This window comes from Deltaproteobacteria bacterium (genome assembly GCA_030690165.1).
Lineage (GTDB): Bacteria > Desulfobacterota > GWC2-55-46 > UBA9637 > UBA9637 > JACRNJ01.
In genome coordinates this window covers 1-57671 of the sequence record JAUYHF010000042.1, presented here as the reverse complement: position 1 = coordinate 57671, position 57671 = coordinate 1, and the positions used below count along the sequence as shown (strand labels likewise).

Sequence of the window (57671 nt, the reverse complement as noted above, 5' to 3'; positions counted from 1 at the left end):
ACAAGGGCATGGTAATCCTTAATTACCTTTTTCAATTCTTCGGGTTTTAACTTCGTGTTTACATCAACCTGCAAACCCGGCGCATTTTTAAAAATCTCAACACACCTATCCGACATGCTGTCGCTTACCAACACCTTCATCTATTCCTCCATTATAAAAACAGTAGGCAGTAGGCAGAAAACCATCTGCTTTTTGCTGCCTACTGATTAGTACCTACTGCATACTTTGCTTTACTTATATCCCTAACCCTGTGGCAGGGGCTTAATATGAAATGAGATTTATACTATATCTTAATTGCTAAAAGCAAGAATATTTTTGTCATTATTTTTGTCATTATTGACATTTAGAGGACAGGTTAGTAAGATTATTTAATCCGTATGACTGACAAATAAAAGTTATGCAAAAAGAAGCCAAAGCCAGAATTAAAATCAATGAGTTGGAGGCTATGGTAGCATAACCTAACTGAGTGTCCTAAAATTCGGGGGAAGTCCAGTCCACGTGGTCTGATTATACTGCACAAAAGGTTTCATTACTACAAAAAGTAAGAGGCCTCGCCGTCAATCTCCTGCCGTTTGATAATTTACCGCTGTAATGATACCATGACGCTCGTTATGAATAACATATCCATCATACTCGTAGAGCCGCAGTCATCCGGCAATATAGGCTCTGTTGCGCGGGCAATGGAAAACACAGGTTTTTCAAACCTTGTCCTTATAAATCCTGTGGACTATAAAAACAATGAGGCGTATTCAATGGCGTGCAATGCCTGCGGCACGCTCCTCAATTCAAAGATATTCACAAATACAGAAGATGCCATAAAGGACTCATGTCTTGTTGTAGGCGCTACAAGAAGAAAAGGAAGGGAACGCTACCCTGTGTTGACGCTTTATGAGTCTATTCCAAATATTTTAAATGCCGCAAAAAATAATAAGGTTTCAATACTCTTTGGAAGAGAAGACAAGGGGTTGAAAAATGAGGAGATAAAACTTTGTGATACCCTCATTGAAATACCGGCTCACAAAAAATATCCGTCCTTTAATCTGGCAGATGCGGTATTATTAGTCTGTCATGCGCTTTTTATGGCAGAAAAACCTTCAGGCCCGTCCATTACCCTTGCGCCATGGGAGGAGTTGGATGGAATGTATATTCATCTTGAAAAGACTTTAAGAAAGCTTGACTACGGCAAAAAAGGAGGGGCGCATCTTTTAAGGGCAATAATGAGGTCTTTTAAAAGACTTTTCGGCAGGACAGGCCTTATGCAGAAAGAGGTTAATATGCTGCGGGGGATCTGCACGCAGATAGAGGAGAGGGTAAAGTGAGGAAGGGGGAAGTCTTTTATGTATGAACTTACAGTAATATCTGATTTTGCGGCAGCGCATAGCTTAAGATTCTATGAAGGGGAGTGCGAGAGGCTGCACGGCCACAACTGGAAGGTGGAGGTTACGGTTGCAAGTAAGAAACTAAATAAAATTGGGCTGGCTGTGGATTTTAAAATCTTAAAAAGAACATTGGAAAATATTATTGAAAGGCTTGACCACAAGTATCTGAATGAAATCCAGCCGTTTGACAAGGAGAATCCATCTTCAGAGAATATCGCAAGGTATATATTTAAACAGTTCCAAAAGGAAATTAAAGGCAAAGACATAAAGGCGGCAAGGGTAAAGGTATGGGAGTCTGAAAATGCGGCTGCCGTATATTATGAATAGCCATGCAGTCGGAAATAAGAATAACGGCTTGATGAGATTGATAAACAGGGTTGCTGCACCTTTTAAAATGTCCATCAGGATAAAGCTCGCTGTAGTCCTTTCTGTTTTACTTTCCCTCCTGGCGGTCGTAATCGGGATTATAATGATAGGCCATCAAAGGAGGGCTCTGGAAGATCAGATGCGCAGTCTGGCAGGCACCATTACAGGAGAATTCTCCAATAACAGCAAGATGCCTCTCCTCCAGAACGACCGCCTTACAATGAACCTCCTTGTCCAGAACCTAATGAACTACCCGGGGATAATAAATGCCTATATACTTGACGAAAAGCTCATTGTAAAAGGCCACAAGGAACTGGAAAAGGTCGGCATAGAATATCATGGCTATAAAGAAGATATACTGAATGCAGGCGGGCCTTACCCGCGGCTTATAAGGGATGACGAAGACGCCTTAACCTTCGCCTCTTCCATAATCTTTAAGAAAACAAAGGTCGGTTATACAATTGTCATATTTTCCAAAAAATTTATTCAACAGAAAATCAAAGAGGCGCGCAGCAGAATAATCTTAATCACCGCCTCCTCAATCATAGCAGTCCTTATACTATCCATACCGCTGGCGTCAGGATTATTAAATCCCATATTCAGGCTTTTGAAAGGGACTAAAGAGATCGCCCTCGGCAAATTCTGGTATCGCATCCATTCAGACAGAAGCGATGAGATAGGCGACCTCATTCTTTCGTTCAATCAGATGGCGTCTGAACTGGAAAAAAAGGAATTGCTAAAGGGCGCATTTGACAGGTATGTGAGTAAGCCCATTGCCGATGAGATTTTGAAAAACCCTGAAAAGATACACCTTGCAGGAGAAAGAAGAGAGGCGACAGTCCTCTTCGCGGATATCAGGGGATTTACCGGCATAGCGCTTAAGATGCAGCCCGAGGAGATAGTCGGGCTCTTAAATAATTACTTCACAACCCTGACAGAAATAATATTCCATTTTAAAGGGACAGTAGATAAGTTTATCGGCGATGCGGTGATGGGTGTATTCGGCTCTCCGCTTTATATATCCGGCCACCTTGAATACGGTGTCAAGGCAGCCTTTGTGATTAACAAGGCGCTGGAAGAGATAAACAGGCTGAGGGGGAAAAGGGAGGCCGTTCAGTTCCCTATGGGTATAGGGCTGGATTCAGGATTTGTTGTCGCAGGTAGCATGGGGTCAAAGGTCAGGATGGAGTACACTGTTATAGGGAACACAGTAAACACAGCCTCAAGGCTTTCAGGCATTGCAAAGGGCGGTGAAATTCTCGTCAGCGAAGATGTTTATGCTAAAATAGCCGGCAATATTGCAGCCGTGGAGATGCCGGATGTCAATATAAAGGGTATTGAAAAACACTTCACCTTGTATAATATTACCGGTTTAAAGGGGGAGTGGGAGAAAGGGTCCCAGGAAACCGTTCGTATGGTAATGGATAAAATGAGGAGAGAGGGCATTGCGTTTTGATTCACTCATATTAGCGGCATTACTCGTGATAAGCGGCTGCGCCCAGATCATGCCACGCTACTACACGGCATCTGACTATGAAAAGGCGCTTATGCTGTATGGAGACGGCCAGCTAACCCCGGCAAAAGAAAGGCTGTTGAATATTAAAAAAGACTCCCGCGATTATAAGGCGGCGCAGGAGTTTCTTACAAAGATTGAAAGACTGTCTTCGATACTGGCGGAAAGATATAAGGCGCTCGGCGAAGAATACGAAAGGGCTAATATCTTTGATCTGGCCGCCAAAAACTACAGGATAGCCCTTCAGTTCGACCCCTCAAACCAAGTGATCCAAAAAAGGCTGAAGACTGCGGAACAGCAGCAGGCCCCTTCGGAAGAGATAAAGCCCAAAAAAGGCAAAGATGCGGTAAAACCCGAAATCCTCGCAGAAGGGCATTATAAGAAAGGCGCTGCGTTTCTCGAAGCCAAAAAATATAACATGGCAATAACTGAGTTTAATATAACGCTCAAGATAGTCCCATCCCACACGTATGCCATGAGCTTTCTTGCGACAGCCAAAAAAGAAAGGGAAGATTCAATTGATATGCACCTCAAAAAAGGCATTGATTATTTTCAAAAAGAGGAATTGGAACTGGCGATAAAGGAATGGGATGCAGCGCTTGATATAGACCCGTGGGACAAGACAGCGATTGATTACAGGGCAAGGGCAGAGGTTATCCTGGAGAAGATAAAAGAGATGAAGAAAGAAAAGTAAAGGGGGAATATGAAGAATATAAAGGACATACAAAGCCAGCCTGACTTCAGAAAAATAGCCATAGATAAGGTTGGTGTAAAGGACATCAGCTATCCCATTGTTGTGCTGGACAAGAAGAATAAATTCCAACACACAATCGCCTCTGTAAATATGTATGTGGACCTGCCTCATCATTTTAAAGGCACCCACATGAGCAGGTTTATAGAGATATTAAACGAGCACAGGGGGGAGATTACTGTAAAGAATTTTCCGGATATTCTGGCAAAAATGAAAAAGAGGTTCAATGCGCAGACAGCGCATATGGAGGTGGGATTCCCCTATTTTATTGAAAAGGCGGCGCCTGTTTCAAAGGCAAAGGGTTTAATGGAATACAGGTGTAGATTTACCGGCTCGCTGGGCGACAAAAAGGATTTTGTCCTTGAGATTACAGTGCCTGTTACAACGCTTTGTCCATGCTCCAAAGAGATAAGCAGGAAAGGGGCGCATAACCAGCGCGGTATCGTAAAGGTCAACCTGCGGTTCAAAGGCTTCATCTGGATAGAGGACATAATTAAAATAGTCGAGGCATCTGCCTCAAGCCAGGTCTACTCCCTGTTAAAAAGACCTGACGAAAGATATGTGACAGAGCATGCCTATGACAACCCAAGATTTGTGGAGGATGTTGTAAGGGAGGTTGCCTCAAAGCTTGAGGCGCTGAAAGGTATTATCTGGTTCAGCATAGAGGCTGAAAACTTGGAGAGCATCCACAATCACAGCGCCTATGCGTATCTTGAGAAAACTTAAATCAAACAGTAATCAGATCATCGGCTGCGCACTCAACCGCAATATCACTGCCAATTGCATTTACTCTGAAGACAGCGCCTTCCTTCCAGTGTAACGTTACAGGAACCTTTACCTTTTCATCTATATTCCTTTTTAAAAATCTTGCCCCGTATTTAGGGCTATAGCCTGTATCAACCAGCACATCCAACGCTGCGTCAGAAACATATAAAGTCTTGCCATTTTCTTCCATATGCCTTTTTATATTATTCAGATATATTACGGTAATCTTCTTTACCTCTTCTCTTGTAAGCGGCGAAAAGATGATGATGTCATCTATCCTGTTTAAGAATTCCGGAGAAAAGGTATTTTCAACCTCTTTCATTATGGTCTTTTTCAAATCGCCCAACGCCTGTCCCTCAGGCAAAAAGCCGAGCGGTTTTGTAAATTTTCTAAACTCATCGCTTCCGAGATTGCTTGTCATAATAATAACTGTATCGCTGAAATATACCCTCTTGCCCCTGCCGTCCGTAAGCCAACCTTCGTCAAAGACCTGCAGAAACAGATTTAATACGTATGGATTTGCCTTTTCCACCTCATCTAACAGCACAACAGAATATGGATTTTCTCTTATCTGATTTGTCAGTATGCCGCCCCGTTCACTGCCAACAATCCCTCTGGGCATGCCAATGAGCTTATCAACCGCAATGGATGAGTCCTTGTATTCGCTCATGTCAAGCCTTATCATCTTCTTTTCGTCGCCAAAGAGAAATTCTGCCAAAGCCCTTGCAACCTCTGTCTTGCCAACCCCTGTTGGCCCAAGAAAGAGCAGCACTCCGTCAGGCCTTGAGTAGTTTTCCTTCAACGGTCCCTTGTTCAATCTTAGTCTCTTTACCAGCGCCTCTATTGCCTCTCTTTGTCCGATAATTCTCCTGGACATGGCGGCTTCCATATCTTTAAACCTCACTGTAGTATCCCTGAATATCATATCCCTCGGAATCTTTGTCTCCTGGGATATGACATCTATAACATCGCTGCCGCTGACCGCTTCCTGGGGTCTGTTTATCTCAACCTTTACACAGGCTGTATCAAGCCATCCTATCGCCTTATCAGGCAGCCTTAAGCCGCGCATATATCTCTCTGACATATCCATGGCAGTTTCTATCGCGCCGTCAGTTATGGCCACAGAATAATTTTTTTGCAGCCTCTGCCTTATGCCGTATAGTATCTTTTTTGTGTCATCTATTGAAGGCTCTTCTACATTGACTATCCTGAATCTCCTGGCAAGGGCCTCATCCTCTGCTATAAATTCTTTATATTCTGCAAGTGTCGTTGCGCCTATTATCTGAATCTCTCCCCTGGCAAGTGTTGACTTGAAGATATTGGCAGCGTCTGACGGCACCCCCATTGCAGAACCTGCGCCTATAAGCGTGTGGGCCTCGTCTATAAATAGTATTATGTTTTTCTTCTCCTTAAGCTCCTTTATTATCTTTTCAATCCTGTCCTCAAACATCCCGCGAAATATTGTGCCTGCCACAACGGAGTTCATCTGAAGATTTATAATCTGTTTATCCCTGAGTCTTCTGGGAACCGTATGTGGTTCCAGTTCTATCTTTCTGGCAAGTCCTTCCACCACGGCTGTTTTACCAACGCCTGGTTCGCCGGTTATCATAACAGAATTGCTCCTCTCAACGTGGCAGAGGATCTCCATTACCTGGTTTATCTCATTATCTCTCCCAACAATTATAGGAAGCTTGTCATAATAGGCAAGCCTGTTAAGGTTAACAGCAAAGTGCTTAAGATTCGGCGGCAAATCATACTTCTTTTTCAGCTCTTCGCCCAGCTCTTCCCTGTTTCTTATCTTTGCTGTTATCCGCCGCATAACATAATCAGGGTCAAGGCCGAAACTTCTGAATACCTTTGCAGGAAGGCTGTGGCTTTCCTGAAATATGGCTATGAGGAGGTCTGTGGAATCTATCTCATCCCTTCCCCACCTTTGAGCCTCTTCCCATGCAAGTTTAAATATAGTCTTTGTTGTCGGAGGGACCTTAAGGCCAACGCCTATATACTGGCGGGATATATTAAGGTTGTCGCTTAAGAATTGAACAACCTGATTTGCGTCAAGATTTAAGTCTGACATTATATCTCTGAAAAAGGCGTCTTCAACCATTGCAAAGGACAGGAATATATGCTCCACCCCAAGGTAATAGTGCTGCCGCCTTTTGCTCTCTTCAATAGCGGTTTCCAGCACCCTGATGCCTTTCGGAGTCAGCCTTTCTTTAAAGCCTTCCAGTTCTATCATGACATCACCAGCCCATGTCCCTTCGCGGGTCATAGGGATTCAATTTCTGAAACTCCTGCAACAGCCCTTTTGATTTTTCATCCAATCCCTTAGGGGCCGTTATTCTTATTATAACATATTGATCACCTCTGCCTATACCTTTTATATGCGGAACTCCTTTGCCAGTTAATCTCAACTTTTGCCCGCTTTGTGTGCCAGGAGGGATTATAAGCAGTGTTTTTCCGTCTATCGTGGGTATATTCACTTTAGCGCCCAGGGATGCCTCTGTTATGGTTATCGGAACATCAATATATATATCGTCATTTTCTCTCCTGAAATAAAGATGGGGTTTTATCTTTGTTACAATATATAAATCTCCAGCATGTCCGCCCATCATTCCCGGCCTGCCCTTACCGGCCACTTTAATCCTTGAGCCGTCTTTAACTCCAGCAGGTATTTTTACCGTTAATTTTTCACCATTTATTGTCATTCTTACTTCTGTGCCATGTATTGCCTGTTCAAAACCTACTTCTAATACATATTCAACATCTTCGCCCCTTAATGGCCCCCTTTGAGCCCTCGTCCTTCTGCCAAATATATCGCCAAATGTATCTTCCAGCCCTCCAATATCAAAACCAAAATCCTCAACATTAACTGTTTTGCCCCCGGATCCCCAAGGATAGGTGTAGGTTCTTGTGCCCTGAAATCCAGGTTCAAATGCAGCGTTGCCAAATCTGTCATACTGCTCCCGCTTTTTCGGGTCTTTTAAAATCTCATACGCCTCATTTATCTCCTTGAACCTTGCCTCCATAGCCTTATCACCAGGATGAAGGTCCGGGTGATATTTCTTGGCAAGCTCCCGGTATGCCTTTTTTATATCCTCCTCTATTACATCTCGTGAAATCCCGAGTATTTCGTAGTAGTCTTTTTTGGCCATATAAATACAGCGGCAAAGAGTCAGCGTGTCAAAGTAAAAACCATGAGGCTTTTGCTATGACTCTTTGACCCTATGACTCTCTGACTCTATCCTTTCGGTCTATCCTCTCTTTTATTCTCTTCATCAACAAATTCTGCTTCTACTACATCTCCTTCTTTTTTCGCGCCGGCCCCTGCTGCGTCCGGCTGACCCGCAGCAGCAGACTGGCTTGCCGCCTTATACATAACCTCTGCCATTTTGTGAGACACCTTGTTTATATTATCAAGCGCCATCTTCATATCGTTAACATCCTCTTTTTCAAGGGCCTTCTTGCCTTCTGCTACGGCATTTTCAATATTCTGCACATCTGCCGCAGGGATCTTAGCCTTGTGCTCATTCAGGGTTTTTTCTGTTGAATAGATAATAGAGTCAAGCTGATTTCTGAGTTCAATAACCTCTTTCCGTTTTCTATCATCCTCTGCATGGACCTCTGCATCCTTAACCATCTTTTCCACTTCCTCTTTTGCAAGGCCGCTGGAGGCTGTAATGGTAATCCTTTGTTCCTTTGCTGTTGCCATGTCCTTTGCGGACACATTCAATATGCCGTTTGCATCAATATCAAATGTAACCTCTACCTGAGGGATGCCCCTCGGCGCAGAAGGGATACCCACAAGATGGAAGCGGCCTAATGTCCTGTTGTCCCTTGCCATTTCCCTTTCACCCTGAAGCACATGTATCTCCACCTGCGTCTGGCTGTCTGCCGCTGTTGTAAATGTCTCTTTCTTCTTTGTAGGTATGGTTGTATTGCGGTTTATGAGCTTAGTCAGCACGCCGCCGAGGGTTTCAATGCCGAGGGATAATGGCGTAACATCCAGAAGCACAACATCTTTAACATCGCCTGCAAGAACGCCTGCCTGTATGGCTGCTCCAATTGCAACGACCTCATCAGGGTTCACGCCCTTATGCGGCTCTTTGCCGAAGAACTCCTTAACAAACTGATGGATCTTCGGCATCCTTATCATGCCGCCCACAAGAACAACCTCGTCTATATCAGCAGGTTTAAGTCCAGAGTCCTTTAATGCCTGTTCGCATGGCCTGTGGCTTCTCTCTACAAGGTCTTCTGTAAGCTGTTCAAGCTTTGTCCTGGAAAGCCTCATGACAAGATGCTTTGGCCCTGTTGCGTCTGCTGTTATAAATGGAAGATTCATCTCTGTCTCCATTGTTGATGAAAGCTCTATCTTTGCCTTTTCAGCAGCCTCTTTTAACCGCTGAATGGCCATCCTGTCCTTTGAAAGGTCTATGCCCTGATCCTTTTTAAACTCCGCAATAAGCCAGTCTATAACCTTCTGATCAAAATTGTCGCCGCCAAGATGCGTATCCCCGTTTGTTGCCCTGACCTCAAACACCCCTTCGCCGACATCAAGCATGGATATATCAAATGTGCCGCCGCCAAAGTCATAAACAGCAATAGTCTCATCCTTCTTTTTATCCAATCCATAAGCAAGCGAAGACGCTGTCGGCTCGTTTATAATCCTCTTTACATCAAGTCCTGCTATCTTTCCCGCATCCTTTGTTGCCTGACGCTGAGAGTCATTAAAATATGCGGGCACAGTTATAACAGCCTCTGTAACAGGCTCGCCAAGGTATGCCTCGGCAGCCTTTTTAAGCTTCTGCAATATAAACGCAGAAATCTCCGGAGGGGTGTATCTCTTTTTCATATTGGAAACATCAACAACAGCCCTGCCGTATTCATCCTTAATAACCTTGTAAGGAACCATCTTCATCTCTTCGTTTACTTCGTCATAATTCCTTCCCATAAACCTCTTTATAGAAAAGATGGTATTTTCAGGATTTGTAACAGCCTGCCTTTTTGCCACCTGCCCTACCAGAACCTCGCCATCTCTTGTAAAGGCAACAACAGACGGTGTGATCCTGCTCCCTTCCTCATTTACTATAACCTTTGGCTCTCCCCCTTCCATAACCGCAACAACAGAATTTGTCGTGCCAAGGTCAATGCCGATAATCTTTCCCATATAATCCTCCTTGTTCTGATTTGATTTTTACTATAAATCCAGTTATAAAGTCCAGTTAAAAAGTTTGGCTCTTTACCCCATTAGACAGCAAGTAACCTGTTTATAATTTATGCACCATACCTGGCATTGTCAAGGTTGGCAAGATGAGGTTGGCAAGATGAGAAATGTGGCAGGATTACTATTGACAGGAATGATTATGATAAGGAGTCGCAGGCTGAGCTAATTGGCTTGCGGACTTGCTGAAACTTGCGGGACTTCCCATATTTTCTCTCTACCCGCCGCTACAATTCTCAAAATACTCAAATATATTTCCTTGATAATTCCTGAGGGTAACCTTATCCTTTGCCTGTGAAATGAGATAGGTCGGGCCAACAGGGATCTTACCGCCGCCGCCCGGGGCGTCCACTACGAAGGTGGGAACTGCATAGCCTGATGTGTGGCCTCTGAGTTTTTCTATGATGTTTATGCCGACAGATACCGGCGTCCTGAAATGGCCTGTGCCGGTAACCATATCGCACTGGTATATGTAATACGGGCGAACCCTGATTCGCAAAAGCTCCTGCATAAGCCTTTTCATAACAGAAGGCTTGTCATTTATGCCTTTTAAAAGGACGGTCTGGCTTCCAAGGGGAATGCCTGAGTCAGCCAACATTCCGCAGGCTTCTTTTACATCCTCGGTTATCTCTCTTGGGTGTGAAAAGTGGATGCTAATATAAATTGGGTGATATTTCTTCAACATCTCAACCAGTTCTTTGTCTATCCTCATTGGCAGGGTTACCGGAACCCTTGTGCCGAGTCTTATTATATCAATGTGCGAGATAGAGCGTAGTTTTTTTATGTAATACTCAAGGTGTTCTGTCTTGAGCATCAATGGATCTCCGCCTGAAATAAGGACATCGCGGATCGACCTTTTGGATTTAATATATTTATAAGTATCTTCAAATCTTTCTATAGATATGGGCGGCAGTTCCTCACCCACCATGCGCCTCCTTGTGCAATAACGGCAATACATTGCGCAGGCATCCGTAACTAAAAGAAGCACCCTGTCAGGATAACGATGGACAAGACCCGGCACCGGCGAATGATTATCTTCGCCGCAGGGGTCTACCATGTCATGGGTTGATATGCTGAATTCTTCAATTCTCGGAATTGCCTGTTTGCGGATTGGACAGTTTGGATTGGTTTTATCTATCAGAGAAAAAAAATAGGGTGTGATGGCCATTGCCAACCGCCCTTTTGATCTTTTTATGCCCTCTTCTTCAGAAGGGGTCAGGGCAATAAGTGTTTTAAGTTCTTCTAATGTGGTGATTCTGTTTTTAAGCTGCCATTTCCAGTCTTCCCATTCCTGCCACTCGTTAGGTTCTTCAGATGCATTTACAAGATTTCTTGCAAGATTGCTGCTTGGGGGTTCAGAGCTTATTGAGAGCTCCATTATTTTTCCTCCTTTTTTGTTTCATCCCTTGGCGGGAGATTTTTAATAAGAGCCATTTGCGGATTACTCAATTCCTCATGAGCCTTCTCATGCGCTACCCTGTATTTAAAACCCTTCTTGAGATATTTCCATATACACTCTATCTTTTTTATATCCTCTTCACTATATTCGCGGAAATTTTTCTCTCCAATTATAATCTTGTGCGGGTTTATATATCCCTTCTGCTCCAGATAATACAGCTTTTGCCGGGGTATATCTATCATCTTTAAGAGTGCCGGGGTTTTCATACCCATATATACCCCCTTTATTTTGTATATGCTCAAATAGCTGTTTTTTAAGCATCATCAAGTTTAAATTTATCCTTAAACTGAATAGATAATATCATAATTGTAAAACTTGTCAAGTAATAAAATGAAAAATAAATATGAAAGAAAAATTATATCAAAACAAGGTTCTTACCACCCACTTTCTTCCCTCCTCCATCAATAGCACAATCACCGGAAAAACTAGTAAAAATCCCCATTCCCTCCATCCCAACGGCGCAAGGCCGAAGATGTTTTGCATAAATGGCGTATATGTAAGAAAGAGGATAAGCGATATCTCGGTCAAAATACCAAAGAGGACAAGTTTATTCTTAAAAAAACCTACGCTGAACATCGACTCTTTTTCAGTCCGGCACGCAAACACATTTCCAATTTGAGATGCAACAATGCCTGCAAGTGTCATGGTTGTGGCTGTTGTGTAGATAATGCCACTTGAAGGCATCTCCATTCCGGGCCGCCATCCGCTTGACCAGTAAACAAAGAAGAATCCAGCCATGCATAAAACCGCCTCTATTGGGCCGAGAAAAAGATACGCCCTCGCAAGCAGAGAAAAATCAAGAAGCCTTTTTGTCTTTGGTCTCGGCGGCTGGTTCATTATCCCTTCTTCGGGAGGCTCTATACCGAGACCGAGGGCAGGGACAACATCTGTGCCCAAATCCACAGCTAATATCTGTATTACGGTTAAAGGAAGCGGAATCTTAAAAATAGCAAAGGCAATAAATGGAATAATCTCAGGTATATTGCTGGCAAAGATATATGTCACAAACTTTTTTATATTTGAATATACTGCCCTGCCTTCTCTTATTGCCTCTACAATGGTTGCAAAGTTGTCATCTGCAAGGACTATCTCTGCCGCCTCTTTTGCCACATCGCTTCCCCGCATCCCCATTGCAATGCCGATGTCCGCCTTTTTTAATGCCGGCGCATCATTCACGCCATCGCCTGTAACTGCCACAATCTCTCCGAACTCCTGAAGCGCGGCAACAACCCTGAGTTTGTCCTTTGGCTGGACTCTGGCAAATATAACCTCGCCCTGTTTCAGGACATCCCTTAATTCCCTGTGGGAAAGTCTTGAAAGCTCAAGACCCGTTATAACCTTTGTATCGTCTCCGCCTATGCCTATCTCTTTTGCAATTGCATGGGCAGTCAAACCGTAGTCGCCTGTCATTACTATTACCCTGATACCGGCAGTATGACATTCTCCGATTGCCTTTTTAACCTCCGGCCTCGGCGGATCAAACATAGCAATAAGGCCGAGGAATGTTAAATCCTTCTCCACCTCTTCAACTGTGTATTTTATGCCTTCGGTAATTTCTCTATATGCAGCAGCCAGAACCCTTAAACCATCCCCTGCCATCAAGTCATTCTGCCTTAAAATTTCATCCCTTTTTTCTTTTGTAAGCCTGACAACATCCCCGCCTTCCTTTATATTAACGCAGAGATTTAAAACCTCAGTCGGCGCACCCTTTATATATGCCACGACCTTCTGACCCCCGACCCCTGACCCCTGACCCCTGTCTTCATGTATCGTCGTCATCCTCTTCCTTATTCTTTCAAAGGAAAGGTGGGCGATTCTTGGGTTCTTCTCTTTCAGTTCATCCATTTTAAGGCCTGCCTTTTCAGCAGCAACAATCAATGCGCCCTCTGTTGGGTCGCCTGAAATTGACCAACCCCCGCTTGCGCCCTTTTGTAAAGGGACAATAAGATGTGTATTATTGCAAAGGCTCGCTGCCTTCAGAAGTTCCTCTACACCATCCTTTTTCAGTTCCTCACGGGAAAGAACATTACCGCTTAGCACAAAATCTCCTTGCGGCTCATACCCTCTTCCTGTAACCTCAACATCTTTTCCATTAACCCAAAGCCTTTTTACACACATCTCGTTCGTGGTAAGAGTGCCTGTCTTGTCAGTGCATATAACATTTACCGAGCCGAGTGTTTCCACAGCAGAAAGTTTTTTCACAATGGCATTTTTCCCCGCCATCCTCTGGACACCCATTGCAAGGGAGAGGCTCACTGTAGGAAGCAGACCCTCCGGCACATTTGCAACAATGATGCCTATGGCGAATATAAAACTCTCCAGATATGTAAGCCCTGCTATCTTAAAACCGAGCAGGAAAAACAACACACCGAGGCTTATTGCAATCCATGTGACCACCCTAGTTAGTCTTATCATCTCTTTTTGCAACGGGCTCATTTCAGCCTTTATAGCCTGGGTAAGATAGGCAACCTTGCCAATCTCTGTATCCATGCCTGTTGCTGTAACAACTGCCTTGCCAATGCCTGAAAGGACGCTAGTACCTGCAAATATAAGATTAGGCATCTCTGTCCAGATAAAATTCTTTCCGTTTTCCAGAGACTCTGCCACTTTATATACCGGCCTTGACTCTCCTGTTAACGGGCTGTTGTCAACCCGCATATCGTCAGCCTGTATAAGCCTTCCGTCGGCAGGTATATTATCGCCCTCGTTCAGAAGAATAATATCTCCTGGCACAAGCCAGCTGCTTGAAATCTCTCTTTCTTTTCCTTCCCTTATAACCTTTACCTTTTGGGGAAGAAGTTTTTGCAGCGCCTCCACGGCCCTCTCTGCCTTATACTCCTGCCAGAAGCTGAATGACGCATTTATCATAATGACAAGGAAAATGGCCCAGCCGAGTTCAGGCATGCCCGCAACAAATGACAATGCGCCGCCAAGCCACAGAAGTATTGCAAAGAGGTTTGTCAGATTTTGCAAAAAATCATAGAGAAGATGCTTTCTTGCAACCCTTTTAAGTATATTAGGGCCAACAACTGCAAGCCTGTGAAGGGCCTCTCTGTCCGCAAGCCCTGTTTCCAGCGTATTAAGCTCGGATAAAATCTCTTCCCTTGTTAAAGGGATGTATGCGTCCCTGCCCGACCCTTCTTCTCTTTTCACTATGCTTATGACAGCATCTTTGGTTTTTGCAGCAAGGACTTCCTTGCGGAAGATATTATTTAAAAGAAGGCCTTCCAGATGGGATAGGAGCTGAAAATGCGTGCCGCTTTCTTTTATAGGAGATACAACAAGCCAGAGCATATTAATCTTTTCTTTTTTTCTTGTTGGATGGGGGATCCCGGAGGTAGAAACAGCAAGGACAATTTTAATGTCCTCTGCTGCCTCTGAAAATGTGTGGAATATTGCGGAGCCTGTGCCTGCCAGCACGCCGTCTATGCTCTCATGGTCTTTGAGCGTCCTCAGCGACTCCTCATCCTCGCATACCTTGCCAAGAAGGCAGACCATATTTTTCAAGGCCTCTGTATGGCCTTTTGCTGTGAAGTCTATGAAGATATGGTCTTGGGAGAGGAGAGAGGATAGATTCATTGTTAATCCCGGATATAAACCCCCACACCAAAACTTTTGGTGGCGGGGTTACCTTATATTTAAAGCACATCTGTTCACCCCTTGTCAAAGGCAACAGGCCGTGTTAGATTGAAATTCAAATGACAAAAATAAAGATATACGCAGCAATCTTTCTCTTCTCATTTTCATCCCTTGCATATGAGATAGCCTTAATAAGGATATTCTCCATATCGCTATGGTATCACTTTGCATTCATGATTATCAGTATAGCAATGCTGGGTATTGGCGCAAGCGGCACGGTTCTTTCACTATATCCGAAAATTGCAGGGGCGACCTATGTGGCCAGCCAAAAGGGAGGGGATAGCTCCTTCCCATATGAACGGATTGGAATATATGGTCTGCTCCTTGGCGCGGGCATATCCTTAAGTTACATCATTTCAAACCAGATACCCTTTGACCCCGTAAGGCTTGCATGGGAAAAAGTTCAGATTTTTTATATATTCCTTTACTACATGATACTTTCTATCCCATTTCTCTTTTTCGGGTTTTGTATGGCATCTGCGTTTTCCATGATAAGTGAAAAATCAGGGCTGTTATATGGCTCAGACCTTCTTGGCGCAGGCACAGGCTCAATTGTTATTCTCTTTTTATTGAGCATAATGCCTCCTGAGAAGGCTATTATTATTACAGCTTCACTGGCATTATTGGGCGCATTTATCATTGGGCAGCGGAGGATAAAGATTGCTGCGCTATGCCTGATTGCATTAAATTTTTTCCTTTTAACCATGCCGAACATCATTATTCCAAGAATGTCTCCGTACAAAGGTCTTCAGGTTGCTTTAAAATTTCCGGGGGCAGAACATATCAGGACATACAACAGCCCATATTCACGTATAGACACATTTAAAAGCCCTGCGGCACGGTTCGCACCGGGGCTGAGCCTGAAATATCTCGATCCGCTTCCTGAACAGATTGGCCTTTCCATTGATGGAGGCGAAATAAATGCCCTTACCGCCGGAGATAACCGGGCGCTTAAGTTTTTAACATACCTCCCCTCTGCCCTTTCTTACGAGATTGGCAAAAAAGACGATGTGTTAATTCTTGAGCCAAAAGGAGGCATGGAGGTATTGCTGGCCCGCTATTACAACTCAAAAAACATCTACAAGGTCGATTCCAACCCGCTGGTCATAAAGGTCATACGAGATGATTTTACAGAATTTTCTCAGGGTATCTATAGCCAGAATACATGGTCCGGCATGGGAAGGTCATGGCTTAAAAAGAGAGATAAAAAATTTGATGCCATTGATATTCCCTTAATGGGCGCTTCTCCTGGAGGCTTTTTTGGAATCTCAGAGGATTACAGATTTACTATTGAGGCATTCAAAGAATATCTGGGGCATTTAAAAGATAATGGCATACTGAGCATACACCTCTTCATTCTCCATCCGCCGAGGACAGAGTTAAGGCTTTTAAACACTATGGTTTTGGCAATGAATGAAAGCGGGATAGCGGATGCAGATAAAAATATTGCAGCTATAAGAAGCTGGGGAACTGTATCTATTCTTGCAAAAAAAACGCCATTTTCTTTTGACGAAATAGAATCTGTGAAAAAATTTTGCAGGGAAAGGAGGTTTGACCTTATATATCTTCCTGGGATTACAGAACAAGAAACAAATATTTATGTGCGGCTGCCTTCAAATGAATATTTTGCGGCATTTAAGAATATTCTTGATCCCGGAACACGGGAGAATTTTCAGCGTAATTATATTTTTGACATAAGCCCTGTCCGGGATGAAAATCCGTTTTTCCCCTATTACTTAAGGCTCAAGAATATAAAAACAATCTACAGGACGATGGGTGAAAAGTGGCAGTATTTTATAGAAGAGGGGTATCTCCTCCCTGTGGTTTTTATACAGGCTCTGCTACTGAGTATCATTTTTATATTTCTACCTGCTGTTGCAAAAAGACGTGGGGATACGCAACGTAAGGACAATTATACCTCCCTTATCTATTTTGCCCTCCTCGGCCTTGGCTTTATGTTCGTAGAAATCACCATGATTCAGAAGATGATCCTCCCTCTGGAAAATCCTTCTTATGCTGTTAGCGTTGTCCTTACATCCATACTGATTAGTTCCGGTACGGGAAGTCTTTTGAGCCACAGATTTTCTTTGCTAAGAAACCGGGCTATGCTTTTTGTAATCTCATTTCTCGTTATTGTATACAGCCTTATTATACCCGCAATCTCTGATGCTATTTCTCCCCATGCATTATCGATTAAAATTGTCATGTCATTTATTGTGCTTATTCCGCTCGGTTTCCTTATGGGGATACCGTTTCCGCTCGGGATTAAGTCGCTTGGCGCAGGAAATCCCTCTCTCATTCCGTGGGCATGGGCCGTCAATGGTTGTTTCTCTGTTCTAGCGCCTATACTCACCATCATGCTGGCTATAGTCATTGGTTTTAAGGCAGTCCTCTGGATGGGCGGTATTTCATATGCCCTTGCCTTTTTTACCTTCCCTTCTCCGCCTCGCCAATCATAGGGACAAATCTCACGGACGTTATCTCTTCCAAATCAAGTTCGCCCTTTTTCTTTATGGCCAGAATAAGGGTCTGGCTGTAGACAGTGCTCCCAAGCGGTATGATTAGCTTTCCGCCTTCCTTTAATTGCTTGATTAATGATGGTGGGATATGATTTGCGGCAGCAGTGATGATTATAGCATCAAACGGCGCATATTCTTCCCAACCAAAATATCCATCCCCATACCTGACTTTTACATTTTTATAGCCCATCTCTTTAAGCCTTTTTTCAGCCTTGTCTGCAAGCCCTTTTCTAATCTCTATGGTATAAACCTCTTTCACTATCTCTGCAAGAATAGCCGCCTGATAGCCTGAACCTGTGCCTATCTCCAGAACCCTGTCAGAAGGCTTAAGCCGCAATGCCTCGGTCATCAAAGCAACCACATATGGCTGAGATATGGTCTGACCTTCATCTATGGGAAGGGGATAATCTTCATAGGCCGCACCCCTGAGATGCCCTTCAACAAAAAGGTGTCTGGGCGTCTTTCCCATCACATCCAGAAGCTTTTTATCCGTGATACCCCGTCCTCGTATATCCTTCTCTATCATTATCTGCCGTTTTTTTGCGTATACATCCTGAGAATAGGCAGGGATGATGGATAGAAACAGTATACTTAAGAAAAAAAGAGGGAGGAATTTATGGTCTGTCATACAATAACTCCTTTAACCGGCCTTAGTTTTCGGAAAACCACTTTCTATTCTTCTCATGCCACCCCGGCAAAACTACATGGCCTGCCTTTGGCGCTTCGTAGATTTCCTTTTTAGTATCTGGTGTAATTCTGTCAAAGGTTGATTTAATGCCCTCCGGAGGGCAGATGGAATCAGCAAGTCCAACTCCTACAATAACAGGTTTGTTGATATAAGGCGCATAATTATACGCATCCACATATTTGAGCGTATCCCAAACCTTGTCTTTATCCTTAGGATGTTGTTTCAGATATTTCTTTACTTCCATATAAGGCCCGCCATCAGCGGTTTTTAAACTCTCCGGTATGTTATTGAGAAACGGCACGCCCGCCGCAACAGCCTTCACCCGTGTATCTATTGCAGATACTATCATGGCGCTCCCCCCGCCCATACTGCTGCCGCTTACATAGATTCTATTTCTATCCGCTACGAGCAGGGTCTCAAGAAAATCAAGCCCTCTTATTGCATCAAGTATAACGCCTACAAGGCTGTAGTTTTTGCCATCCGTAATATTGTCAACCATAAGGCCGGGAACCCCGGGATTATAATCCTGCCGGCTTTTGCCGTGGCCGCGCACATCTATTGCAAAGGCAATAAAACCCATCTTCGCATATCTCTCTGCCCACGACGGCCTTCCGTAATCAGAATAACCGTGAAGAAGCAGCACTGCCGGCAATTTCTGATTCGGCTTAATATGAGAAGGCTCTGCCAAATAGCCGTGCAGCCTCACATTACCGTAGCCCCTGAACCAGACATCCCTGCCGATAATCCCATCCCTTTTTATGGCATTGCCCAGCTTCGGCTCTGCCTGTACAGCCTCTAATTCAGAAAGCCTCGTATTCCAGAATTCCTTATACTCAGCAGGAAGGCTGGAAACATCGGCATAGACATCCTGAACCAGCAAAAATAAGATTATTAAAACAGAGGAGATTGTTTTTTTATACATAAAGTGTATATTAGACTGCATGCCGCAAAAATATACTAAACACCCCAAAGCGTCAAGGAGTTTTTATATTTATGAAGAGATTTTTTGCAGAACACATAAACGATAAAGAAAAGACTGCCCTCTTAACCGGCAAAGAACTCCATCATTTGAAGGATGTCCTTCGTCTTAAAAAAGGGGATAAGGTTATTGTATTTGATGGAAAAGGCCGGGAATTCACAGGAAATCTTAAAACTGTCACAAAAAATGGAGGCTGTATTGCCATAGAAAAACAACTTGATGTATCAAGAGAAAGCCGGTTCAGGATAATCCTTGCTCAGGGTCTTGCAAAGGCTGAGAAGATGGACATCATAATCCAGAAGGCAACAGAGCTTGGTGTTTCAGAGATTATACCATTTACTGCCTCAAGGGTTGTGTCAAGGTTGAACAGCGAACAAGCCGCAAAGAAAATCCAAAGATGGCAGCGCATAGCAATTGAGGCGGCAAAGCAATGCAGGAGAGATGTTATTCCACAAATAGAAGAAATGGCTACATTAGCAGAGGTTTTAAGCAAGTATTCTCACAGCATGGAGAAGTATATCAAAATTATTCCATGGGAAGGAGAAAACAGGAATAACCTCAAAGACATTTTGAAGCCTGGTGGGTTTTCAGGATGTATTGTTTTGATAGGCCCTGAAGGGGGCTTTGAAGAACGGGAGGTGGCTCTCGCAGAAAAGGCAGGTTTTTTACCTGTGATGCTTGGGCCAAGGATATTAAGAACAGAGACAGCAGCCATAAGCATTGCAGCTATTATTCAGTATGAGCTTGGGGATATGGGAAAATAAAATAACCTTGCGCCATTCATAATTCTTCTATAAAATGTGACAATCATGAAGATATTTTCCATAAGAGAAAAAGGCTTTATTAAAATACTTGATATCATCCTTAAAAGGGGTGAATCAGATATAACTGGCGCAGAGGAGGCTGTAAAGGCAATTCTCAAGGATGTAAGACAAAGCGGAGATAAAAGCCTTTTGAAATATACCGAACTTTTTGACGGTATCAGGCTTAAGAACACGGGATTGAGGGTAACGAAAAGAAATATAAAAAAGGCTATTCAAAAGATTTCAAAAACCGATTTAAATCTCGTTAAACTTGCCGCAAAAAGGATAGAGGCATTTCACAAAAGGCAGTCAGCCAAATCATGGGCGTTTTCTGAAAAGGATGGAACCATACTGGGGCAGATGATTACACCTATTGAACAGGTTGGCATCTATGTCCCTGGCGGAAAGGCTGTATATCCGTCCACTGTTTTAATGAACGCAATACCTGCAAAGATTGCAGGCGTAAAAGAGATTATAATGGTTACGCCTCCTTCCAAAAATGGAATTAACCCGTATGTGCTGGCTGCGGCAGAGATTGCAGGAGTTGATAAGATTTACAGCATCGGCGGCGCGCAGGCCATTGCTGCCCTTGCTTACGGCACAAAGACCATTCCGAAGGTTGATAAGATTGTAGGACCGGGCAATATCTATGTTGCTACCGCAAAGAGACTCGTGTTTGGGACAGTGGATATTGATATGATAGCAGGGCCAAGCGAGATACTTATTATAAATGACGGCTCAGGGGAGCCTGCATGGATAGCCGCTGATTTGTTGTCTCAGGCAGAGCATGACGAACTCGCATCAAGCATCCTTCTTACGACCTCAGAAAAGATGGCCCGGGCTGTGTCAAAGGAGGTTTCAATCCGGATCAAAGGACTTAAAAGAAAGGCTATTGCCCAAAGTTCCATTGATAGATATGGCGCAATTATTATTACAAAGAATTTAGCCGAAGCAGCAGATATATCCAACAAGATTGCGCCAGAGCATCTGGAGCTTTTTGTAAAAAAACCATTTGAGCTTTTGAAAAAGATTAAAAACGCAGGCGCAATCTTTTTAGGGCAATACACACCTGAGTCCCTCGGCGACTACATGGCAGGGCCAAATCACACACTCCCGACAGGAGGCACTGCAAGGTTTTCATCTCCCCTTGGAGTTGAGGATTTTATTAAACGTTCAAGTATTATTGCCTTTTCCAGAAAAGGGTTTGAGAGGCTTGGGGGAAAAGTGGTCAGGTTTACTGATATAGAAGGTTTAGATGCCCACGGGAGAAGTGTTTCTATAAGGATGAAGGACATTTACCTTCCTTGCAGTGAAAGGATGTAATGCACAAGATCCCATGCGCTTTGTTCATGCCCCTTAAACAAGTCGAAAAAGGAGGGCATGGGCGTCCCATCCAGGCCAGTCATGATCGTTCGGTAAATATCCTCGTGAGAGGTGCCGTTCCCGAATGTCTCCTGCCGGGTCAGGTCCACCGGCATGATGTGAAGCCCTCTTACATCCTGTAATGTGATACCCGCCCCTCGGCCGTCCACTCTATGGCATGCGGCGCATCCAAGCTTTGTGTAAAGTTCTTTTCCACGTCGGACACTCTCCAGCGAATAGGTATAAGGTCCCACATGCTCGGCATAGATGATGGCCGTCTCGGTCGGAAGCTCCTGCTTAATGAATTCTTTGCTCGCATACAGCGCCACCGCAAGGATTTGCCCCTCTCCCAAATTCCTGAACGACGGCATAATGCCCGGAATGCCCTCGCGAATCGTCCGCATCAGATCTTTCAACATCGGCAGCCGACCAGACTCCGTCGAACGGAACTTAAAAATCCCTGCGGTAAAATCGTTCGGACGTGGATGCGAGTAGGGCCCGATAAAAATCGCCGCAGCGCCATCGCCCTGTCCCTTCGATCCATGGCAATGGATGCAGCCCATCGTGTAGATCATCTTCCCTGCCATGATGTCTACCGCGTCCGTTCCTTCCATGTGTCCCATATCATGCCCGTGTTCCTGATTCGTCTGGCTGAACCCAACCTCCGGGCAGAAAAGAGACACAAATGCCGTTGCGATCACGAGCAAACCAAAACTGAAAACGTGATGGTTCATATAGATGGCCTCCCCGATCCCACGAGCTCGCCTAAAAATGAAAATCGACGCCCAATGTGACGAAGTTTTGAAAATTTCGAAGCGCATTATCGTTGACCCCCTCCAGGTTAAAACTATCCCTCAGGTAGAATGAAAAATTATCCCGTATATAGAACCGCGCCTGGGCCGCAATGGTTTTGCCATCGGTTTTCTGGCTGATAAATCCGCCCGCCTTGAGCTGGTCATACCGAAGCGACAGCAGCCATCTATCGGTCGCCAGGTAATCCCCTTCAATGGTGAACCCATAGGCCGTGCTATCAAACGGACTGCTGATGCCAGCAGGTAGGTTGCGGATGTTGTCCCAAATAATGGCGCCGTAGAGATCCAGATATTTATATTTGAGATTCCCTGAAAATCCATAACGAAGCCAGTTGACCAGGCTGGTATCAACCATAGCCGTGTCGTTTCCCCAATAGACCAGGCCGGAGAGACTACCTGAGATATAGGCTTCCTGTCCGAAATTCAGCCGCATCATCATATACGGATCCTTCTTCTGATTCACATCACTGTTCCCGGCCTGAAGCCCCCCCTGCATCACACCCGCCTGCACTATGAGGTTTTCCACCATCACATGAAGGTCGATCCCGAAATCCCCAGGGGTGTTGTAGAGTACTTCTCTGGTCACTTCGACCGAATTCCCCTCCGTCGTCTTGATCCCGAAAAACTTCACGGCAAAAGCATAGGGTGTCAGGCCAAAACGTTCAACGATTCCTGAATCTACACGGACACGGCCAGGAACATTCAGAATAAATTGCCGGTTCGTCGGGTATGAAAAATTGGTGGACGGATCTATCTTCCCAGCCATCACCATCGGCCCCATGATCATCGCCCCTCCGCTATGGCCCATCGGCCCGCCGGAGTCGGCCATGTCCGGGGACGCGCTTTTAAATAGAGCGGGCAGATCGAAGATAAAAAAGAACTCCTTCCCGATTCCGAAGCGAGAGGTCTCCTCGAACCGGCCTCCCGCGAGCCCTTCGATTGCCCGGCTTTCATGCTCCAGCTCGAAGAAATAGCCGATGGCATCGGTAAAGTTTCCGGCCAGATACAGCTCGACGCTTTGCGGCAGCGCCATCGCCGATTCGTTCTTTTGACCACCCGAGAATGATTGAATGAAATCACCGGTCGTTCTGACCGAAAAAATATTCAGGAACTCAGTCTCGGACATGATCCGTCCTATATGACGTTTCTTCTTAATCTCCCCCTCCTGTACCGTCGGAATCTGAAACCCGGCCATGTGGAAGGCCTCGCCAAAGGCATTTAACCGGGGCGGTTTGGTGTGGCAGGAAGCGCATGAGAGATCATATTTACGTGCAAACGCCGGGGTGGCAAAGGAGGATGATGGAAATAGTGAAATTATGATGACACCAAGAAAAAAACCACATAGGATGTTTAAATAAAAATAATTAAAACTTCCTGAATGCTTCGCCATAATAATTATTATAGTGTGTGATGGATTTTGCTGTCAACAAGAATTCGCCCAAATCCTCTTAATCGTATAAATTCGTAATTAGTTAAAGTATAATCGCCGTCAGATAGGAGGCTACAAACATGCCTGTCCTGTGCCTTGACCTTGACAAACCGGAATGGATTGCCTAAACTGATAGCAATTATAAGGGACACTGGGGACAGATTTCAAATCTGTCCCCACCCACAGATATCTTTATATGAGAAAACCAATAGGCATATTTGATTCCGGCATAGGCGGACTTACTGTGCTGAAAGAAATATTGAATGTCATGCCAGGGGAAGATGCTATTTATCTCGGCGATACCGCCAGAGTGCCGTATGGCACAAAGTCTGTTGAAACTGTTACAAGGTACTCCTTTGAGAATGCAAGGTTTCTTTTGAAGTTTAACATAAAGCTTTTGGTTGTTGCCTGCAACACTGCCTCTGCATATTGCCTGCCCCAACTGCAGCAGGAGTTGCCGATACCCGTGGTAGGCGTGATAGGTCCAGGCGCAAGAAAGGCTGTTGAGGTGACAAAAACCAAGAGGGTCGGCGTAATAGGAACGGAAGGAACTATAAGAAGCGGGGCGTATTTCGATGCAATAAAGACTATTGACCCGTCTGTTGTTGTGTTCCCGCAGTCGTGCCCTTTGTTCGTGCCCCTTGCAGAGGAGGGCTGGACAAGCAATAGGATAGCGCATTTGACCGCCCAATCCTATCTGCAGAAGATGAAAAAACACTGTGTAGATACGCTGATACTCGGCTGCACACATTACCCGCTGTTAAAGGATGTAATCTCTGAGGTTATGGGGGAGAATGTTGCGCTTATAGATTCAGGCCAGGAGACTGCGGCAGAAGTTGCAAGGTGTCTTATGAACAAAAATATCATGGAAGTTGTATCTTCCGGACAAGGCCTGCGCAGGTTTTTTGTTACAGATTCACCTGAAAGATTTAAACGGGTTGGCGGCAAGTTTATGGGGACGAGTCTTGAGGATGTTGAACTTGTGAATTGAGGAAGTCAAGATGGCTAAAAAAAAAACATATAGTAATCCAAAACCGCAAAGACCAGGAAAAAAGAAGGGTGGCTCCGGCAGCGCCCTTCTGACAGTAGTCATTATTGCCCTTCTTACCGTAGTCGTTGGAATCTATCTCCTCACAAAATTCGGTGAAAATATCTTCCCTTATCTCATCTCCAAAAAGGTATCCAAACCGGAAATGAAGATAATAAACCTCTATTTTTCTGATGAAGAAGGCCTTGTGCTGAAGATAGAAAAGAGGGAGCTATCAAAGGGGGCTCTGACAAAAGAGATTGAAGAGGGCATAAATGTCCTTATAAACGGACCTCTTGGAAAACTTACACCCACTATACCGGATGGGACAAAACTTCTTGGTGTTGAGATTAAAGACGGAGTTGTATTTTTAAATTTCAGCAAGGAGATTTCTGAAAAACATCCTGGTGGAAGTTCTGCCGAGATCCAGACTGTCTATTCCATAGTTAATACAGTAACCCTTAACTTTCCTGATATAAAGAAGGCGCAAATACTCATAGAAGGGAAAAAGACAAAGACCCTTGCGGGCCATATAGATATTTCCTTTCCGCTTGGCCCTGATAAAGGCTTCATAAAAGGATAATAGATGCAAAACAGATTTTTAGAAACATTAAAACAAAGACCAATTATATTTGACGGCGCTATGGGCACCATGCTTCAGGGGCTAGGTATGAAGCCAGGCGGATGCCCTGATGAGCTGAATATCACAAACCCTGAGATGATAAAAGAGGTTCACAAGGGGTATATAAAAGCAGGGTCTATAGTTGTTACAACATGCACATTCGGGGCGAACAGGATAAAACTTAAAGAATATAATCTTGATAAAAAGCTAACTGAGATAAATATGAAGGCAGCGCAGAATGCAAGAGAGGCTGCTGGAAAAGAAAAATTTGTTGCAGGAGGTCTTGGACCAACCGGAAGGTTTTTAGAACCCATAGGCGATTTATCATTTGATGAGGCAGTGGATATATTTTCAGAGCAGGTTAATGCCCTCAAAGACGGCGGCGTGGATTTAATAATCATTGAAACAATGATGGATATAAGAGAAATGAAAGCTGCGATCATTGCAGCAAAGGCATCAGGGCTTCCGGTAGCTGCGACTATGACATTTGACGAAACCATGCGGACAGTGCTTGGTACCCCGCCGGAGGTGTTTGCCATAGTTGCAGAGGGGCTTGGCGCTGATGTTATTGGCGCAAACTGTTCTCTTGGCATAGAAGGGATTTATAAGGCAGTTCTGGCTATGAGCAGAGTTGCTGGTCTTCCTTTAATTGCCCAGCCAAATGCAGGCATACCGTATCTCAAGGATGGCAAAACTATATTTCCTGCAAGCCCTTCTGATATGGCGGAATATGTCCCAAAGCTTTTAGACGCTGGAGTAAGGGTAATCGGCGGGTGCTGCGGCACAACGCCGGAACATATAAAGGCAATGGCAGAAAGGGTCAAAGAGTCAAAGGGTCAGAGAGTCAAAGAGTCAAAGCTTACAATAACCAGGCTTGCGAGCCGTTCAGGATTTGTAGAGTTTGGAAGCGGCTCGTGGTCTGTAATTATAGGCGAAAGGATAAACCCGACAGGCAAAAAAAACCTTCAGCAGGAGATCAAAGAAAAAAAGACATCCATCGTCCGCAAAGAGGCAAAGTCCCAGCAGGAGGCAGGGGCGCACATATTAGATGTAAATGTCGGTGTGCCCGGGATAGATGAACCTGCGTCAATGCAAATGGCGGTGTTTGCGGTGAATGAAAACTGTCAACTTCCCATTGTCCTTGATTCTTCAAGCTTGGCGGCTCTTGAGGCAGGGTTAAAGGCAGTTGATGGAAAGGCGCTGATAAATTCAGTAAGCGGAGAAGAAAAAAAGCTGAACACAATCCTTCCTTTGGCAAAGAAATACGGCGCTGCTGTCATTGGTTTAACACTTGATGACAAAGGAATACCTCCAACTGCAGAGGGAAGGGTCTGTATTGCAGAGATAATATTAAAGAGGGCACTGGAATACGGCATTTCCAAATCCGATGTTGCAATAGACTGTTTGGCATTGACAGTGAGCGCTGACCAGAAATCCGCAAGGGAAACGCTTAAAGCAATAAGGATGGTCAAGGAAAAACTTGGGCTTTCGACCATCCTCGGCGTAAGTAATATCTCATTTGGCCTGCCAACGAGGGAGATAATAAATGCCAACTTTTTGGCAATGGCAATTGAGGCAGGCCTTGACGCCGCTATTATAAATCCGCATAACAGTTTAATGATGGATGCGTATCATGCTGCGATTGTGCTTACCGGTCAGGATTTGAGGGCAGAGAGATATATAAATAAATACAGGGGTCAGGGGTCGGGGGTCAGGGGTCAGTCAGAAGCAAAAGAAGAAGCGAAGACGATTGATGAGAAGTTGAAGAAGGCTATTATAGACGGTGATGAGGAAGGGGTTGTGGCATTGGTTGAAGATGCTTTGAAGCAGGGATGGGACCCGTTGAAGATAAGCAATATCGGCCTTATCCCAGGACTTGAAGAAGTGGGAAGGCTCTTTAACCAGAATATCTATTTTCTGCCGCAGGTAATGCTGTCAGCAGATACAATGAAAAAGGCATTTGACAGGCTGAAAATGGAGTTTAAAGATAAAAAAAGACAAAGCATCGGCAAGGTTTTGATGGCAACTGTTGAAGGTGATATTCACGATATCGGAAAAAATATTGTATCCACATTATTGGAAAATCATGGTTTTGAAGTCATTGATTTGGGGAAAAATGTCCCTGCTGATAAAATAATAGAAGAGGCAGTAAAACACAAGGTGGATGTGGTTGGTCTGTCAGCACTTATGACAACAACCGTTATGGAGATGGATAATGTCATAAAAAGGCTGAAGGCAGAGGGCGTGCCGGTATTGACAATAGTAGGCGGCGCTGTGGTAAATAAGGAATTTGCAGATAAGATAGGCGCAAATGGTTATGCAAAGGATGCGCTGGAGGCGGTTGAAAAGATGAAAAGATTAGTTGGGAAGGAGAAATAATATGCATAAACTCCCTGTCTTGAAGCAATTAGAAGAAGAACTTAAAAAGTTGGAGAAGGAGTTGCGCATAGAGCTGCCAAAAGAACTCAGAAAGGCGGCAGCGCATGGCGACTTCAGGGAAAATGCAGAATATCATGCTGCAAAGGAGAGGCAGACATTTCTTCAGGCAAGGGTTGCGCACCTTCATACAAGAATTAATGCCCTTGCGTCAATCAAGTTAGACAGCCTGCCAAAAGACATGGTTGCATTTGGTTCAAAGGTTTTTTTAGAAGACTTAAATACAGGCGAGGAGATTGTGTATGAACTTGTTACGCCTGAAGAGGTTGACCCAAGGAACGGAAAGATATCTATAGCATCCCCTATCGGCAGGGTGCTTCTGAATAAAGAGATTGGAGATGAGATTGAGATACAGCTTCCAACCGGGAAAAAAGAATATGAAGTTAAAAGGCTTATTACCTTGCATGATATGCTAAAGGATTAACTAATCCGCAAACCTTCTTTTTTTCAGCGACATAAACCAGTTGCTTTGCAGGTCTTCATAGGAAATATAAAGACCGGATGATACCGCCTCTTCAATAGTTTTACCTTCTCCGAGATTTCCCAATATTCGTCTGACTGCGGATATTCCAAATTCATTTATTATATACTCTGTTGCTGAAAGACTGACAGAGTATGCTACAGATGCCTGCATATTGTTGTAGCCCATAAATGAGCCTTCAAATGGCCTTAAAGGTATGGGTTTCTCTGACCTTGCGATTTGAACCAAAATCTGGTTTATATTTTCATTTGCTGCGCCTTCTTCATACTGGGCAATACCCTCATTCAACCATACCGGCGCCCTCCCCTTTGAAAGCCTGTGCACAAGCGCATGGGTATATTCATGAAAAAGCACCCTTTCCAGAAGACTCGTCCTGCTTGTTACGCCCCCTATGGGGATCTTTATCCTTCCATCGTATATTGCCCCTGCCCAGCCCGGCGCCCTTGTTATATCGGTAAATTGCTGCAGGGTGTAGAGAACAGCCTCTATCCTGTCTTCAGGGTAATATCCTATATCAAATCCAACCTTTATATAAGCCTCTTCAAGAAGTATTGAGATAAGATGGCCTATGTCTGAATTTTCCCCACCCTCAAATTTGACAGTAAAATGACTCCCTTCTTTTTTCTGAAATCTTTTCTCAATCTGTTCTTCAAAGCTTTCTTGCGCCTTTTTCTGATAGTTTTCTTTCTTTTGACTACCTTCTCCAATCAGAGGACCTCTATGTAAGTTTGGCACAGTTTGAGGTTGTGCCATTGTCCTATAATCAGGTTTATCTTTTACAGATTCCTGTATATTTTCTAAAGCGCTGTCTTCTCTATCTGGCGCAGAGATAGCTATCTGTTTGGTTGTGTCAATATCTGTTTCCGCATCATGTTTGGGCATAAAATACAGCTTAAAAGCAGCTATACATGTAATGGAAAGAAGTAATATCAGCAGGGTGACGACTATTCTTAGTGTGCTTGAAAATTTCTCCGGTTCGGGTCTGAAAATCTTGATGGGGAGCAGCAGATTGGCGCCGCATTTGAGGCATTTTGTAGTATTATCTGGTGAGTTTGTTCCACAGTTTTTACAAAGCAACTTAAACCTTCTTTCTAATCCGTATTGCGCCGAGGAGCATATTTGCAATTACAGAGACAAAATATATCTCATCCTCCTGAAACTCCTTTGGCGCAATGGTTTGCACATTCAGCACGCCAAAAAGTTCTCCTTTGTGGATAATGGGATGTGATAGCATGGATGCATAATTCTTTTCTCTTAATTCAGAAAACTTTTTATACCTCGGGTCATTTGACACATCCCTGACATATATGGGTTTCCCTTGTTCGGCGGCTGCGCCTGTAACGCCCTCTCCCAATTTAAGCCTGACCTTTCCAATAGCCTCTTTTATAAAGCTTGTGGTTGCCCTTAGGACAAGTTCTTTTCCGTCCCAAAGATATATTGAAGAAACATCCACTCCCAGCCTTTTTGCAGTTTTCTCAACAACAGACTGAAGCACATCGTCCAGGTCATAATCAGAGCTGGCAAGCATGCTTATCTCTTCAAGGGTCATAATCTCCATCTTTTCCCTGTTTGCCCTTTCCATCTCAAAGACTATGCCGCCTTTTTCATCAATCTTTATATGTGAAAATGTGTCTTGTGCATAATAGGGATTGATTGCCTTGCTGGCTGCGGGCATTGTCTTGAATTCCCAAAAACCGCATGGACATGCAAGTTTTACCCTGTAATCATCAACCCTTTCGTTTTTCATCTTTTTGCCGCACTTTCTGCAGCGGGTAATAGTTTCCATCAGTCACCTCTGTAACGGGTTTGGAATTAAAGGTTCAAGGGTTTAAAATTTTAATAGCCGGATCTTCTCCAGCTTTGTCGGGCGGAAGGATTAGTTTAACCACTTTACCTTCATCTCCAAGGCTGCCGAGTGACTTGCCGTTAAATATTACATTAACACCGCCTGCATTGCCTATAAGAACAGAAAACTTTTCTTTTGCATTCCACTTTACCTTTTCCCCTTCTTTAAGGGACACCTCAAATGGATTCTGACCGTCTATTTCAGCTTTAATCCACGTAGGTTTTGCGGCTTCTATAATCAAAGTAAGCGGACCTACACTTGTTTTGGAAACAGAAGAATTAAGAGCTATATCCGCATGGCCTTCTATCTTTATTGGTAAAGAAGGTTCTTCCTTTTTCGCCTCAACCTTGTTTTCAGAATGTTTTTCTGGAGAACGGTTGATTTGTGAATAAGCCTGTCCCCGAGGGTCTTTATCGGAGAAAGAGTCCGGAGCGGGAGATGTTTGTTTTTTTGATATGATGGTATAGATGCCGCCTGCTATTACCATGATTGCGACAACGGCAACAACTATAATTGAAAGCGACGGGTAAGGCGCAGGGGCTTCCGGCTTCCGTATTTTATCCGCCGGTGTTTGTTTTAAAGCCGGTGTTTCATTTTCTGCGAGGCTTCGCATATATGCCTCGTGGCGAAGTATCGCATCCTGTGCATCCAGGCCCAGATATCTGCAATATGCCTGTATAAAACCTTTTACAAACGGAGTTGCCGGCAGGGCGTCAAAATCATTGCGCTCTATGGCAATAAGCAGCCCGGCCCGTATCTTTGTGGCATTGGAGATGTCTTCTAAAGAAATGCCCCTGATCTCTCTTTCTCTTTTAAGATATTCCCCCGGACTTTCCATGTCGCTTTGCTCCATTGAAAAATGAAAATTGAAAAGTGCAAATTTTAAATTTAAATTCTACTTTAGTTTTCCAATTTGCAATCTTCAATTTGCAATTTATTTTAACAGATCCATATATCCCTTTGCGGACATTGCCATCCCGCTGTCTGGGGCAAGCTTTATAACCTCTTGAAATGCGCTTAGCGCGCCCTTCTTATCTTTTAGCTTTACCAAGACAAGACCAAGGTTATAGTGGGCATCAGCGTAATTTGGCACATTCTTTATTGCAAGCCCAAACATATCAGCCGCCCCTTTATCTCTGTTCATCTTCATATATGTGAGACCCAGATTGTAGTAGGCAAGCGCATACTTCGGATTGCCCTCTATAGCCTTTTTATAGCTCTCTTCTGCCTTGAGATAATCGGCCTTCTCATAAAATGCCCGTCCCATGTTGACATAAGCAAACTCCGGGGTGGCATAAAAAATATCAGCAATGGCAATCCTTGTTTCTGTAATGGCCAAGTCCCATTCCTTTTTTTCAAGATAAACAGCCGACAGATTTGTATGGGCGTCAGAAAATTTCTCGTTTATCTTTACAGCCTCTTTCAAATGTTTTATAGCGTCATCATTCATGCCTTTTACAAAATATGCAAGGCCGAGGGCATTGTGAAATGCAGCATCGTCATGGTATGTTTTTACTGCGGCAGTTAATTCCTTCAGCGCATCAGGGATATTCCCTCCGTTAAAATGAACAATGCCAAGCCTATAATGTATATCCGCATCCTCTTTTCGGCTTTTGTTAGAAGCGGCGCAGCCGGTGAAAACAGTTACAAGCAACAGGATGTAAACTGCAAGTAAAATTTTGCATCTTAAAAAGTGCATCATGGTTTCCGCATCTTGATTCCCGCGCCTTGATTTTTGAGTCATCTTACGCCCCTTTGTTATTTTATCACTATCTTATGACCTGTCATCTGTATAATAACAAGGACAAGTATCGCTATGACCAGAAGCAGTATTATAGTAACCCCAGCATCGCCTCCCGGCATAAGGCTGTCCATCTGTGATGCAAACTGATGGACATCTGCATCGCTTAACTGCTGAAGCTTTGAGTTTATCTCACCTCTGGAGAGCCCAATTTCAGAGAGCCTCTGGCTGACCATTTTAGATTCCAGCGCCCTCTGAATCTTATTTATGTCAGTCTCCCTTGAAAAGCTTAAAGTCTGTTGTGATTCAGCAAAGTATGCCCATGAATTTCGGGGTATGCTGCCGATCAGTAAAAAGACAAATGCCAGATACAATGCAACTGTCTTGAAAACAAATATTGTTTTAATTTTTCTCATGTCCTTTCCCTCCGTGTTAATTATTTTTTTGTGCCAATATAAATCAAAATCACCCCTCCTGCAATCATACCTCCGGCAACATAGGGCGATATGTGGAATATCTGTTTTTTTGGCTCCTCAACGGTTACAGGACCAAGCTTTACAGTCTTTGTCCTCTTAAGAGTAATTTCGGGATAGACAAGTCCTATCACTCCAACTATGATAAGTATTATCCCAAAGATAAAGCATATATAGTCTTTTTGTCTCCTTGCCATTTTCTCCCCTTTAAATGTCTTCAATATAGACTAAAGATTATAACTTTGTCAATAGTCATTGCAAATAAGTCTTGAGGTATGTTATTTTACTAAAAAACTACTAAAGTGAGGTTGTTATGCGGCTTTCAAAGGAGCAGGTGGAAAAGATTTCCAGGATTATACTGGATAATTTAAAGGCAAAAGGGCTTATTATCTTTAAGTCGCCGGAAGATGCGGTGTTGAACAGGGTTATCGAAATCTTTTCAGACGACCTTAAGGCTGAAGACGGCCTTGACAGAGAGGTGGAAGAGATGTTAAAGGGGCATGCAAAAGAGATTGAGGCAGGCCGGATGGATTACCGCAAGATGTTTAGCCTTATAAAGGGAAAATTAGTTAAGGAAAGGGGTATTGTCATATGAGACTTTCAGAAGACAGGATATCGCATCTGGCGCATCTTATAACCGATGGGATATGGAAAGATGACCTTGTTGATTTTGTAGATGAGGATAAGGTTTTGCACGAGACGAAAAAAAGCATTGCAGGTTATTTAAGGATAGAAGATGGAGTAGACGACATGGTAAGGGGAAAGATACGGTCCATATCAAGACCTATCCCGGAAGGCAGCAAGGAATGGGAGATACTCTATAAGAAATATTATCAGGAAGAGATTGCGAAGAAAAGGTTTTGATGGATTACAGAATATTTATCCCGCCGATTACAGGCGCAGTTATAGGCTGGTTCACAAATTATGTGGCGATAAAAATGCTCTTCAGACCCTACCGCCCCGTAAATCTCCTGGGCTATAAGCTTCAGGGACTCATTCCTAAAAGAAGAAAAGAAATAGCAGCCGGCATTGCAAAGACCATTGAAAGAGAGCTTGTTTCAGCCAAAGATTTTGCCATGATATTGGAAGGTATTGAGTGGAAAGAAGATGTTGAAAAGGCTGTAGATGAGATTGTTGAGCATAGATTTAAGGCAGGCAAGATAAAGAAGATACCGCTTATAGGGCTTATTTCAGAAAACCTTACCTATCACATCAAATACCTCCTTACAAAAGAAGTAATAAAGCATATAGACAAGAAAAAGGGCTCGTTTGTGGAAAAGTTTCATGACAAGGTTAATATGAAGGAGATGCTTGTTACAAGAATTGACAATCTGGATATAAAAAGGTTTGAGGCGCTGCTTACGGATTTCATTGCAAGAGAACTGCGCCACATAGAATGGCTGGGCGGGGCGCTGGGTTTTATAATAGGAATAATACAGGTGGGGATTGTGTATTTGCTTTAAGCCTCTTTGCTGGTTCAGCAGTTTAGGTACTTCGCAACTTGCTGCGGGAAGGTTCTTCAAAACTTCCCCGACCTGAGTATCAAAAACGCAAGCCAGAGACCCATAAAACCTGCGATTAAAAAACCGAATATCCCGAGGAACGGATAGCCAAACAATTTCGGTCCGCCGCCGAAGGCCATTACCAGAGAAGAGCCTATAATCAGGGCTGCAACGATTACGCCGAATGTAAGCCTGTTGGATGACCTGTCCATCTCTCCCATCAAATCTTCAAGCCCCTTGTGCACAAAATCTATGGTAAATTTGTCGCTTGTCATCTTTTTCAATATCTGGTTTATCTGAGAAGGCAGGGTTTTGGCAAAGGCCTGATATTCCCTCATAGTATCAACCGCGCCTTTTGCCATGGCAGCAGGCCCGAAACGTTTTGCTATAAGCCTGCTGGCGAACTGCTGGCTTTCCACAAGGACATTCACATCAGGGTGCAAAAGCCTGCTCAGCCCTTCCAATTCAAGTATACATTTATCCAGAAGCAGGAGCTCCCTCGGCATCCTTATCCTGTGTCTTGAAGCAAGCCTTATGTAGCTCGTCAGCAGTTCGCCGACACTTGTTCTTTTAAAGGGTTTCCCAAAGTAAGAAAAGAGCAATTCCTGATATTCCCTTGTGAACGACGCTTCGTTTATATCCTCCGGCAGTATGCCCATCCTCAGATAAACCCTTGTAAGAAGCTCATAGTCTTCGCTCATGAGGCCGACAAATATGTCCGCCAGATTTTCCTGCATCTCTCTGTCAACCCTTCCGACAATCCCGAAATCAACAAGCGCAATCTGTTCAGGCCCTGTGACAAATATATTTCCTGAATGAAGGTCTCCGTGAAAAATCCCGAATTCAAAAACCTGTCTGAATAAAACCTCAGTCATTATATGACCTATCTTTTCAGTGTCTATGCCATTCGCCTTAAGTTTTTCCACATTATCTATCTTTATCCCTGTTATCCTTTCCATTGTAATGACCTTTTTGCCTGTCAGGTTCCAATAAATAGCCGGGATAAAAACCCTTGGGTCATCAGAATGATTTTGCTTAAACCTTTCTGTGTAGCTTGCCTCCAATGTGAAGTCCATCTCCTTTTTTATGGTTATGGCAAATTCATCTACCATACCCGCAGGGTCATAAACCCTGGCTTCTGGTATGTATTTTACAATGAGTTTTGCAAGGTGCTGGAGGATGGATATATCTGTGTCTATTATTGCCTCTATGTCAGGCCTCTGCGCCTTTATCACCACATCTTCTCCATCCATTGTAATTGCCCTGTGAACCTGCGCAATGGATGCGGCGGCAGCAGGCCTTTCATCTATCTCCCTGAATAATTCCTTGGCCGGCCTTTTAAATTCGTCTTCTATTACCTTGATAACATCCTGAAAAGGAAATGGCGGGACTTCATCCTGCAGCTTTAAAAATTCTCTTATAAATTCTCTAGGCAGGATATCAGGCCTTGTGGATAGTATCTGTCCAAACTTGATAAATGTAGGACCGAGTTCTTCGAAGGCAAGCCTTGTTCTAACAGCAAGGGATATGGCTTCATGGTCTGCGGTCGCCTTTTTCCTCATGATTCTTTGCGGGAGGGATATGAGTTTAGTCAGATACATCTTCTCTATTATCGGGTAAAAACCGTGACTGATTAGTATGGCGATAATTTGCCGGAGCCGCTGAATATTTTTGTATGAGAGGTGGATTCTTAGGAAGTTCATATTCTCTTGCCTCTTGCCCGTTTTGCTCCGATTACCTGTCCTTCCAGCGCCAAATCTATCTGCCGCCGCTCAATACCTACATTTGTCACGACTACCCTTACCCTGTCCCCTATCCTATATCTTTTCTTTGTATGGCCTCCGACAAGCGAGTGCTCCTTTTCCATAAAGGTATAATAGTCATCTTTCAGATTTGTAACATGCACAAGCCCCTCCACAAAATATTCCTCAATCTCCACAAAGAAGCCGAAGCTGGTAACGCCGGATATGATACCATCATAAACCTCGCCCACCTTATCCATCATAAACTGCGCCTTTTTTAAATCAACGACCTCCCTTTCTGACTCCATTGCATTTCTCTCCCTCTTTGATGTATGGCCTGCAATCTCAGGAAGGGCATTTCCCCAATATTCCTTATCCTTTCCGGAATATTTTTCTCTTATCCATTTTTTCAAAATCCTGTGGACCACTAAATCAGGGTATCTGCGTATTGGGGATGTGAAATGCGTGTAATACTCAAATGCAAGGCCGAAGTGTCCCATATTTTTTTCCGAATACCTCGCCTGTTTCATGGAGCGGAGCAGGATGTGATTTATCAGTTTCTCTTCGGGCTTTCCCTCTGCCTCCAGCAGCGCTTTCTGAAGGGTTTTGGGACTTAAATTATTTTCCTTTAGATGATACCCGAAATTTCCGATAAACTCTTTAAACTCATAAATGCTTTCCTTATCAGGTTCTTCGTGAACCCTGTAGAGAAATGGAAGTTTCAATTGAGTAATGTAACTTGCAACAGCCTGATTTGCCGCAAGCATACATTCCTCTATTATCCTATGGGCTATGTTTCTCTCTGATTTTACAATGCCTTCAACCTTCCCCTCTATATCAATGATTATCTGCGGCTCAGGCAGGTCAAAATCAATGCTTCCCAACTCCGCCCGCCTCTCTCTGAGTTTCAAACAGAGTTCCTCCATTATCTTCAAGTCGTCCACGAGGCGGCTGTATTTTTCTTTAATCGTTTCGTCATTGCCGGTAAGAATATCCTTCACATTTGTATAGGTCAGCCTTGCAGAGCTTTTTATGACGCTCTCGTAAAATTTACTCCGGATAATATTCCCTTCATGGTCAAAATCCATCTCTGCCGTCAGCGTAAGCCTGTCAACATGCGGATTCAGGCTGCATATGCCGTTGCTCAATGCCTCAGGAAGCATAGGGATGCACCTGTCAGGAAAGTATACGCTTGTCCCCCTTGTGTAAGCCTCTTTATCAAGGAGGGTTTCCTCTTTTACATAATGAGCGACATCCGCTATAGACACCCATAACCTGTATCCTTTAGCCGTTCTTTCTATAGAAACCGCATCGTCAAAATCTTTTGCCGTCTCTCCGTCAATTGTAACCGTTCTCCTCTCTCTTAAATCCACCCTCCCTGCGATGTCGTCTCCAGCCACCTCCTGCGATATGGCCTTTGCCTCTTCAATTACATTATGGGGAAATCTATGCGGCAGGCTGTATTTTTTTACTATAACCTCGATCTCAACATCAGGGTCATCATGGTCTCCGAGAACAGCGATAATCTTTCCAAGAAGTGCAATATGCTCAGCAGGCCATCTAATTATCTCTGCCTCTACAATTTTACCATCCTCAATATGTCTGCTATCCTTTGGGGGAATTATAACCTCGTGAAGAATTCTTTCTTCAGAAGGGATGACAACCCCAAACCCCTTCCTCTTTTCAAATCTGCCGACAATTGTTTTATGCCTTCTCTCAAGAATCCTTATAATCCTTCCCTCTTTCTTTCCATCGCCCTTGCCGCGTCCTTCAATCCTCGCCACAACCTTATCACCGTGCATTGCGCCTTTTAGATTTCTGGGGTTTATGAATATATCTACGCCCCCGTCTTCCGGCGCGACAAAACCAAAGCCGTTAGGATGGCAGATAAGCCCGCCCACAATAAGATTCATCTTTGCCTGGACGCCGTATCTTTCACCGCTTATTTTTATAATATGGCCGTCTTTAATCAATTCATTCAGCAGCCCCTTAAACAGTCCATTTTCTTTTTTAGGAACAGCTAATTCTCTGGCAAGGTCCTTGAAAGACAGCGGCCTGTAGGCCTTATCCTGTATGAGTTTAAGAAGGGATTGTTTATCGGAAGATTTGGCGTTTTGTTGTGTCATAGGTAAGTTTTAATCTATCTATTTCATTGCCGCATTCAACGCTACCCTGTCAACCTCGCATCAATCTCTAATTTGAAGTCTCCATAAGTCCTTTCCCGCAGCGTCTTAAAGAAGATACCATAACTCGTTGGAGATAAAAACTTGAAATAATATTTCTGCTCTCTTTTGATTGCTGTGATAGTTAAATCTGAGGCTTCTATATTCTTCGCATAAAAAGTACCGTAAAACTTCCCTGGCAGCCTCTTTTTGATATTCCCTGTCTCCACAGATGGCATACAAGAAAGCCTCATATTTGTTAGGGTCAAACCTTTTCCTCCACTTTTAGATAACTACAATCTATCACCTTATGGGTTTCAATTGTTTTTTGGATGGAGGTAGCAACCATACAATAATGTTTTATATCATCAAGTGATAAAGACTTGCCCTTTCTATCCTTAAGCCATTTTTCACAGACCTGATAACCGCCTACTTGGTATTCATAGACTTCCGGCGCAATGCCTTCAAAATACTGGTCGTTATTGATGTAGAGTTTTCCTTTTTCGTATCCCAGCTTTTCAATTTTATTAGTTCCATTGCCTTGAAATCTGGCAACAGGTTTATCAAGCTCTGATGATTTTAGAAGATGCAGTTTGACGAGTTTTTCTCCATATTGTCCCATCTTAACAAATAGTTTGTAATCACTGGTAAAAGGGACTCTCGGAAAATCTATCTTTAAAAACTCAGCATATTTTGTGCGGTAGGTGTTTGAATAAAGAATAGCGTAGATGTAATAAAAGATTTGTTCAGGGGTTGGCTCTTTCTTAAAGTCCTTTTTTAATTGTTCAATTAAGGCTGGAGATAGATTCGGCTTTTTTACTCCGTATTCTGCCTGAGGTTCAAAGAGCATCATGGTGCTGCCAAAAGAGTGTTTTTTAGGTTTGTCTTTTTGCTGGTAAAGGTAGAGGGGGAAAAGAAATGCAATCCCTTTGTTACTTAGTGTTACACGGCTTTCAATAATACTATTTGTTACAAAGGTGTGATTAAAAATGCCTTCGGCAACCTGCCTTACTGCAACTAATCCCAAATTATCTTTCATCATGTGCTGCATGACTTCTTTGCGTGAACGTTCTATTAAAGCATCGTGATAGAAAATCCACTGCTCATCAAAAGGACGGTAGAGAATTTTTGTTATTCCCTTTTCCCAATTATCATCTTTCATGACAGCTTCTCTTGAATCCTTTAATTTCCAGTTTGCCTTATCCTTAAGACCATAAGTCTGCTGAATAATCTCGTCAGACAACTTTTTATCCCTGAATTGTAGTATCCGTCTCCGCAAAGCGCCTTTGTCGGCATCAATGACGAAATTATCCCTTGCCGTCACAATGCCAACGCTGTTTACCGGAAAGATTTCCGTGATTTTAGGATAGCGCTCATACTGCTTTAAAAGCCCTTCATCTCTCGGAATAAAAAGGTAGAACTCGGATTTAGGATTTATCTTTTTCCATTTTGTGCTTTTTATGTCATGCTTATTGAGCCAGTCGTATTTGTCCTCTCTCAGTCCCCAAAGTTCCGCATGGGAAATCTTTTTCTTCAAACCTTTTTTCTTGATGAACAGAGCAATGGCAACGCCCTGCTGGATATCAAAGACATTCTCATCTTTGCTTCCATTGGGGCATTTTTCTTTTTTAAGACTATTGCCGTGCAGGTCAAGGAGATAAATCTCATCAAAGCTTTGCATGAGAGATTGACGCATCCCCCTGAATGTGGGGTTGTCAAGGTAGCTGTGGTTGGTGATAAAACCTAAAATACCTTCGCCTGCTGTGTCTATTTTCCATTGTGCAAAACGGATAAACTTAACATAATCGTCCTGAAGCCATTTTGGATTTTTCTCGCCAAGGGGTTTTCCGTCAACATGAAAATAAGCCTTAATCTCTTTTGTTATCCAATCTCCTATATTTGTTGAATGGCCTGAATATGGCGGATTGCCGAGGATTGCAAGTATCGGCTGCTCTTTCTTTACCGCGCCTGCCAAATGTGATTCCTCAGACAATGATGCCATGCCGGGCAAAAAGGTCTGCTCAAGCTCCTCCATCTCAAGGGTGTTGGTGAGATAAAGTTTAAATCTATCGTCCTTCTGGAGTTTATATCCAAGTTCCTCAAGAAGGAAGGACATCTTCAAATGTCCGACTGCATACGGGGCCATCATCAGTTCAAAGGCATAGTAGTTCTTAAGGATATGGGTTTTAATAAGGTCTTTCTTGCCGCCGTCTCCGTATTTGGAGGTAAATTCCTCTACGGCAAGCTTGCTTGTTTCAGCAAGAAAGGTGAGTGTCCCTGCCGCAGGGTCCAACACGGTAACCGAGCTTGAGGCAAAACCGTCCTGCTTGCCGAAATATTGTTTCAGGATTATGTTTAAAGAACGGACAATGTAAGAGACTACGGGTTCAGGGGTGTAATAAACGCCCCTTTTTTCTCTTGCCTGCGGGTCATATTCGGCAAGGAATGTTTCATAAAAGTGAATGATGGGGTCGCTTCCTTTACCTTCATGATAAAATTTATGGAGAATCTGTTTGACATCCGCAACAGATAGGACTTCAGATATATCGTCAACAATCCATTCCATCTGCGGTGGCAGGTCTTCAAGGGATATAAATTTAAAGACATCCCTTAATATTCCGATTGTTTGCGGAATGTAGTCAAAGGCAAGTCTTCTGTTAAAACCATTTTCTGCCCTTGTCCTTGCGGCAAAAAGTCCGTAGGTGATTGTCTGGCTGTAGAGGTCTGCAAAATCTTCTTTTGTGAGGCCGTGGATAAGAAATTTCTGAAACGCCTGATAAAATCCAAAGATATTGCCTTTCCCCTTCTTTTCTTCTTGCTTAAGTTCTTCAATGATAACCTGTTCTTTTAAAAACCTTGTCCTCTTTGCAAGCTCCACTGCAAGGGTCTTTGCAGTGTATGTCTTTGGCAGAGAGAATGAGAAAAATTTTTCAAGGAGACTGAAAAACTCCTTTTCTTTTTCGACAGGCGGAATTGTTCCGAGTTTGTGTATTACATATGGCCTTGCAATCTGGACTTTATCTACCAATTGACCTTCCCGATAGAAACGGAATTCAAAGAAGTTGGTGAGTATCAGATTGGGGAAGGTGTGCAAATAGCGTTTTAATTGTTCGGTTTCTTTTATCTGGTCTAAGTGCTCAACGGCTGGGGCTTTGGCTTCAATATATCCGACTATATGCTGTTTTCCATCCCATACTCTGAAATCAGGATTTCCGGCATCCGTTTTTTTGGGCAGAGTGGTAGTCTGGATATGTTTTTTGTTGATAGACTCAGAGTAATTTTTAAGAAGTTCCTCAAGACAGGAATAATAGCTTTCTTCTCTGGCATCTCCTCTTTTAGCAACTTCAAATATTCGTTTTAGATATGATTTGAGCATTGCAATCTTTCTTTATATCAAGTTTTTCATGAGTAAATTTGGAATGCCTTCCCTTTTTCCAGAAGACTTATAATCTTTTCAAGTTGACTATTAGACAATTCTTTCATAGCGCCTTTTTTTCAGCATATCTCGGTTTGCTCTATAATCTTTCAATGGCTTTACCTATGACTAAACCTGCGCAAGTAAATTTACATTCCCACAATATTATATCCTGCATCCACATAGATAATCTCGCCTGTAACTCCGCTGGACAGGTCGCTTAAGAGATACAGGGCTGTCTTTGCTACATCTTCTGTTGTGACATTTCGCTTCAAAGGCGCTTTTTTTTCTACGACGTTCAATATATCCCTGAAACCTGCAATGCCCATGGCTGCAAGGGTCTTTACAGGGCCCGCTGATATGGCATTGACCCTTATGCCCTTCTGCCCCAGGTCAGCCGCAAGATACTTAACGCTTGCCTCAAGCGCCGCCTTTGCAACACCCATGACATTATAATTGGGAATAACCTTTTCGCTGCCATAATAGGTTAAGGTTATAATGCTTCCGCTTCTGCCTTCCATTAACGGATATGCCCGCTTTGCCAATGCCACAAGGGAATAGGCGCTCACATCCATTGCCAGCCTGAAGCCTTCTCTTGAGGTATCCGCATACATGCCTTTTAGCTCATCCTTATTTGCAAAGGCAACAGAGTGAACGAGGATATCCAATCCGCCCCATGCCTCTTTAACCGTGTTAAACACCGCATCTATCTCATTATCCTTTGCCACATCGCATGGCAGAATCAGTTTTGAACCAATGCCCTGAGCCAGCGGCATAACCCTTTCTTTAAGCGCATCTCCAACATATGTAAATGCAAGCTCCGCCCCTTCTTTATGCAGCGCCTGCGCTATCGCCCATGCAATGCTCCTCTCGTTTGCAACGCCGAAAATGATTCCCTTTTTATTATTCAGCAAACCCATTTAAAAACCTCCTTGTATGTGTAATCATTAGTGTTCTATCACTATTTAATGGTTGATTCAATCATTACTTTTATTTGACTTGCCAGTTAAGCCCATCTCTGATAAATTCATAGAAAGCTACAATAGGAGGTTGCCATGGTTTTTGAGCATCTTGAAGAAAAAGAGGCTGTGGAGATTGCTTCTTTGATAGAAAGAAATGGTTTTGCGTTTTATTCCATACTCGCAGACAAGGTAGAGGATAAGGCCGTAAAGGATGTATTTAAAAGACTTGCGAAAGAAGAAAAAAGACACATAAGTATACTGGAAAATAGATATTATCCTGAGGCAGGCTTTGGCGAGGAGATTACAGAGGAAGAGTTGACCATAGAAGACTATGTCTCCAGAGCCGCTGATCCAAAGATATTCACTGAAGAGATAAATGTAGAAAAGCTTGTCCATGCAATAGATAGTGTAAAAAAGGCTGTAATATTGGCCATACATACGGAGAAGTACGCATCAGAATATTTTGAAGGCATGGCTGAAAAGGCAACGACCAAAGGCGGTGCTGAAATGTATAAAGAGCTTGCAGACGAGGAAAGGATGCATGTGAAGGTATTGGAAGATATAATGAAGTCAATGTAGGGTTTTGTTATGTCAGAACTTAGACTAAATCTTATAACAAGGGAATGGGTAATCATTGCCACAGAAAGGGCAAAGAAGCCTGAGGATTTCAAAACCGCTGCAGTTAAAAAGGATATTCCCAGGTATGTGGAAACATGCCCATTCTGTCCTGGAAACGAAGCGAAGACCCCTGGAGAGACCTTCAGGATAAGCGATGCAAACGGGTGGAAGACCAGGGTAGTGCCAAATAAGTTTTCTGCCATATCCAACTCCGGCAATAAAGAGAGGCGGGTTGACGGCCTCATACGCAGCGTTACAGGCGTTGGCGTGCATGAGGTTATAATTGAAACCCCTCTCCATAATATGAACCCGGCTCTGCTTTCATTGGAAGAGATGGAAGAGATAGTAAAGATTTATAGAAATAGATTCCTTGAGGCATACAGCGACTCACGGGTTGAACATGTCATAATCTTTAAGAATCACGGCGAAGGCGCAGGCACATCTCTGGAACATCCGCATTCACAGCTTATCGGGACGCCTGTAATGCCTGTGCAGTTCAGGGACAGGCTTGAGGCAGCCGCCCATTTCTTTGACGATACAGGCGAGTGCCTGATGTGCATGATGGCAAAAAAAGAAAAGGAAGAAAAAATAAGAATCGTTGCAGAGGATGAACACTTTCTGACATTTATCCCTTACGCGGCGCTTTCACCATTTCATACATGGATATTTCCCAAAAGACATTCTGCATCATTCGGAGATATCACAGGGGCAGAGATTAAAAGCCTGGCCTTTTCCCTTAAGAATATCCTGTCCAAACTTTATAATGGACTATCCAATCCGGATTACAATTTTGTAATCCGTTCCAATAAACCGAAGGACTGTAATCTGGAATATTTCCACTGGTATGTGAGCATAATACCCCGTATTTCAAAGGCTGCTGGTTTTGAACTTGGAAGCGGCATGTATATAAACACAAGCCTGCCTGAAGAGAGCGCAGAGTTTTTAAGGAAGGTGCGGCCGTAAACAAAAATATATCTATCCTTACTCCTTTTCAATCACCATGTACCAATATACGACTTAATCCTTTTTTGCTATGTCTCACCCCTTAATAGGCTGTTCTCTTTATTATCTCCATCGCCGCCACAACCCCCGACACCGCTGCATGGATAATGCCCCTTGTAATGCCGGCGCCGTCGCCTGCGGCAAAGAGGTTTTTAACTTCTGTTTCAAGGTCTTTGGTAAGTTTAAGCCTCATGGAATAGAATTTCACCTCTATGCCGTAAAGGAGCGTGGATGCTGAGTATATCCCCGGAGCTATCTTATCAAGCGCCTCCAGCATCTCAAGTATGTCCGAGAGATAGCGGTATGGTATGGCAAATGAAAGGTCGCCCGGGACCGCATCCTTCAACGTAGGCTTGACTACCCCCTCTTTAATCCTTTCCAAGGTTGACCTTTTCCCCTGAAGCAAATCTCCAAGCCTCTGGACAAGTATCCCTTCGCTTAAGATATTCGCCAGCTTTGCGATATATTGGCCGTATGCAATTGGTTCATGAAAAGGCTCTGTAAATGTTGTGGAGGCAAGGATTGCAAAGTTTGTATTATCGGTTTTTTTTGTAGAAAAGCTGTGGCCGTTTACTGTGCAAAAGTCTTTGTGCTTTTCTTTTACTACAATGCCGTAGGGGTTCATGCAGAATGTTCTTACCTGGTCATTAAATCGCTTAGAGTAAAATAAAAGTTTTGCCTCGTGCATCACATCTGTTATTGGCCTCATAATGGATGCTGGCACCTCAACCCTTACACCAATATCAATAGGGTTATTTCCCGTAGAAAGGCCAAGCTTCTTTGATTCCTCGCTCAGCCAGTGCGAGCCGCTCCTGCCCGGCGCAAGGATTACAAAATCTCCGAGAAACTCTCTGCCGTCGGCTGTTTTCACACCAAGAACTTTATCCCCTTGCCTCAATATCTCTGATGCCGGGGAATTAAACTGAAAATCAACATCTGCGTCTAATTTCTTTCTTAAATTCTCGAGAAGCGAAAAGCACCTGTCTGTGCCGAGATGCCTTATCTTAAAAGGCAAAAGCCTTAAGCCGTTTCTCGCTGAAATCTCTTCAAGTCTTTTTACCTCTCCCTCGTCTGTGCCGTGCAGTTCCTGAGGCGCACCGTATTTTATAAATATCTTGTCAACATAATCTATAAGAGTTTCGAGCTTATCTTCCTCAATGTAATCGGTTAAAAAACCGCCAACGGCTGTAGAGAGGTTTAGCTTGCCGTCGCTGAATGTGCCTGCGCCGCCAAAGCCGTGAAATATATCATGAGGTTTTCTATCAGGGAGGTCATCTCCTTTTTCCAGAAGGAGAATCCTGAGTTTTTTTTGAGAGGCAAGAAGCTCAAGACCGGCAAAGATGCCGGCAGGGCCTGCGCCGACTATGATAACATCATAGGTATTCATCACCCATCCTCTTGCCTTTAGAGAGGGTCTTTCCCCTTTTTCAGCCTCTTATATACTGACCGAGACTCTGCCGCCATCGGCAGCTTATATTTATCCTCTCTATGTTTCTTCAGCACCCGGACTATTTCTATGAGAAGGGGGATATCTTCTTCGCGGACATCGTCCAGTATTCTCAAAAGTTCCCGCATTTCCCTTCTCTGGGCAACCCTGTATCCTTCTATGGGCAAGAGGTTAATCAATCTTAAGGTTGATTCATCCATAAGGAAGCGCTCAAGGGGAAATGAAAGGGCGTCGGAAATCTTTATCAGGACTCCGAGGGATGGAAGCTGTTCCGCCCGCTCTATCTTTCCAATGTATGTGTAATCCACCCCTGTTTTTTTAGCCAGGGCCTTCTGGGTAAGCCCCTTAGATTGCCTTATCTCTCTAAGTTTTCTGCCAATCTGTTCCTTTATCATAAGAAGGATTTAAAATATCCCCTTTCTCATGTATTGTCAATTTAAATGAATTTAAAATTGTATTATCCTTTTTTACTTGACAAGATAGACTATTTATCCTATTTAATAACTGATTTTATTATTCGTTGAGTATAATCAGGCCTTTCCCCGATAGAAATATTCGGGGACATGTTTTATCAGAGCCAAAAAGGAGAAACTGCGTTTATGGACAAGGCGGAGCTTCTGCAATATCTCAGCGGCTCAGACTTTTTTCATCTCCTGTCAAATGGAGAGTTAAAGCTATACATACTGCTCCTTGCAAGCGCGGATGATGTTGATGTCTCGTGCAAAATAAGTTTTAGAGAAATAGAAAAGATAGGGAGAAGATTGATGGCGCTCAAGAGGCTTAAATCAAGCATGACCTCTCTTGAAAAGTATGGACTTGCGGCATTTGAAAAAATTGAAGAATGGCCTCACGGCGAGCTGAAATTCAGGCTCAAGAGGCCGCCTGTCTATTAAGATCGGATAGATGCAGATAAAAAGAAAGGAGGACATCATGGAAAAGATGATATGCCCAAAATGCAAAAAGTGCTCATATACTGCAGCCCCTCAGGAGCCAAACCCATGTCCATATTGCGATTTTATATTCTCAAAGTCCGACGAAGGCAATGCTGAACCCCCGAATGAATCTATCTGGGGTAAAGAAAAAGATTTGAAATCATAACCTGTTTGCTGGAGGTAATATCATATGAGAAGGCGCATTCTTGTAATATATGGCGAACATAGTATCCTTGAGCTTCTTTCAGCTATACTCAGCGAAGAGGGTTATGAGGTGGATGCTGCCAGCAATGGTGAGGGAGGATTGAAGATGGCATATGACAGGAAATATGCCGTCATAATAAGCGATATTGATATGCCTGTAATGAACGGAATAGAATTTTACAGGAGACTCATTGAAAAAACGCCTTCCATAAAACAAAGGATATTGTTCATCACTGGTGATAAGAATAGAGAAGCCGATACGCTTTTTAAAAAAACAGGGGTGAGGTATTTGCTAAAGCCCTTTAAAACAATAGACCTTTTAAAAGCTGTAAGTGAAATTGCTGCCTTTGCTGGTTCAGGCTAAAAGCTGTCAGCTGATAGCTGATAGCTTTTATATCACAAACCTTCCATTCCTCTGAATCTCCTTCCCGTCAACATATATCGCTCCGCCATTTCTCAAATCCTTTATCATGTCCCAGTGAATAGCAGATTTATTCTTGCCCCCTGCGCTTTCATAAGATCTGCCTACCGCAAGATGGACAGTGCCGCCAATCTTTTCGTCAAATAAAATGTCCTTGGAAAAATGTTTTATGCCGTAATTTGTGCCAATGCCCACCTCACCGAGATACCTTGCGCCTTTGTCTGTATCCAGCATTGAGATAAGAAATCCCTGATTCTTTTCTGCCTTTGCTTCTATAACCCTGCCTTTTTTAAATTTTAAACATATACCAAGAACCTCTTTGCCCTGATATATTGCAGGCAAATCGTAATAGATTTGCCCCTCGGCGCTATCCTCCACCGGCGACAAAAACACCTCCCCGTCAGGCATATTCCTTTCGCCGCAGCACGGGATAGCCTTTCGCCCCTTTATGCTGAGGGTCAAATCAGTATCCTTGCCGACTATCCTTATAATATTAGCCTTATCCAGAATCCTCTTCAGATTCATCTCCTCTTTTTTAACCTTGCCCCAGTTTATATTTGTTGCGCCATAGAGAAAATCCTCATACTCTTCCAGAGACATGTCAGTTTCCTGCGCCAGGGCATTTGTGGGGAAATTGCAGATAACCCAACGCTTTCTATTTACAATCTCTTCCTGTATTGGCATTAAAACCTTGCTGCGCATGCTGATTACCTTTGGATCTATATTTGAGAGCGCTTTTTTATTAACAGAGGCCCTTATATTAATAACGCAGTCAACATTCTTTGCCTCAAAAAACTTTATCTTTGGAAAGTCCAGAAGCTGTTCCTTTGCTGCCATCTTGTAAAATATATTAGTCATCTCCTCAAACGCAATATTGACAGCAGGATAGCCTCCTGCCTGCAAAACCTTTTTATATACCTCAAGCACAAGCGGTTTTGCAAGCTCTGAAGATGCATTGATTAGCGCCCGTTCCCCTTTTTTTATTTTAAGGGAATAATTTACAAGAATGTCTGCAAGCTTTGTAATGCGTGTGTCGTACATGAAACCTCCTTACCCTGCCAGGTATCTCTTTCCTCCAAGACCCTGTTAATCCTGTCTAATATTAAGAATTTATTGACACTCCAGTCAGGGGCGATTAAAAACCTCCTTGCCGTATCTCCGCATAACCTATGCATTATAACATCTTCAGGGATCTCTTGAAGAAAATCTGCTGCAAGATTGGCATAATCATCAAACTCCAAAGGCATGAATCCGCCTTTATTATACATCTCTTCAAGCCTTGTGCCTTTGTGTATATGAAGGTGATGAAGTTTTATGCCCCATATCCCGATATTAGCCAAAATCCTTGCGGTTGAAAGCATATCTTCTCTGTTTTCGCCGGGAAGACCAAGGATTACATGGGCGCACACAGGAATTTTTCTTTCTTTTGCCATTTTAACAGCATCGGTAAAATCTTCTACTGTATGACACCTGTTTATTAGTTTAAGGGTTTTATCGTGAGCGGACTGAAGACCGAGTTCAAGCCACAGGAATTTTTCTTTTGCAAGTTTTGACAATAAATCTAAAATCTCGTTATCCACGCAATCCGGCCTTGTTGAAACAGCCAGACCAACAACATCAGGGTGGTTCAATCCTTCCTTGTAAAGCCTTTCTAATGTTGTAACAGGCGCATATGTATTCGTGTTTATCTGAAAATAAGCGATAAACTTTTTTGCATTATGTCTGTTTTTTATATATTCAATGCCTTGATAAAGCTGCTCTCTTATTCCCATGCTGTCACTATAATTCAAAGGCATCATTGGTTCGGAATTGCAATAAATGCATCCGCCTGCGCTTTTTATGCCATCCCTGTTAGGGCAGCTAAGGCCTGCATTCAAAGAGACCTTAAAGACCTTACAGCCAAATTTATTCTTAAGAAAATCAGAAAGGGAGTTGTAACGGCCGTTCATATCTTCTGCCTTTTAATAATTCCCGGTCTTGTCATGGCCATTGGGTTAAAAATTTTATCAACCTCTTTTTTAGAAAGAATCCCCTTTTCAAGGACTATCTCTCTTATGGTTTTGCCGGTTATAACAGCCTCTTTTGCGACAACAGCCGCTTTTTCATAGCCGATGAATGGATTAAGGACAGTCGCAAGACCAACGCTCTTTTCTGCAAACTCCCGGCATCTTGCCTTGTCTGCCTTTATGTCCTTTACACACCGCTCTGTAAAAGCCTTTACGCCATTTTTAAGAATTTCCAAAGATTGGAGAAGGTTATGGTTTATTACAGGCATCATTACATTCAATTCAAGCTGGCCTGCCTGCGCTGCCATTGCGATTGTCAGGTCATTGCCGATAACCTGAAAGCAGACCATGTTCATCATTTCAGCCATAACCGGATTTACCTTGCCAGGCATAATGGATGAACCGGGTTGAACAGCGGGAAGTATAATCTCGGCAAAACCTGTTCTTGGGCCTGAGCTTAAAAGCCGCAGATCATTGGCAATCTTTATAAGTTCTATAGCAAGCCCTCTTAATCCCTGAGATAAATTTACAAAATCCGCCATGCTGTTTATAGCCTCTAACATGTCCTTTGCAGGCCTTAAATCTTTTATCCCGGTAATATCCTTCAATGCCATTATTACATGCCTTCTGTATGCAGGATGAGTATTTATGCCTGTGCCTGCTGCTGTTGCGCCTATGCCAAGTTCTTTTAATTCTTCTGCAGCCCGCTGAATTCTTTTTGTCGCCTTTGAGACTACTGCTGCGTAAGCGCGAAATTGCTGTCCAAGCCTTATGGGCACCGCATCCTGAAGATGGGTTCTTGCCGATTTGATAATACCGTCAAATTCCTTTGCCTTATCTGATAGCGCCTTTTCCATCATCTTCAATTCCAATAATAACTCTTTTGTCAAAAACAGACTGGCAATCCTCATGCCTGTTGGTATCGTGTCATTCGTTGACTGTGACATATTAACATGGTCGTTGGGGTGGATGATTTTATAGTTCCCCTTTTTCTCACTGAGCATTTCTATTGCCCTATTTGCGATGACCTCATTGGCATTCATGTTGTGCGATGTGCCTGCGCCCGCCTGATACACATCCACAACAAATTCATTGTGCAGTTTTCCGCTTATAATCTCGTCCGCAGCCTTGACAATCGCCATGCCGATTCTTTTATTGAGGTTCCCGGTTGCCATATTGGCAATAGCAGCAGCCTTTTTCACCATTGCAAAGGCTAATACAAATTCTTTTTTCGGAGATATGCCGCTTATGGAAAAGTTTTCAATTGCCCTTAGTGTCTGTATGCCGTAATAGGCATTCATGGGCACATCTTTTTCGCCGAGCGAATCACGTTCTATTCTTGTTTTAGGCATTGCCTTCATTGTATTGTCCTACAATCCTCTCTTTGTCTTTGCCTTATTCCACTCTTGCACAATTTCGCTGTCAACATCCATAAGCACAATCTTTTTTAGCTGCTGCGCCTTAAAATCCTGTATCGTCTCCAGCATTGCATCTGCTGCTGCCTCTTTTTTTACGCCGCCTATACCTGTTCCCATGCCCGGTAACGCCACCACGGAAAATCCGCTTTCGTCAGCCAGCTTAAGCGCTGCCTTTGTTGCCTTGCCCACGCTCACAAGCGGTATGCGGATGCCGGGTATCTCCATTGTAGGCGCGTGGATAATGCCTTTGAATTTTAAATTCCCTGCTGTTGTCAGGACAGCCTTGCCAACCGGTATGGGAGAGAGTTTTTTTGCCTCCTCTTCCACTACATCGCCAGCCGCCTTTTTTATAACCATCGCCACCCCGCCGCCCATGAGGCCGAGGCTATTTGCAGCGTTTACTATGACGTCAGCCTCTGCCTCCAAAAGGCTTCCCTGTTTTATTATAATTTCCATAACCACCTCCATCCTTACATTTCAATCTCTTTCCATTTCCCTTCCTTGAACTTCCACAGCATTGTTACCCCTATGGTCAAACTGTACGCAAACATGCTCAGCCATGCGCCATAAAGCCCGAAACCAAAAACCAGACTTAAAATATAGGCTGCCGGCAGGAATAAAAACCATACCACAAACCCCTCTGCCTTCATAACCCATTTTGTATATCCTGCGCCTTGAAGCGCATGGGAAAGAATAAGATTTGCAGCGTCAAAGAACTGAATTATTCCAAACAGTATGAGGACATTTCTGCCTGTTTCTATAACTGTTTTCTGGTCAGTAAATATCTCAAGTATAATCCCGGGGAATAATATAAACAAAGCCCCTAAAAAACCCATACATAAAAGTCCGAGTTTCACGGCCTCCCATCCATAGCTTTCTGCAATTTCCGCATTGCCCTTGCCAAGATTCTGGCTTACCATTGTGGCGGCTGCAACCGCAAACCCGTAGCCGGCAAGGAATGTAAAAGAGGAAAGGGTCATAAGTATATTGCTTGCCGCAAGCTCTACGTTCCCTATCCGTCCCACTATCCAGAGAAATGTTGTAAGTCCTGCCATTATAAAAAATACCCTGATCATTGCAGGAAATGCAAGCCTCATAATGGAATTTAAAATTGCAAGGTTAAACTGATACCTGCTTAAATATCTGAACCGCCTGACAAATCGGTTGCTAAAACTGATGCCAAAGAAATATGCGGCGCCTATAAAGGAAGAAATAAGCGATGCAATGGCAGCCCCTTTTACCTCAAGCCTCGGAAAACCGAATTTCCCAAAAATGAGTACATAGTCAAAGATAATGTTTGATATATTCATAACAATGGCAACCTTCATAAACAGATGCGTTTGGCCAAGGCCGTCAAAAAATCCCCTGAAGGATGCAATGACAAGGAAAAAGAATATTGATAAAAAACTGTATTTGAGATAATCAATCCCATACTCAACAACCTTTATGTCATCTGACAGGTATGGAAATATTGCCGGGGCAAAGAGATAACCGGCAACGGAAAATAAGAAACCGGATATTACAGCAAAGGCAAGCGTGTTATCAAGAAGCCCTCCGCATGCCTCCCAGTCCCCCTCTCCGAACCTTCTTGCAACAAGGCTCTGGGCGCCTACCTCTATGGCCATAAGGCTGCTTCCAAATACCCAGACAACAAACCAGCCAAGACCTGCCGCTGCCAGGGCCTCCACCCCGACCCTCCCCAGCATGGCAGTGTCAACGGCATAAAAAATAGTCTGGGAAAGTGTGCCAAAAAATACGGGGGAGGCGAGTTTAAGGATATCTTTGGACAAAGGACCGTTTAACAAGGATGTCATTTTTCTCCTTTTTACCTGCTCATTCTATAGGAGCAGCCGGAATTAGTCAAATAAGGATTTTCTTGATTTCAATCTTGTCGTGGAATAAGATATAAAGCAGAAAGCCGTAGAAACAGGTCTTTAAACCTGTTAATCCCCTTTTGACTTTCTTCCATAGGAGGTAGCGCAAAGTGTCTGAAAAAAAATGGAATGACCTTAAAGATAACCCTTTGCTAAAACTGCTGCATACTATATCCCTCCGCAGCGACCCGGCAAACATCATGGACGTTACAAGGGGAATGTTAAAGAGGAGGATATACTTTAAAAAAGGCTGGCCTGTTAATGTTTCCTCCAACAGTATGAACGATGTGCTTGGCAGGGTGATGTTGGAAGAAGGCATTATCTCAAAAGAGGCTTATGAAAAATCGCTGGAGATAATGTTAAAGCAAAAGAAAAGACATGGCGAGGTCCTTATTTCTATGGGGTTTATATCGCAAAAAGAACTTGACGACTGCCTTGCGCTTCAGATGAAAAAAAAGATATGGAAAATCTTTAGCTGGCCGGATGGAAATTATAAGTATTTTTTAGTTAAGGGCAGCCTGCCGGCAAATCTCCAATTGCTACCCATGAATCCTGCCTTGCTGATAATAAACGGAATACTAAATGGATATTGCCAGATTGAACAGGTGGAGGCTCTGCTTAAAAAGTTTATGGACAAACCCCTTGCTCTTTCGCCAAGCAAGCCGTATAAAATCGAAGACCTCGGTTTAAATATCCAGGAGAGCCGCTTCCTTGCCAAATTTGACGGCAAAAGCAAAACAAAAGAAGTGATAAATAATTCTGATCTCCTCCATCGGAAGGCTGAACTTCTGACATACGGCTTCATAATAACAGATATTATATCTTCAAAGGATGAACCTGTTGCCGGTGTTGTTGGTTCAGTCTACAAGCTTGAATCAACCGAAGCAAAAGAGGAGGCTTATGAGCCGGAGAAAAAGACAGATGCCGAACTCATATTCCAGAATGGGAAAACACACCTTGCCAAAAAAGATTATGAAAAAGCAGCAGCTTCATTTGAAGAAGCAGTAAGACTCAATCCCGATGAGGCAGAATATAAGGCATATCTCGGCTGGGCGATTTTTAACACGCATCCCCATGATACGGTAAAGGCCAAGAACCTCCTTATGGAATCGCTCTCTATCAATCCTGACATGGACATAGCCCATCTTTTCCTTGCAAAACTTTATATAAGAGAGGGTTTATTTAAAGAGGCTGAGGGCGGTCTGGCAGCAGCGCTTAAAAAAAATCCATTTCTGCCTAAGGCCAGGAAAGAACTCGCGCTTATCAAGATAATGTCCGGCTCTGACGTTCAGAAGAAAGACCATATTGACTATTTTCATTTAACCAAAAACCCGTTTGACCTTTTGCCTGACCCGGATTTATTATATCTTGGGGATGCGCATTCTGAGGCATTATATTTCCTTTTAAACAATATTAAAAGCAATAGGGCTAATATTATCCTCCTTACAGGGGTAAAAGGAAGCGGTAAAACAAGCATGTGTCTTAAAACAATGGATGAGCTTGCAGATGAAAAGATAGCGTTTGTGTATATAGATGGGCTTCTGTTGCAGCAAAGCATTGCAACGGAAAGCAGCGGGTTAGATATTTTAATCGCAATTAAAAATGAGCTTGGAATAAAAACCGCCAATGATTCTGTAGAGAACGTTGTCTCCGCCCTCCACGCGCATTCTTTTATGTGCAGGGAAGCAAGGGGGCGAACCGTTGTAATATTTGATAATGCAGACAAATTTAATGCCAATACATTAAGGGCTGTAAGAACTTTATTGCAAACAGGGATTGATAATATAATTCTCTCCGGCCAGTCTGATATAAAAAATATATTGAATGCGCCCCACCTTAAAGAGATTAAACAGGGCATCTCAGGGATACATCACCTGCACCCGCTTGGCCATGAAGAGACAAAAGAATATATCTCTAAAAGACTCGCATTAGCCGGTGGAGAAGGAAAACTTGAGATAACCCCTTGGGCAGTTAAAATCATATACAATGCGAGTTTTGGCAATCCGGAGATGATAAATAAAATCTGCGACTTGAGCCTTGATATGGCGATGAAGAGGACAACCCACATTATAGACGAGCAGATTGTCAAAGCCGCAGAAGGCAGTATTGACACAAAGGTGGATGAAAAACTTCCTCAGATTGAGCCTATAGAAGAAAAGGCAGACGCTCTCTCTGAGGAAGAGGTAAGAAAGATTATAAGCGGACAAATAGCCGCGGCAGTGGAAGAGGCAGTAAAAAAGGAAATTGAAAAAAGGGCGCCCCAATTTGACCCTGTATCTGTAGTGGATAAGGTTACAGAAAAGGCAAAAAGGCTTGTAAATGAACAAGTAGTCAATATGGTAGTAGGTGTTGTAAAAAGCGAAATAGACAAGAGGGCGGTTCAACAGATTGAGCCTGTAGAAGAAAAGGCAGACGCTCTCTCTGAGGAAGAGATAAGAAAGATTATAAGCGGACAAATAGCCGCGGCAGTGGAAGAGGCAGTAAAAAAGGAAATTGAAAAAAGGGCGCCCCAATTTGACCCTGTATCTGTAGTAGATGAGGTTACAGAAAAGGTAAAAAGGCTTGTAAATGAACAAGTGGTCAATATGGTAGTAGGTGTTGTAAAAAGCGAAATGGACAAGAGGGCGGTTCAACCTGACGCCAGTCCCTCTCCACTTGAGGGAGACGATCAGGGTGAGGAGGGATTTAAAATGGTATTACCGGGGCAAACAACCGGCATTGTCGGTGATGACAGGGGTAGTGAATGGCGTCTGCCTAACGTTGAAGAAGGGACGCATCAACCAGATACTTCCTTTGTTTCATTTGAGGTTGATGAAAAAAAGAATGGGTTCTTTGCAAAAAACAGCTTCCTGTTAAAAACATTTATTGTTGTAATTGCGGCCGGAACCATGGTGGCTGTTATTGCCAATTATAATATCTTACAGGAAATTACTCTCTTCTCAGGTTCTAATGCGCCAGGACCTGTTGAAAAAGTAGAACCTGTCAATTTACCAGCAACCGAGCCGCCGGCAATTAAGACTGTGCCGCCGGAGGTTCAACATGCGCCTGAAGATAAAGTTGTTCTGCCTGAGGCAATGCCTGAAACCGCTCCTGATGTATCAGATAAGCCAAGATTATTGACGCTCACATTTGAGATAAATAGCAGCGGGAAAGAAACGGTTTTTAACGGCGAAACACTTAAAGTAAAAAGAGGGGATAAGATAAAGATTGTTTCCGCAGACGCAGGAGGCGTCCCGGCCAATGGTATTGTCGTAAATCTGCTTGGTTTTACAGGGGATAAAAATAAAAATACAGGGGAAGACAGGGGCTATTTGATTGATACAAATAGAGATATGTGGAAAAAGTATTCCATAAACGGAAAGGGAAGCGAATATCCCATTATAGTAAAATACAGGGGCGGGAAGATAGGGGGTGTAATATTGAAGATAACAGATTGATTATTTTTCCCACAAATGCCTGTCCACATACTGGGCAAGTATCTCCTGCATCCTTGCAGGGGGCGGCACAGGAAAAAAGAAATTTATCACTGCATGGCCTATTTCGTGCGCCAGAACGCCGTCAGTCGTATCTGAGAGAGAAAGGTATATAGCCCTTGTTTTGTGGTTATAGAACGCTATGGGCGATTTGCCGAAGCTGCCTATAGCGAGATATTTTAGAGACAGGTCTTTATATGCAGGATAGATATATATCTTAAAATGGAGATTAGCCGGATACATGTCCAGAATCTCCTCAACCCTCTCCACGATGGCGTCAACCCTGTTTTTTGCCAGCATAGGATTTTTCCCCTGGCTCTCGCCAAAAATTTGAAGGCCACTACGTAGATTTCTGGTAAAACTGTTAAGGTCGCTGTCATTCGAGTAATATATGGTTGCATATTGCGTTTCGTATGTCTTTGCCCAATCTTCGGCAAAACAGTTTGCAGTAAACGGCAAGCTGTAAACTGCAAACAACAGGCAGCAAATAAATAATGGTTTCCGGTTCACAATTGGCGGCTTGAGGTTTTGAAATAATCGGCAGTCTCTTTTAAATCTTGAAGTTTTTTAGATATCTCCGGCAATCGGGAGGCCATATCTTCTTTAGCAGAAGGGTTTGACGCCGCAGCGGCCTGCATTTCTGAAACTAATTTTGAAATACCGGCAATCCCGGACTTTATGGCGCCCACATTCATATCCATGACGTTTGCCAGTTCATTGATGCTGTTTTGCAATTCCATAAATTGGTCTTTTTCTCTCAATTTGAATCTCTGAGCCAGGTCGCCTTTGCTTAAATCGCCCAGAGCCTTTTCAAAGCGGTATAACGGTCCGGCAAGTCTATGCGATAAAAATATGAGCGCAGCTATGCCGATAATGCCTGTCGCCACGACTATTATGAGATTTGAAAAAAGCAGCATAGGAAGGAAAAAATCGTATGTGCTGGCTATTTTGAGCTCTGAGCCTAAATATCCGGTTGTCAGAGTGCCTTTTGACAGATACAGAAAAAGCCCTATTGCAAGAACAGCCTCTATGACTATAATAATGAGGAACTTGATGGAAAAATCTATCTGAAACTTCTTTTTAATAAAATAATTTCTGCGCCTAAAGGCTTTTTTATTTTCCATTCGCAAGCCCCTTCAGCAGACTAGTGTTGATTTGTATTTTAGCGGAGTTTTTAACATTTTTCAGCCATTCCTCCATTGCCTTTTGTTTTTTCTGTTCAAGAAGGAATGTTTTTATGCGGCTGTAAATGCCTTTAAGCGGGGGGATGGGGTTTTTTTCTTTTTTTATAATATGAATAACAATATAGCCGCCGTCTCCTTCGTACATATTCGCCTCTCCGGCATTCATATCAAATGCGTTTAAAAGCGCATCAGACCTTATATCTTCCAGATAAAGAGGCCCCAGGGATTCTGCGCCGTCAATCTTTAATCCTTTTAACATCTTTTCCTTTGTTTCTTTGGCTTGTTCCTTATTTTTTATCTCCACAAGTTGTACAGTTGGCAGATACTGCATCCTTTGATAGTGCCGCTCTATTTCGTCTTCTGTCACAAAAAGTCTGTCTGCCCACTCTTTGATCTTTAATTCCATCAGTTCCCTTATCAAAGTCTGCTCCCAGAATGTTTTGATTGTTTCTGCAAAACGCGGGTCTTCTGTCAGCCCTTTCTTCATCGCCTCCTGCAATAATAATTTTTTATCAATGATGGTATTGAGATGTTCTTCAAGTGTCTGCGGGGTTATCTTAAAGGCCGGATTTCTTTTTGAGAGGATGGATATATCTTTCTGGAATTCCGCCAGAGAAACGCCGATGTCGTTAACAGAGGCGATATTTTCCCCCTGCAATTTGTTTTTTTCGCAGGCCGCTATGGGCAGCAGAAAAAGGATGGAAAGGATATAAGGTTTGAGTTGCATCCGGATTAGCTTATTTGCAGCTATTCTATAATACAAAAAGAAGGGATTGTCAAAAACAAAATAGCGTCTGTCAACCCAAAGTAGCAATGTCTGAATATTTCTACTTTGGTAAAACCGGACATTATCATTTTGGGTAATGTCAATTATTATGTGTCAGTAAGAAAGGGGTATTAGTTCCCTCCTTTTTGTTTTCATAGGTAAATACAGCATACAGTATTCTTTCCATACTCGTTCTGTCGCTGAACACACCCATAGGTCTTGTCCTTCTCCT

At 43.3% G+C, this 57671-nt stretch carries 53 protein-coding genes (1 of these 53 running past the window's edge); 21 read left to right on the top strand and 32 right to left on the bottom strand.

From position 1 onward, the window contains the following. Positions 1-140, bottom strand: the start of a protein-coding gene (gene serA, locus Q8P28_07195; protein MDP2682575.1) for a phosphoglycerate dehydrogenase. 1444 nt of this gene lie to the left of the window's left edge; the window shows 140 of its 1584 coding nt (coding positions 1-140); it begins with the start codon at positions 138-140; its stop codon lies off the left edge, out of view. Positions 141-599: 459 nt separating this feature from the next. On the opposite strand from serA, the gene Q8P28_07190 reads away from it, so the two are divergent. The 5 genes from Q8P28_07190 to folE2 are packed head-to-tail and all read left to right on the top strand — an operon-like array spanning position 600 to position 4735. Further along, entirely contained in the window at positions 600-1319 is a 720-nt protein-coding gene (locus Q8P28_07190) for an RNA methyltransferase (protein ID MDP2682574.1), read from the top strand. A gap of 18 nt (positions 1320-1337) precedes the next feature. Beyond that, a complete protein-coding gene (gene queD, locus Q8P28_07185; protein ID MDP2682573.1) occupies positions 1338-1706 on the top strand; it encodes a 6-carboxytetrahydropterin synthase QueD in 369 nt (122 codons plus the stop codon). Beyond that, on the top strand, positions 1681-3201 hold the full coding sequence (locus tag Q8P28_07180; GenBank protein ID MDP2682572.1) for an adenylate/guanylate cyclase domain-containing protein: 1521 nt from the start codon (positions 1681-1683) through the stop codon (positions 3199-3201). Before queD ends, Q8P28_07180 begins: the two co-directional genes overlap by 26 nt. Beyond that, complete coding sequence (locus Q8P28_07175; GenBank protein ID MDP2682571.1) at positions 3191-3952, top strand: hypothetical protein; 762 nt, start codon at positions 3191-3193, stop codon at positions 3950-3952. Before Q8P28_07180 ends, Q8P28_07175 begins: the two co-directional genes overlap by 11 nt. Before the next feature lie 9 nt (positions 3953-3961). Further along, positions 3962-4735 carry a GTP cyclohydrolase FolE2 gene (gene folE2, locus Q8P28_07170; GenBank protein MDP2682570.1) on the top strand — a complete coding sequence of 258 codons (774 nt, stop codon included), beginning with the start codon at positions 3962-3964 and terminating at the stop codon, positions 4733-4735. A 1-nt stretch (position 4736) separates the two neighbouring features. Here the strand turns inward: folE2 and Q8P28_07165 are convergent, their stop codons facing one another. From Q8P28_07165 to Q8P28_07140, 6 genes are all read right to left on the bottom strand, one after another. Further along, entirely contained in the window at positions 4737-7046 is a 2310-nt protein-coding gene (locus Q8P28_07165; GenBank protein ID MDP2682569.1) for an ATP-dependent Clp protease ATP-binding subunit, read from the bottom strand. Beyond that, the gene (locus Q8P28_07160) at positions 7018-7929 is read right to left on the bottom strand and encodes a DnaJ C-terminal domain-containing protein (GenBank protein MDP2682568.1); all 912 of its coding nucleotides are present in this window, start codon (positions 7927-7929) and stop codon (positions 7018-7020) included. Before Q8P28_07160 ends, Q8P28_07165 begins: the two co-directional genes overlap by 29 nt. An 86-nt stretch (positions 7930-8015) precedes the next feature. After that, a complete protein-coding gene (gene dnaK / locus Q8P28_07155) occupies positions 8016-9941 on the bottom strand; it encodes a molecular chaperone DnaK (GenBank protein MDP2682567.1) in 1926 nt (641 codons plus the stop codon). Positions 9942-10212: 271 nt separating this feature from the next. Beyond that, a complete protein-coding gene (locus Q8P28_07150) occupies positions 10213-11373 on the bottom strand; it encodes a KamA family radical SAM protein (GenBank protein MDP2682566.1) in 1161 nt (386 codons plus the stop codon). Beyond that, complete coding sequence (locus Q8P28_07145; protein ID MDP2682565.1) at positions 11373-11666, bottom strand: MerR family transcriptional regulator; 294 nt, start codon at positions 11664-11666, stop codon at positions 11373-11375. Before Q8P28_07145 ends, Q8P28_07150 begins: the two co-directional genes overlap by 1 nt. 148 nt (positions 11667-11814) lie before the next feature. Then, positions 11815-15033: an HAD-IC family P-type ATPase gene (locus Q8P28_07140; GenBank protein ID MDP2682564.1), complete on the bottom strand. Its 3219-nt coding sequence runs from the start codon at positions 15031-15033 to the stop codon at positions 11815-11817. Between the two features lie 119 nt (positions 15034-15152). Here Q8P28_07140 and Q8P28_07135 point away from each other — a divergent pair, with 119 nt between their 5' ends. After that, the gene (locus Q8P28_07135) at positions 15153-17552 is read left to right on the top strand and encodes a hypothetical protein (GenBank protein MDP2682563.1); all 2400 of its coding nucleotides are present in this window, start codon (positions 15153-15155) and stop codon (positions 17550-17552) included. On the opposite strand, the gene Q8P28_07130 is transcribed toward Q8P28_07135, so the two are convergent. Together Q8P28_07130 and Q8P28_07125 are read right to left on the bottom strand one after the other, a co-directional pair. Further along, positions 17521-18240, bottom strand: a complete 720-nt coding sequence (locus tag Q8P28_07130) for a protein-L-isoaspartate(D-aspartate) O-methyltransferase (protein ID MDP2682562.1) — start codon at positions 18238-18240, stop codon at positions 17521-17523. The two genes, Q8P28_07135 and Q8P28_07130, sit on opposite strands and share 32 nt — an antisense overlap. Positions 18241-18262: 22 nt before the next feature. Further along, on the bottom strand, positions 18263-19222 hold the full coding sequence (locus tag Q8P28_07125; GenBank protein MDP2682561.1) for an alpha/beta fold hydrolase: 960 nt from the start codon (positions 19220-19222) through the stop codon (positions 18263-18265). A 71-nt stretch (positions 19223-19293) separates the two neighbouring features. On the opposite strand from Q8P28_07125, the gene Q8P28_07120 reads away from it, so the two are divergent. Beyond that, a complete protein-coding gene (locus Q8P28_07120) occupies positions 19294-20043 on the top strand; it encodes a 16S rRNA (uracil(1498)-N(3))-methyltransferase (GenBank protein MDP2682560.1) in 750 nt (249 codons plus the stop codon). A gap of 45 nt (positions 20044-20088) precedes the next feature. Then, a complete protein-coding gene (gene hisD / locus Q8P28_07115; protein MDP2682559.1) occupies positions 20089-21405 on the top strand; it encodes a histidinol dehydrogenase in 1317 nt (438 codons plus the stop codon). On the opposite strand, the gene Q8P28_07110 is transcribed toward hisD, so the two are convergent. Both Q8P28_07110 and Q8P28_07105 read right to left on the bottom strand, forming a co-directional pair. After that, positions 21378-22178: a cytochrome c gene (locus tag Q8P28_07110; GenBank protein ID MDP2682558.1), complete on the bottom strand. Its 801-nt coding sequence runs from the start codon at positions 22176-22178 to the stop codon at positions 21378-21380. The genes hisD and Q8P28_07110 overlap by 28 nt on opposite strands. Positions 22179-22209: 31 nt before the next feature. Continuing rightward, on the bottom strand, positions 22210-23646 hold the full coding sequence (locus tag Q8P28_07105) for a hypothetical protein (GenBank protein ID MDP2682557.1): 1437 nt from the start codon (positions 23644-23646) through the stop codon (positions 22210-22212). A gap of 235 nt (positions 23647-23881) precedes the next feature. On the opposite strand from Q8P28_07105, the gene murI reads away from it, so the two are divergent. From murI to greA, 4 genes are read left to right on the top strand one after another with little or no spacing between them, the layout of a single operon-like run. Further along, positions 23882-24676 carry a glutamate racemase gene (gene murI / locus Q8P28_07100; protein ID MDP2682556.1) on the top strand — a complete coding sequence of 265 codons (795 nt, stop codon included), beginning with the start codon at positions 23882-23884 and terminating at the stop codon, positions 24674-24676. 10 nt (positions 24677-24686) lie between these two features. After that, a complete protein-coding gene (locus Q8P28_07095) occupies positions 24687-25295 on the top strand; it encodes a GerMN domain-containing protein (GenBank protein ID MDP2682555.1) in 609 nt (202 codons plus the stop codon). Between the two features lie 3 nt (positions 25296-25298). Then, positions 25299-27713, top strand: a complete 2415-nt coding sequence (locus tag Q8P28_07090) for a homocysteine S-methyltransferase family protein (GenBank protein MDP2682554.1) — start codon at positions 25299-25301, stop codon at positions 27711-27713. Position 27714: 1 nt separating this feature from the next. Beyond that, entirely contained in the window at positions 27715-28194 is a 480-nt protein-coding gene (greA, locus tag Q8P28_07085) for a transcription elongation factor GreA (GenBank protein MDP2682553.1), read from the top strand. Here the strand turns inward: greA and Q8P28_07080 are convergent, their stop codons facing one another. From Q8P28_07080 to Q8P28_07055, 6 genes are all read right to left on the bottom strand, one after another. Next, positions 28195-29133, bottom strand: coding sequence for a peptidase MA family metallohydrolase (locus Q8P28_07080; GenBank protein MDP2682552.1), 939 nt, complete (start codon positions 29131-29133; stop codon positions 28195-28197). It abuts the gene before it with no gap. A 196-nt stretch (positions 29134-29329) separates the two neighbouring features. After that, positions 29330-30037, bottom strand: coding sequence for a GAF domain-containing protein (locus Q8P28_07075; protein ID MDP2682551.1), 708 nt, complete (start codon positions 30035-30037; stop codon positions 29330-29332). 34 nt (positions 30038-30071) lie between these two features. Continuing rightward, positions 30072-30950, bottom strand: coding sequence for a DUF4115 domain-containing protein (locus Q8P28_07070; GenBank protein MDP2682550.1), 879 nt, complete (start codon positions 30948-30950; stop codon positions 30072-30074). Positions 30951-31031: 81 nt separating this feature from the next. Next, positions 31032-31841 carry a tetratricopeptide repeat protein gene (locus Q8P28_07065; GenBank protein MDP2682549.1) on the bottom strand — a complete coding sequence of 270 codons (810 nt, stop codon included), beginning with the start codon at positions 31839-31841 and terminating at the stop codon, positions 31032-31034. A gap of 14 nt (positions 31842-31855) precedes the next feature. Further along, a complete protein-coding gene (locus Q8P28_07060; GenBank protein MDP2682548.1) occupies positions 31856-32254 on the bottom strand; it encodes a PA2779 family protein in 399 nt (132 codons plus the stop codon). 20 nt (positions 32255-32274) lie between these two features. Next, the gene (locus Q8P28_07055; GenBank protein MDP2682547.1) at positions 32275-32508 is read right to left on the bottom strand and encodes a DUF3185 domain-containing protein; all 234 of its coding nucleotides are present in this window, start codon (positions 32506-32508) and stop codon (positions 32275-32277) included. A 116-nt stretch (positions 32509-32624) separates the two neighbouring features. Here Q8P28_07055 and Q8P28_07050 point away from each other — a divergent pair, with 116 nt between their 5' ends. Genes Q8P28_07050 through Q8P28_07040 form a run of 3 tightly spaced genes read left to right on the top strand, consistent with a single transcriptional unit; the run spans position 32625 to position 33774 of the window. Beyond that, complete coding sequence (locus Q8P28_07050) at positions 32625-32906, top strand: DUF507 family protein (GenBank protein MDP2682546.1); 282 nt, start codon at positions 32625-32627, stop codon at positions 32904-32906. Then, positions 32903-33175 carry a DUF507 family protein gene (locus Q8P28_07045; protein ID MDP2682545.1) on the top strand — a complete coding sequence of 91 codons (273 nt, stop codon included), beginning with the start codon at positions 32903-32905 and terminating at the stop codon, positions 33173-33175. Before Q8P28_07050 ends, Q8P28_07045 begins: the two co-directional genes overlap by 4 nt. After that, positions 33175-33774, top strand: coding sequence for a DUF445 family protein (locus Q8P28_07040; GenBank protein ID MDP2682544.1), 600 nt, complete (start codon positions 33175-33177; stop codon positions 33772-33774). The genes Q8P28_07045 and Q8P28_07040 overlap by 1 nt, the downstream gene beginning before the upstream one ends. A gap of 56 nt (positions 33775-33830) precedes the next feature. Here Q8P28_07040 and Q8P28_07035 read toward each other — a convergent pair whose 3' ends face one another. The 5 genes from Q8P28_07035 to Q8P28_07015 form a co-directional block, all read right to left on the bottom strand. Next, entirely contained in the window at positions 33831-35516 is a 1686-nt protein-coding gene (locus Q8P28_07035) for an AarF/UbiB family protein (protein ID MDP2682543.1), read from the bottom strand. Then, positions 35513-37681 (bottom strand): ribonuclease R, encoded by a 2169-nt coding sequence (gene rnr / locus Q8P28_07030; GenBank protein ID MDP2682542.1) that lies wholly within the window; start codon positions 37679-37681, stop codon positions 35513-35515. The genes Q8P28_07035 and rnr overlap by 4 nt, the downstream gene beginning before the upstream one ends. A 41-nt stretch (positions 37682-37722) precedes the next feature. Continuing rightward, positions 37723-37956 (bottom strand): hypothetical protein, encoded by a 234-nt coding sequence (locus Q8P28_07025; protein ID MDP2682541.1) that lies wholly within the window; start codon positions 37954-37956, stop codon positions 37723-37725. A gap of 26 nt (positions 37957-37982) precedes the next feature. Further along, positions 37983-41093: a type ISP restriction/modification enzyme gene (locus tag Q8P28_07020; GenBank protein ID MDP2682540.1), complete on the bottom strand. Its 3111-nt coding sequence runs from the start codon at positions 41091-41093 to the stop codon at positions 37983-37985. 188 nt (positions 41094-41281) lie between these two features. After that, on the bottom strand, positions 41282-42052 hold the full coding sequence (locus Q8P28_07015) for an enoyl-ACP reductase (GenBank protein MDP2682539.1): 771 nt from the start codon (positions 42050-42052) through the stop codon (positions 41282-41284). Positions 42053-42187: 135 nt separating this feature from the next. Between Q8P28_07015 and Q8P28_07010 the strand changes: the two genes are divergently transcribed. Both Q8P28_07010 and galT read left to right on the top strand, forming a co-directional pair. Then, positions 42188-42673: a ferritin family protein gene (locus Q8P28_07010; GenBank protein ID MDP2682538.1), complete on the top strand. Its 486-nt coding sequence runs from the start codon at positions 42188-42190 to the stop codon at positions 42671-42673. A gap of 9 nt (positions 42674-42682) precedes the next feature. Beyond that, the gene (gene galT / locus Q8P28_07005) at positions 42683-43675 is read left to right on the top strand and encodes a galactose-1-phosphate uridylyltransferase (GenBank protein ID MDP2682537.1); all 993 of its coding nucleotides are present in this window, start codon (positions 42683-42685) and stop codon (positions 43673-43675) included. Positions 43676-43757: 82 nt separating this feature from the next. Here galT and Q8P28_07000 read toward each other — a convergent pair whose 3' ends face one another. Both Q8P28_07000 and Q8P28_06995 read right to left on the bottom strand, forming a co-directional pair. Continuing rightward, entirely contained in the window at positions 43758-45101 is a 1344-nt protein-coding gene (locus Q8P28_07000; protein ID MDP2682536.1) for an NAD(P)/FAD-dependent oxidoreductase, read from the bottom strand. A gap of 17 nt (positions 45102-45118) precedes the next feature. Beyond that, positions 45119-45556: a helix-turn-helix transcriptional regulator gene (locus Q8P28_06995; GenBank protein MDP2682535.1), complete on the bottom strand. Its 438-nt coding sequence runs from the start codon at positions 45554-45556 to the stop codon at positions 45119-45121. A 204-nt stretch (positions 45557-45760) separates the two neighbouring features. Between Q8P28_06995 and Q8P28_06990 the strand changes: the two genes are divergently transcribed. Genes Q8P28_06990 through Q8P28_06980 form a run of 3 tightly spaced genes read left to right on the top strand, consistent with a single transcriptional unit; the run spans position 45761 to position 46661 of the window. Further along, entirely contained in the window at positions 45761-46054 is a 294-nt protein-coding gene (locus Q8P28_06990; protein MDP2682534.1) for a hypothetical protein, read from the top strand. Positions 46055-46091: 37 nt separating this feature from the next. Then, positions 46092-46259: a hypothetical protein gene (locus tag Q8P28_06985; protein MDP2682533.1), complete on the top strand. Its 168-nt coding sequence runs from the start codon at positions 46092-46094 to the stop codon at positions 46257-46259. A 24-nt stretch (positions 46260-46283) separates the two neighbouring features. Then, positions 46284-46661 (top strand): response regulator, encoded by a 378-nt coding sequence (locus Q8P28_06980; GenBank protein ID MDP2682532.1) that lies wholly within the window; start codon positions 46284-46286, stop codon positions 46659-46661. Between the two features lie 27 nt (positions 46662-46688). On the opposite strand, the gene Q8P28_06975 is transcribed toward Q8P28_06980, so the two are convergent. Genes Q8P28_06975 through Q8P28_06955 form a run of 5 tightly spaced genes read right to left on the bottom strand, consistent with a single transcriptional unit; the run spans position 46689 to position 51956 of the window. Continuing rightward, positions 46689-47759: an aminopeptidase gene (locus Q8P28_06975; GenBank protein MDP2682531.1), complete on the bottom strand. Its 1071-nt coding sequence runs from the start codon at positions 47757-47759 to the stop codon at positions 46689-46691. After that, on the bottom strand, positions 47717-48667 hold the full coding sequence (locus Q8P28_06970; GenBank protein MDP2682530.1) for a TIGR01212 family radical SAM protein: 951 nt from the start codon (positions 48665-48667) through the stop codon (positions 47717-47719). Before Q8P28_06970 ends, Q8P28_06975 begins: the two co-directional genes overlap by 43 nt. Further along, a complete protein-coding gene (locus Q8P28_06965) occupies positions 48664-50076 on the bottom strand; it encodes an aspartate ammonia-lyase (protein ID MDP2682529.1) in 1413 nt (470 codons plus the stop codon). The genes Q8P28_06970 and Q8P28_06965 overlap by 4 nt, the downstream gene beginning before the upstream one ends. A gap of 18 nt (positions 50077-50094) precedes the next feature. Beyond that, complete coding sequence (locus Q8P28_06960; protein MDP2682528.1) at positions 50095-50598, bottom strand: macro domain-containing protein; 504 nt, start codon at positions 50596-50598, stop codon at positions 50095-50097. Positions 50599-50612: 14 nt separating this feature from the next. Next, entirely contained in the window at positions 50613-51956 is a 1344-nt protein-coding gene (locus tag Q8P28_06955) for an MATE family efflux transporter (protein ID MDP2682527.1), read from the bottom strand. Positions 51957-52126: 170 nt separating this feature from the next. Here Q8P28_06955 and Q8P28_06950 point away from each other — a divergent pair, with 170 nt between their 5' ends. Further along, positions 52127-55453, top strand: a complete 3327-nt coding sequence (locus Q8P28_06950) for an AAA family ATPase (GenBank protein ID MDP2682526.1) — start codon at positions 52127-52129, stop codon at positions 55451-55453. On the opposite strand, the gene Q8P28_06945 is transcribed toward Q8P28_06950, so the two are convergent. Genes Q8P28_06945 through Q8P28_06935 form a run of 3 tightly spaced genes read right to left on the bottom strand, consistent with a single transcriptional unit; the run spans position 55454 to position 57400 of the window. After that, positions 55454-55948, bottom strand: a complete 495-nt coding sequence (locus Q8P28_06945; GenBank protein MDP2682525.1) for a hypothetical protein — start codon at positions 55946-55948, stop codon at positions 55454-55456. 47 nt (positions 55949-55995) lie between these two features. Then, a complete protein-coding gene (locus Q8P28_06940) occupies positions 55996-56613 on the bottom strand; it encodes a methyl-accepting chemotaxis protein (protein ID MDP2682524.1) in 618 nt (205 codons plus the stop codon). Then, complete coding sequence (locus Q8P28_06935; protein MDP2682523.1) at positions 56603-57400, bottom strand: hypothetical protein; 798 nt, start codon at positions 57398-57400, stop codon at positions 56603-56605. The genes Q8P28_06940 and Q8P28_06935 overlap by 11 nt, the downstream gene beginning before the upstream one ends. Positions 57401-57671: the final 271 nt, after the last annotated feature.

What these genes read in the sequence shown, in the direction of transcription:
- Q8P28_07190 (MDP2682574.1), top strand. Translation starts at nt 600, where the DNA reads ATGACGCTCGTTATGAATAACATATCCATCATACTCGTAGAGCCGCAG.
- queD (MDP2682573.1), top strand. Translation starts at nt 1,338, where the DNA reads ATGTATGAACTTACAGTAATATCTGATTTTGCGGCAGCGCATAGCTTA.
- Q8P28_07180 (MDP2682572.1), top strand. Translation starts at nt 1,681, where the DNA reads ATGCGGCTGCCGTATATTATGAATAGCCATGCAGTCGGAAATAAGAAT.
- folE2 (MDP2682570.1), top strand. Translation starts at nt 3,962, where the DNA reads ATGAAGAATATAAAGGACATACAAAGCCAGCCTGACTTCAGAAAAATA.
- Q8P28_07165 (MDP2682569.1), bottom strand. Translation starts at nt 7,046, where the DNA reads ATGACCCGCGAAGGGACATGGGCTGGTGATGTCATGATAGAACTGGAA.
- Q8P28_07160 (MDP2682568.1), bottom strand. Translation starts at nt 7,929, where the DNA reads ATGGCCAAAAAAGACTACTACGAAATACTCGGGATTTCACGAGATGTA.
- dnaK (MDP2682567.1), bottom strand. Translation starts at nt 9,941, where the DNA reads ATGGGAAAGATTATCGGCATTGACCTTGGCACGACAAATTCTGTTGTT.
- Q8P28_07150 (MDP2682566.1), bottom strand. Translation starts at nt 11,373, where the DNA reads ATGGAGCTCTCAATAAGCTCTGAACCCCCAAGCAGCAATCTTGCAAGA.
- Q8P28_07145 (MDP2682565.1), bottom strand. Translation starts at nt 11,666, where the DNA reads ATGGGTATGAAAACCCCGGCACTCTTAAAGATGATAGATATACCCCGG.
- Q8P28_07140 (MDP2682564.1), bottom strand. Translation starts at nt 15,033, where the DNA reads ATGAATCTATCCTCTCTCCTCTCCCAAGACCATATCTTCATAGACTTC.
- Q8P28_07135 (MDP2682563.1), top strand. Translation starts at nt 15,153, where the DNA reads ATGACAAAAATAAAGATATACGCAGCAATCTTTCTCTTCTCATTTTCA.
- Q8P28_07130 (MDP2682562.1), bottom strand. Translation starts at nt 18,240, where the DNA reads ATGACAGACCATAAATTCCTCCCTCTTTTTTTCTTAAGTATACTGTTT.
- Q8P28_07125 (MDP2682561.1), bottom strand. Translation starts at nt 19,222, where the DNA reads ATGTATAAAAAAACAATCTCCTCTGTTTTAATAATCTTATTTTTGCTG.
- Q8P28_07120 (MDP2682560.1), top strand. Translation starts at nt 19,294, where the DNA reads ATGAAGAGATTTTTTGCAGAACACATAAACGATAAAGAAAAGACTGCC.
- hisD (MDP2682559.1), top strand. Translation starts at nt 20,089, where the DNA reads ATGAAGATATTTTCCATAAGAGAAAAAGGCTTTATTAAAATACTTGAT.
- Q8P28_07110 (MDP2682558.1), bottom strand. Translation starts at nt 22,178, where the DNA reads ATGAACCATCACGTTTTCAGTTTTGGTTTGCTCGTGATCGCAACGGCA.
- Q8P28_07105 (MDP2682557.1), bottom strand. Translation starts at nt 23,646, where the DNA reads ATGGCGAAGCATTCAGGAAGTTTTAATTATTTTTATTTAAACATCCTA.
- murI (MDP2682556.1), top strand. Translation starts at nt 23,882, where the DNA reads ATGAGAAAACCAATAGGCATATTTGATTCCGGCATAGGCGGACTTACT.
- Q8P28_07095 (MDP2682555.1), top strand. Translation starts at nt 24,687, where the DNA reads ATGGCTAAAAAAAAAACATATAGTAATCCAAAACCGCAAAGACCAGGA.
- Q8P28_07090 (MDP2682554.1), top strand. Translation starts at nt 25,299, where the DNA reads ATGCAAAACAGATTTTTAGAAACATTAAAACAAAGACCAATTATATTT.
- greA (MDP2682553.1), top strand. Translation starts at nt 27,715, where the DNA reads ATGCATAAACTCCCTGTCTTGAAGCAATTAGAAGAAGAACTTAAAAAG.
- Q8P28_07080 (MDP2682552.1), bottom strand. Translation starts at nt 29,133, where the DNA reads ATGCCCAAACATGATGCGGAAACAGATATTGACACAACCAAACAGATA.
- Q8P28_07075 (MDP2682551.1), bottom strand. Translation starts at nt 30,037, where the DNA reads ATGGAAACTATTACCCGCTGCAGAAAGTGCGGCAAAAAGATGAAAAAC.
- Q8P28_07070 (MDP2682550.1), bottom strand. Translation starts at nt 30,950, where the DNA reads ATGGAGCAAAGCGACATGGAAAGTCCGGGGGAATATCTTAAAAGAGAA.
- Q8P28_07065 (MDP2682549.1), bottom strand. Translation starts at nt 31,841, where the DNA reads ATGACTCAAAAATCAAGGCGCGGGAATCAAGATGCGGAAACCATGATG.
- Q8P28_07060 (MDP2682548.1), bottom strand. Translation starts at nt 32,254, where the DNA reads ATGAGAAAAATTAAAACAATATTTGTTTTCAAGACAGTTGCATTGTAT.
- Q8P28_07055 (MDP2682547.1), bottom strand. Translation starts at nt 32,508, where the DNA reads ATGGCAAGGAGACAAAAAGACTATATATGCTTTATCTTTGGGATAATA.
- Q8P28_07050 (MDP2682546.1), top strand. Translation starts at nt 32,625, where the DNA reads ATGCGGCTTTCAAAGGAGCAGGTGGAAAAGATTTCCAGGATTATACTG.
- Q8P28_07045 (MDP2682545.1), top strand. Translation starts at nt 32,903, where the DNA reads ATGAGACTTTCAGAAGACAGGATATCGCATCTGGCGCATCTTATAACC.
- Q8P28_07040 (MDP2682544.1), top strand. Translation starts at nt 33,175, where the DNA reads ATGGATTACAGAATATTTATCCCGCCGATTACAGGCGCAGTTATAGGC.
- Q8P28_07035 (MDP2682543.1), bottom strand. Translation starts at nt 35,516, where the DNA reads ATGAACTTCCTAAGAATCCACCTCTCATACAAAAATATTCAGCGGCTC.
- rnr (MDP2682542.1), bottom strand. Translation starts at nt 37,681, where the DNA reads ATGACACAACAAAACGCCAAATCTTCCGATAAACAATCCCTTCTTAAA.
- Q8P28_07025 (MDP2682541.1), bottom strand. Translation starts at nt 37,956, where the DNA reads ATGCCATCTGTGGAGACAGGGAATATCAAAAAGAGGCTGCCAGGGAAG.
- Q8P28_07020 (MDP2682540.1), bottom strand. Translation starts at nt 41,093, where the DNA reads ATGCTCAAATCATATCTAAAACGAATATTTGAAGTTGCTAAAAGAGGA.
- Q8P28_07015 (MDP2682539.1), bottom strand. Translation starts at nt 42,052, where the DNA reads ATGGGTTTGCTGAATAATAAAAAGGGAATCATTTTCGGCGTTGCAAAC.
- Q8P28_07010 (MDP2682538.1), top strand. Translation starts at nt 42,188, where the DNA reads ATGGTTTTTGAGCATCTTGAAGAAAAAGAGGCTGTGGAGATTGCTTCT.
- galT (MDP2682537.1), top strand. Translation starts at nt 42,683, where the DNA reads ATGTCAGAACTTAGACTAAATCTTATAACAAGGGAATGGGTAATCATT.
- Q8P28_07000 (MDP2682536.1), bottom strand. Translation starts at nt 45,101, where the DNA reads ATGAATACCTATGATGTTATCATAGTCGGCGCAGGCCCTGCCGGCATC.
- Q8P28_06995 (MDP2682535.1), bottom strand. Translation starts at nt 45,556, where the DNA reads ATGATAAAGGAACAGATTGGCAGAAAACTTAGAGAGATAAGGCAATCT.
- Q8P28_06990 (MDP2682534.1), top strand. Translation starts at nt 45,761, where the DNA reads ATGGACAAGGCGGAGCTTCTGCAATATCTCAGCGGCTCAGACTTTTTT.
- Q8P28_06985 (MDP2682533.1), top strand. Translation starts at nt 46,092, where the DNA reads ATGGAAAAGATGATATGCCCAAAATGCAAAAAGTGCTCATATACTGCA.
- Q8P28_06980 (MDP2682532.1), top strand. Translation starts at nt 46,284, where the DNA reads ATGAGAAGGCGCATTCTTGTAATATATGGCGAACATAGTATCCTTGAG.
- Q8P28_06975 (MDP2682531.1), bottom strand. Translation starts at nt 47,759, where the DNA reads ATGTACGACACACGCATTACAAAGCTTGCAGACATTCTTGTAAATTAT.
- Q8P28_06970 (MDP2682530.1), bottom strand. Translation starts at nt 48,667, where the DNA reads ATGAACGGCCGTTACAACTCCCTTTCTGATTTTCTTAAGAATAAATTT.
- Q8P28_06965 (MDP2682529.1), bottom strand. Translation starts at nt 50,076, where the DNA reads ATGCCTAAAACAAGAATAGAACGTGATTCGCTCGGCGAAAAAGATGTG.
- Q8P28_06960 (MDP2682528.1), bottom strand. Translation starts at nt 50,598, where the DNA reads ATGGAAATTATAATAAAACAGGGAAGCCTTTTGGAGGCAGAGGCTGAC.
- Q8P28_06955 (MDP2682527.1), bottom strand. Translation starts at nt 51,956, where the DNA reads ATGACATCCTTGTTAAACGGTCCTTTGTCCAAAGATATCCTTAAACTC.
- Q8P28_06940 (MDP2682524.1), bottom strand. Translation starts at nt 56,613, where the DNA reads ATGGAAAATAAAAAAGCCTTTAGGCGCAGAAATTATTTTATTAAAAAG.
- Q8P28_06935 (MDP2682523.1), bottom strand. Translation starts at nt 57,400, where the DNA reads ATGCAACTCAAACCTTATATCCTTTCCATCCTTTTTCTGCTGCCCATA.